Raw genomic sequence first — 57458 nt, 5'->3', positions numbered from 1 at the left:
ATAGCAAACTTTATCCATTCAGAGTGAGAGAAAGGGGGACATTGTCTCTCTTTCCTCTCTGAAAAATAAATGTTTTTATTGCTTATTATCCGCACCCAAAAAGTTGCATTTATAAGTTGAATTCAAGTTTTGGTTTAAAAATTAAATCTACATTTTTCTAAACTGTTTGACAATCTTATCTCTATCTGAGAATTTTAATTTATCAAACTCGTACACCATTAAATCTAAAGACTTTGCATCTTCTAAATAGCTTAAGTGTTGTCTGAAGAATGCGTCGCTACTTGAAATACTACTGATCGACGTTGCTCCGTAGCTTTTATACTCAAATTTCTTTCCTGTGACAAGCTCGATGTCAAATCGACAATTTACACCTATTTTGTCTATTTCTCCTTCAAATACTCCATCAAATTTCCTAACACTAGTAGCCGTTATCTCTGGTGTTTCTCTAATCTTTCTCAGCATAAAAGTAGCGCCTTCTACAGCGTAATTAGGATCTCCATTTATCTTTTTACACGCCTTAATCGAATCTACTAACTTTTCTCCAATGTAAAGATAAAAGCAGTACCTTCCATGGCATAATCAAAATAGCCGTAGCACCTTCTCGAAGGTCTTTGTTCTTGAATGCCGTAAATGGATGTTCAAGTTTAAAGATGTTATGAAATTCGTATCTGGCCTAAAACAAGAACAGCTCCACGAGGGAGCTGTTCTTTTATTCTTTTTCAAAGATATGAAGTGTATTATCTTGAGTATGAACGAAAATTCGATCATCACCTACTTTGATACTGCTAACTCCTCCATTCTTTGGCTCAAATTCATACTTAAAAAGGAGCTCTTTTGTATTAAAATCCAAAACACCAAACTTGGCTTTATCATCTCCTAACGTTTGTTTAAAATAAAATACCCCATCTCTTACAACACTTCTGTGATCATGTATATTATCAAAACCTTGTTTCTTTACTAACTCGTTGACATCCCATTTTTCTATTTCTAATGTTTTTGAATCTATTCTACACAAAATATTTTCATAGTCAGAAGTATAAATAAAATTTTCATCTTGAAATAGTGGACGAGAAAAACCTCTATATTTATGTAATACGACACCTGTTTGCACATCCAAACAAAATAATCCACCATTACTACTACCAGCAATATTGAAGAATAACTTATCATCTATATTGATTATCTTATCGTATAAAAATGCTTCATCAGATTCCATGAGATCTAAAAAAGAATGTTGCCACAGAACCTTATTTTTAAAATTAAAGAGCGCAATCTCTCCTTTGCTTATACTAATAAACAAATCATCATTAATTACTAAGTAAATCCCGTTTAATCCTAAATCTGAATTGTAATTTTCAATAATATTAAAATCTGATTTAGATATTTTTGCATATAGCGAATTCTTAAAATCCCTATTTAAATAAATTTTCGGATATATAAATGCCTCTGTCGAAAAATTCTTAATATATCTTGAAGAACTAGCAATAAAATCAATAGTCTTAACGGGTATATTATCATAATTATAAATTGTTGTATTACCTGTGATTAAATTAGCAACCCAAGCATTACCACTTAATGTAAATGTAACAAGAGAATTTAAAAGACAATCATACTCTTTTATAGTATATTCATCATCAATTAAAATAACATTACTCTCATTATTTATATATATATATTTATTAAAATCATTTATCATAAAGGAAGAAGCCTTTACATCTTTTTTTTTATAAACTAATCTAAACATTACTTAAAAATTTTATTATAATTAATACCTTCAGAAAAATACCCAATGACTGTATTTGATAAATCATCTTTATCATCTATTATTTTATCGAAATTTGTACCGAACAGCTGATTAATCTTTTCAGTTCCTAAATTTTCAAGATAATACTTATTTTCCTTTAACAAACTGACTAACTTTTCTTTATTCATTTCTGTACCTTCCATTCTCCATTGAATTTGATCTAAAGAATTTGCATTAAACAAATCTCTTTCTATAAATTGTTCTTTGATAGTAGAGCTTGAAATACTTCCTGGACCTGATTTGTATTCTACCATAATATCTATATTAGGCTCTTTACACTTGATACAGAGAATATCTATATAACTATTTCCAGTTGTAGATCTTGCATTTGGTATAGCATGTTCAAATTTGATTTTCTTTCCAACAAATATACTTCCATTCATATTCAAATCACGAATCATCCAATGTACACCTTGCTTATAATTATTTCCAACTTGATCAGTTCTTTTAAAAACATTGACAATTTTATCAAAATTTTCTAAACTTGTACTTGAATTTGTTGCAATAAATTTCCCAAAGTTATTAAAGTCATCTAAAACTTCAGCATAAGATGCAGAACGAGTAGAGGTACTATAACCTTGAAAACTACCTATTATATCATCTGTTAGTCCCATTTTGTTAAATGAAGGATTATTTTTTTAAACTAATAAAAGCTTCTAATGATGTCGCATCTTTCTTCAATTCAGCATGATATTTTCCTACATTCTTCCACGCATTAGCAAACTCGTCTATTTTAACCGTATGTCTTGTAAAAAGATTAGTCAATTCTACAGAAGAATTAATATCTGCTTTCAAAGTATTTTTTTCAGCTATAGAAAGATTTGACAAATTATCTATTCTTGATATTAATTGCTGAAGATTAGTTGAAGCTTTACTTAACTGTGTACGAACAAGTTCTCCATCTATAGACTTGCTCTCTCTTTTAACCTCTGCTAAGACTTTATCTGTTAATTGTTTGTCTGAACCATAGAATACTGATGCCACATGCACTTACCTTGCCTGAATATCCTTAATTCGTTTGGTTTCTAAGACAAAACCTTCTACATTATCTGCTTTCTTAGCTACAATACCAAAAAGATGACTCGCATCTTCACCGGCTTTTAGTCCACCTTTTACATAAGCGGCTCCTACAAAAGGTACTGACGCTGAAGCGGTATAAATAAGAGTATTTCCTAAATCTCGTCTGACAATACCTGCATAAGCTACACCTAGTATATCCCCAGCGATATCTATACCAGGTAAAATTCCTAATCCATCTGCAACTCCATAAACCACATCATCCACAACTAAGAGTCGGTCAAATCCGTAGAAATGCTGGTTGCGATTTAATTTTAATCCACTTGAATCAAATGACAACTCCACTTTATTTCCCCATGCCCACTGCATCTTCGATTTCTCCCACAACTCATTAGTTAAATCGATTTTATCAAAATAAGGTTTTCTAAACTTACCAAAATCTTCTGTACTAATAGCTTCCCAGTTGTCTGATTTTTCTAATCCCTCCTCTGATTCTTCAACCGTTGCATATTTAAACCTAACTGCATCTGTATCTGATTTATAATCCTGACACAAACTCCAATTATTTTGTTAATTTGGAACTTTATTCCATTTTTCATTTAATGCTTTTATCTCTGTGTATGCTTTAGACTCATAGAAGTTTAATGTCTTTATATATTTATAACCTTCTATATTCTCATAACGATTTTGAACACTTATCCACTTATTAGTTGAAAATAGATGTTCGAGTTTAAAGGCACCTTGAAATTCGTATCTGACCTAAATAACAACAGCTCCACAAGGGAGCTGTTTACTTATTCTTTTTCGAAGATATAAAGGACTTTCTCATTGGTTAAAACTCCTAATTTATCATCATTCCCATCAATCTTCTTTATCCTTGATTGATACCCTATTCCATTGTCTTCAAACGCATGAAACCAATCAACTTGTTTTGTATTGCGGTTTAAGGCACCCACTTTTATATCACTATTACTTGCGAAATAAATATGACTATCGGTCAACACAAAATCTACTCTATCATTGCGTATTTTTTGTGGTACTAATTCGTTTGTTAAGTCTAGTAAAGTAATCGCTCCGTTTCTTGGATCTATCTCCCAATAAAACTCCCACATAAAACCAACGAGCTTCTTGTTTTTCTCATCTACTGCGGTTGCCTCTGGCAGTGGAATAGCTGATGGAAGCCAATCACACTTAAAATTAGCAATGCGATCTATTCGATGCATTAGTTGTCCTGTTTTTACATCTAAGGCGATGATCGTATGATGATTTAAGGCAATCCACAACTTATCTTCTAAAACACCTATGAACTTCTTTACCTCCCAAGCTGCTGCTTTATTATAAATATCGTTATGTGGATTATTGGCAATAGAAGATAAGTCGAATTGCCAATTTAGAGCTGATGTAGAAACATTATATGATAAAACTACCTGATGATTACCAACAATTAAAATATCATCTGAATATGTTATTAAGTTATACTCTGTTCCTTTTAAAATTACATCAGCGCTTGTTTGAAAATCACTATTTAATTTCAAAATATCTTTTTTGTAATGACCTCTTGAAATACGAAGAGGTACTGATTCAGCTAAGTAAATACTATTATGAAACCCTTTCTTTAAAAAAAAGTCACTTTTTACAATAGAGCTATCAAAATAATAACATCCACTTTCATTATCAAAAATTTGAAATAAATTGTGCTGTATTTTATACAAACTTGATCCATCAACATTTTTACACAATATTTCTTTATTAAAATAGACTACATCATTCAAATCACTTAAAACAAAACTATTCTTAAAACTCAATATGTTTTTAATGTTACCTTGTTTACTTATTAAATTAAATTTCATTATTCAGCTCTTATAAATTTAAATATTTCAGATTTAGGATCTTTTACTAAATCTATAAAGTCTAATCTTGCATTCTCTTTAGTAACACTATTACCAAATAATTTTTTTCTAAATTCTTTGGTATTCCAAATAACACTAAAAACATCAGGAGCATTCTCCTCATACATTTTTCTAAACTGTTTGACAATCTTATCTCTATCTGAGAATTTCAACTTATCAAACTCATACACCATTAAATCTAAAGACCTTGCATCTTCTAAATAGCTTAAGTGTTGTCTGAAGAAGGCGTCACTACTTGAAATACTGCTGATCGACGTTGCTCCGTAGCTTTTATACTCAAATTTCTTTCCTGTGACAAGCTCGATGTCAAATCGACAATTTACACCTATTTCAGGTAATTTCTTAACTAGGCGAACTCCTATACTACGAGTAACTAAATCAGAATGTTCTTTTTTTTATCTACTTTCCTATTCTGCTTGTTCTAAAGCTTTTATAACATTTTCATCTATAATCTCTTTTCCATCTTTTAACAACAATGCATCTAAATAGTTTGCTAAATCTAATAAAGTTAATAGATGTTTTTTATTAATTGGTTTCTGAAAAGTTGTAGTTATTATTCCTAAATCTTTGTGGAATTCAAATACAATTTCATACCAACCTTTTTTGACATTAAATTCGGCAAAAGCTTTGCTTTTATATGAATTTAATATACCTTCTCTTGCCCATTCAGGAATTTTAGCTATATTATTTCTTCTATAAATGCCATCTGGAGTATCATCTTCCCAAATAAAATAATCTTGATGTTTATCAATATAATCCACCCATTTTTCATATGATAGTTTATTATGAACAAACCTTGCTTGTTCAAAAGTTTCCTTTGATATACAAGGATCTTTAATGTTATTTATTTTCATAATTATTATTTCAAATAATCTTCTAGTACATTAATTTCATATTTTACGTTTTGATTGTAATTAGATAATTTTTCTAACCATTCTTTTTTAAATTGCGGTGTCAAATTTTCTTTAGGAACGTAAATATGTAATTCAGTTTTATTATAAAAAAGTGTTTTACCGTTCCAAGTTATACCTTTTCCTGAACCAGCCCCAATTGAATTTGCAATAATGTCAATATTATTTTTATTTGCTCGTAACCAATCCTCTACATTTTTTGTTATAGTTGTTTTCATTGATATGGATGTTCCTGCGTAAATGTCATTCCCTACTATTGTAAAATCCTTATAAAAGTCCACGCCTTTAAAATTATCTGCAATCTCACTTGTATGTGCCCATCCATCAGCTTTTTTATATCTATAAACTCCCATTAAGTCTTCAAAAAAACTACCTCGAGTAAAAACATCTGGGTATTTTACCTGCCAATGATTATTTATTATTTCTAACTTATCTTGTAAACCTTTGGTAATAAATTCTTCAAGCTTTTCTCTAGAATTTTTACCTATCTGTTTCCCAACATCTGAAACACCCTCTGCTAATTTACCACTTTTTGTAATTACCCCAATCCCTACTGCTGTTGTAACTGCTTGCATGGCATCTCTTCCTAATGCATGCTGAGCGATATAGGGCTTTTCTACATGATTAGCATATTGATATTATTGGATATTTCGGTTCGATTTCTACCAGTGATTTCTGTCAAACTGTGGCACCCTCTCGAAGGCCTTTGCTCTTGAATGCGGTAAATGGATGCTCAAGTTTAAAGGGAGGTGATTTTGTATCTGACTTGAAACAAGAACAGCTCCACGAGGGAGCTGTTGTTCTATCTTACAAAAGATCGTCCAATCGATGAATAATTAAATTTCCTTTGGCATCTAAAATCGTAAATAATTCGTCATTAACTTGGGGGATTTCATAAAAATAACCACCCTCTTCAATCATTTCCCCTTGAAATACGATTGTCTCTGTTTCCATATCGAAAATACCGTAAACATTTGGACTAAAAGACTGATCCTTATTTCCGGTAAAATATAAATAATTATCTTTTTCTTTAAATAAAACATATCGTATGATAAGTTCATTTTCATTAGTTATTTGTTTATCAATTGTAAATATTCCTTGTTCCAAACTATACTGGGCATAAATATTATAATGCAGAATAAAAATAATACCTTGTTGATAAAGAAAGATCCCTTCTGGAATCGAAGCAAAATAAAAAGCTTCAAGCTCTTCCAATACTCTCCCAGTATGCAAATCTAATTTCCACAAACGACTATCAGGCAATTGCAACCACAAACAATCCTTATAAATACCCAACACTTTTTTTATGTTTGTGAGCCCAGTATAACCATAAGGTTTTTCAACTTCTGGCTGGGGGATTGTCCATACTATCTCACCTTTATTTACATCTATTAACTTAAAATCAGCTTCAGTATCATTTACCCAATACTGTGCTTGAACATGGAAAATACGATTAGGCAACCATTGCCTTAAAGTAATCTTTTTTTGAGTAAAATTATAAAGGTTGTAAAGTCTTTCACTATTAGAGACTATACCATAATCATTGGTAATACTGTATGATTTAACATCTAAAAACTCGTTCTTCTTTATTCTATAGACTTTACTATCAATACCAAATAACAAGTAATTTACATCATCAGTAAAATGAAAAAAATCTTCAAAAACTTTTGTTTCTTCTATATTATCTTGATGGTAATTGATAACTATATATCTACTATCTGACTTGATATCTACTCCTGCATTTATACGAATAAATGAATTACTAATTCTATAAGAGATTACGTCATTTAAAATTTTCATATTATTTTGCTTTAAATCTTTTTATAAATGAGCTATTTACATTTATATTTCCAGTATCATCTATTCCTTCTCTAATTAAAAAATTTCTGATTTTTTCATCTTTAAAAAACTCCTCCGCATTGTCTTTAATCAGCTTAACAATCTTTTCTTTGACAAATTTATCTGGATCTACAACACCGTCTTTTAGTAGTTTTTGTGCGTCAAATATTTGTTCAAAGTTATCGGATACATATAGGCATTCCAACTCCCTATTCCGCTCGTTCTAAAGATTTTATAACATTTTCATCTATAATCTCTTTTCCATCTTTTAATAACAATGCATCTAAATAGTTTGCCATTTCTAAAAATAACTTCAAATCTTCTATTTTAGGCGTATTAACAAATTGAATTGAAATCCAATTTAAATCTTCATAAAATGCCACACTAACATCATATATTTGAGTAAATTCATTGTATTTTGAAAAGCAAACTGCTTTATTTAATCTTGCTAAAACCCGATGTTTGAAATTTTGTGGTACGTTTTCTAAATTAGATAATATCTTTTGTCCTTCTTCCGTATTCTCATTCCAAACAAAATAATCATGATACTTTTCAATAAATTCAATCCAATTATTGTAATTCAACACTTCTAATTTTGTATTTGCATTCAATATTTTGCTTTTTGCTATATTAAAATTTAAATTCATTTTTAATTTCATAAAATATTAATTTATAAAGTCTTCAATTGCCTTAATTTCAAATTTAATATCAGGATATTCAGCATTTAATTTATTCATCCAATTTGTTTTTAATTCCGACGTTATATTAGTCTTTTGCATGAAAATATGAATTTCAGCACTATTAATATACATTGTTAATTTATTATTAGGATCAATCATACCTTTACTACTTTTTCCTTCTCTTAAAAACTTAATATTATCTTGAATAGACTTGTACTTTAACCATTCATTTACATCAGTCTTGATTGTTGTTTTCATAGAAACTACTATATCCGCAAATATATCCTTACCTTGGCGCGTTCCTTTATAAAAATCTACTCCTTTTACATTGAATGAGATATCACCAGTATGATACCATCCATCAGCTTTTTTATATCTATAAACTCCCATTAAGTCTTCAAAAAAACTACCTCGAGTAAAAACATCTGGGTATTTTACCTGCCAATGATTATTTATTATTTCTAACTTATCTTGTAAACTTTTGGTAATAAATTCTTCAAGCTTCTCTCTAGAATTTTTACCTATCTGCTTTCCAACATCAGAAACACCCTCTGCTAACTTACCACTTTTTGTAATTACCCCAATCCCTACTGCTGCGGTAACTGCTTGCATGGCATCTCTTCCTAATGCATGCTGAGCGATATAGGGCTTTTCTACATGATTAGCATATTGATATTATTGGATATTTCGGTTCGATTTCTACCAGTGATTTCTGTCAAACTGTAGCACCCTCTCGAAGGCCTTTGCTCTTGAATGACATAAACAGATATTCGAGTTTAAAGGGAGGGAATTTCGTCTCTTACTTAAAACAAGAACAGCTCCACAAGGGAGCTGATTCTATACTTATACATTATATACAGGTTCTGTTTTATCCAAGATCTCTTTTAACTCCTTTGCTGCATGGTAATATCTTCGCGTATCTATACTTTCAGCTCGTTTGTCTAAAATCATTTTTCTTCTTGCCACAAACTCATCCATATACTCTTGATAATTTTCATCATTACACAACCTTAATATTGCAGCCTTTTTAAATTGCCAAAACTGACCAAGGATATCATGAAGTTCTTCACGACCTTCTTTGTCTTTTATAAACTCGTAAAGCACATTTAGGTTGTTCCACTTTTCATAAAAAGGAAATGCCTGATTTTTATAAAACATAACTAAATTTTCATTAATTGCATCTAAAGAGTTTGAGGACACCATATCCAAATTGTACATCAGATTAGTTGACTCTTCAATTAAAAAAGAAGCTCTATCAATAAAATAATAATCTTTTCCTACGATATCTGCGTTAATAATTACTTTAGAAATAATTTCTTCCAACTCTTGAAATACTATATATCTATCAAATCCTTGGAAGTAAATATCCCCATTTCTTTCTTCTATATAATAGTAAAGGATTAACAATACTCCTGAATTATTTTTTATAAGGTTTGTTCCTTGTCTAAAAGCATCTCCCCCTGTAAGAAATTCTATATTATTCTTTTGTAAAAAGTCCTTTAAACTATATAATATACTTTCATTGAAATCTTTATGTTTCATTCTTAAAATTGTTTAATTGGTGGCACCTTAATATTTTCCCCATCACTTATTACCTTGTAGACATCTTCTCGATAAATTCTAATCTTTTCAGTTTTCTTTACAGGAGAATTGATAGATAAATTAACACTCCTCACCTCAAATTCAATAAACGCTTTAGTCTTATCATCTCTAAAAATATGAATCAATTCACTCTTTTGATTGTCTGTCCATGGTGAATCACTACTTAACTTACTATCGCTAATAACTGCGCGATAGTAATCTACCTCTTCAATTTCGTCAAATACTTTTTTTACAAACAAATCATCTGCAATAATCTTTTTACCATTAGGCCCTACACGCAACAGATGTATCTGATCTAAGTGAGTAAAGCCATCTGCTATTAAATCTGCAAAAGGTGGATTTATTGTCTTAATCTGTGAAGTTACTAAAGTCTCAAAAGCTCTTCCTCTTCCTACCACTTCTTTGAAGAATTGACTTTTACCTATGCGATCTACTACAGCATTTAATACTTCATCACTCTGTGTCTGTTTTATAATATCCCAAGCATCAATAGGATTATCTATAATTGCTTCTACAGCATCAAACAGTTCTTTATGCTTTAACTCTTCAGCTAAATTACCATATTTTTTTTGATCTGATAAATAGTGATTTAATGTCTGTAACTTCTCATCTGTCCATATCTTATTATTATCTAATCTACGCAATACATCATCTGATAAACCACTGCCACGCAAGCTTTCTTTTACATAACTTAATAACTCTTTACCTTTTAAGAGTTTCACAGCATCATTATGCTTTAAACCTTCTACTATTTCTTTCTTCTTGATATAATTTTTAAGATCTGCAAGAACACTTGTTTCAAATTCTTTCGTCAGTTGTTGATTTGGTCCTAAATAAACTGATGTTAGCTGTAATTCCGCTGATTTTATATCCTCCACATGAGCTAATCGAAGCACAAACCCTTCTGCATTATCTGCTTTTGTAGCAATTACGCCTATTCGTTTAGTGGCATCTTCACCTATTTTTACTCCTGCTTTAATATACGTCGCTCCAACTAATGGAATTGTCAAAGAGGATATATATACACTTGTTTCGAAATAATTACCTCTTGCTGCTGAATATAATACTCCGAAGGCATCTGCAAAGGCATCTGCAACTGGAATCATTCCTACTACATCTGTTACTCCATAAACAACATCATCCACAAGTTTAGCGCGACTAAATCCATAAAAATGCTGATCTTTTAATAGTGTTCCATTCAGTTGCCAACCAATTTTCACCTTAGCTCCCCATGTCCATGATTCTTTACTATCTACCCATAACTGATCCGTTAAAGACTTATTATCAAAATATGGTTCTCTAAATTTACCTAAATCTTCTGTACTTATTTCATGCCATAAATTGACATTTTCTAATCCTTTAGATGTCTTTTCTAAAGAAAGGTATCTTTCTAAATCTACAGCACGCTCTTCTTCATACTTTTGATAGTAAATATCACCAAACCCTTCATAATTACTCCATATTTTATCAAGCTCTTTTAATTTGACTAAACCATTTGATTCATAAAATTCAAGATTCTTTATAAAAGGATATCCTTTTACTTTCTGAGTTGTAGGGAAAGTAACTTCCAAAATAGTCTCATCTGCAAAGCGATAATACCTATGCACAAATAAAGGTTTTTCTATTTGCGCGTAAATTTTATATAAATTCTTATTCCATGACTGTTGTGTATCAATACTCACATCATTATATGATACAACATCCCCATCATCTACCTGCCCAAATCCAAGCTTAACACATACATCTTTTAAATTCAACGTCTTTCCATAAGGCACTATCATTAGTAAAGTCTTCTTTGCTAACTGTGCTTCTGCTACAATTTCTGAAGCAGCCTTACTAAGTGCTTCAACGGTATAAAATGCCGCTATATCTTTCTGTAAAAACACAACACTCACATAGACATCTGGACGATAGTAACTCAATAGATGTAGTCTATCTTCTATGAGTTCTAACTCGTCTAAAGGTGCTCCTGTCTTATCCCCTACCAGTTGAATGTGATTAAAGATTCCTAAGCTTCTATCTTCACTGTTTATATTCTTTCTATCATTAAATCCTTTAATTAAAGCTTCTTTTATCACCTCTTTGTCTGTACTTGACATATCATTAAAATACAAGAACCCTTTACAGGAAGATTCAGTCATTTGACCTGCTTCACTATTTTCATCTTTCCCTTTTGAATACGTATGCTTTGATCTACAAGTTGATACTCCTGCTTTTCTAACTGCATCAGCAAAGCGCTCTTTGGCAAACGCATCAAAGTTCTCCTCAAAGAACACTTCTAAATCAGCAGGTAAATTACCAAGTCCTTTTAACTCTTTATAATACACAAACATAAAAGCTAACTTACAATCACCAATTTCTTTATGTAAGGTAATTACATCCTCGTTTTTAAATGTATCTTCAATAACAATAGATGTATTTGCTTTATCTTCTTGAAGTGATATATAAGTACTTGTTTTATAATCCCACTTATACTGAACTCCAGCTTTAGTAATAAAACCTGGTAGTGTCCCTACTGGTACTTTTAATTCTGGAGCGAAGTACACTGTTTTTACACCATCTGCTATTTTAACACGTTTCCCATTTGGAGCAATGTCAAATGCTCCACCTAAGGCCCCATCCCCTTTCTTCTGAACCACAGTTTTCAGGCTAAACTTGCGCAAATTCATTTGTTTCCAATCTACTTGGTTGAAATCAGTAACAGGAGGTAAATCCATGATACTATTTGCCTGTCCAGGTGTCGTATTGTATTGGGTAAATGGGTGTTGAAGTTCAAAAGCACCGTGGCCCAACTCATGCGTGGCGGTTAACGTCATCGAAGCTACTCCAGCTGGATCGGAAACAAAGCCAAACTGACTTTGAATAGGCATACGTCCATTTAATCCACCAGCTTGATCGGTAACAAAGAGGTAGAAGGCGGCTTCTTGATCGTGATCGTTAAAGTAGTCTTCAATAAATCGCTGTTCCGAAGGTGTATAACTACTCAATGCCTTTTTATCATCCTTAGATACTTCACTCACCTCTAAACGTCCAGATAAATAAGGAGCTAAAACCTCGCCTTCTACCGTTACACCTGCGCGTTTATATTGAGCTTGTAGCGCTGTCAATAGCGCCTTTCCGTCAACTGAAGAAGACGTTGGTACAATACGCAACGGCAGCGTAATAGCATTCAGGTGAATCAATTGCATCGCTCCTGCCACCACATACTGATTCTCTCCTGCTGGCTTGAATACCGCCATAATTTGATCTTCAGCGTATTTAAAACTGCCCTTAACTGTCAATTCATATTTGTGTTCGGAAATCTTCGTAAAAGCTACAGCTGCTCCTGCAGACGTTTTAAAGTCTAAGGAATCCAAAGCAATAGCTGCTCCTTTAAATTCAATGCGAGCGACTACCTTATCCTCTTGACCGTTTTCAACGGCCTTATAAGGTAAATATTCTCCTTTGACCTGTTTGTATAATTTGCCGTATTTCGAAGAAGAGGAAGCCCCACTAGCGTCGTCAAATGCATACTGAGCTGTACTTGCATTTTCAAAGTAAATACGCACACCTTGAGCAGTAAACTCCGTTACCTCTCCTTCTTTTCCTATTCCCTTGGTATTCTCAGCAGTTGGAATACCCGATGTTGCTTTTTCACCTGTTGGCGAGGTAATGGATTCTTTTCCATCAAAATCGGAACCAATCGTCCAGACATTACCCTCCTTATCAACAATGGTGTAGTCCTTGTTTTTATCTAAAATAAGTTCTTCTCCCTCCGTTCCAATCAGCTTAGGATTGCCCTGTGAATCGGTGGTAATCTCTTCAATTACAAAGTCAACCTCTTGGTGTACTTCTTCTTTTTGATTGAGTTCATTTGTATTTTTTACATTTTCCCAATTCTTGTCATAGGCCGTTTCAACCACGCCATGAATCAATTGGTAATCGGTATTGATTTGTATGTTTTTGAATTCCACCGCCAACGTAATACCTAAATAAGGCACATAAATAGAGCCCACTCCTGTATAAACCGTAGATCCTGTTCCTTCTAACCCTAGTATTTTTACGGTAAAATCTCCCGCATAAAAGGATTCATTCACCACCAAATTAGTCATCGGTTGACGGTTGGTAATTTGTGTATCGGCTTTTAATCCACAGCTAAATCCCTTCTCTTGGTCGTTTGTCTTGTTCAGTGTAAACTCCACCGTTGGGCTATAAGTATAGTTGGGATTGGCTGGATAAAACTCGGGTTCACAGGTTCCTCCCACTCTGAATTCATAGGTGAATCCTGGTTCTAGATCAGTGAGTATGGTTTGGTTATTCACCACATAACGGTCAAACCACTCCGCTCCTGGGATACCTGTTTTTCGATATTGTACGTGGTATTTTAAGTGATTGGGTGCACCTGCCCAAGTGAGCTGTACCGCATGACGTCCGTTGTCTTGTGCCAATAGCATCGTAGGAGCGCCACAATTCACGGCAATAGAAAAGGAGCGAATTTCGCTATATCCGTTATTTTTAAATACGGAATTTTCTGCCAACCCATTAAATGAAGTAGCCTTTACGCGCCAAGCGTATCGCTTTCCTGCCACAAGGGTGGGTTTTAGTAAATCGTACAGTAAAGTAGTAGAGCGAATTCCCTCTTCTTTATAGAGGATGGGTGCCATATCAAAGGCGTAAGAGGCCGCTAAATTAGGATCTCTTAGCTCTTTCAATTCAAACGTATAGCTCACGTTTAATGCATTGATCTGACGAGGCGTCCAACTGAACACCAAATGGGTAAAATCCGTTTGGTTCACTTGCTCTTTGTCCATGGGCAAGTTTAATATCGGTGGATCATTAAGCACCAAATACATCGAACTACAATTCTTTTGCGATAAGCGTTTGCGTGTCACGACATCATACACCTCAAAGCAAATGCTATACATCCCATCGGCTAAGGGATTTGCATAGGTATTTTGACTAATGCCTTCTAGATTGCGCAGTTGAAAATAAGGAGACAAATCGATATTTGATAAGCTCACCATATCTCCTCCTGTAATAAAGAGCGGTTGAGCGCCTTGTATCAAATCTCTACTTTGTGCTTTGATTCCATTGCCTTCTATGTACATCTTCAGATACACGGGACGATTGATCACCGTTAAGTCTGTAGTAACCAGTTGCACTTGGATGCGATTGACCGAACCATCCGTATATTCCACTAATTTATTGGTATAGGGTGGTATAACCTGTGGAATGACTTGCACGGGATACAACTGTCCTAAAATCTGACTGCTACACAAGAGCAGCACTACTATAGAGAGGTAATGAAGAATCTTTTTCATCTTATTTTATTCAGCTACTTTACTAACCTTTATTTTTTTAAAGAATTATAATCTTTGTTCGAATGGTTTGACCACCTGTTTCTACAATCATAATATACATTCCAGCAGCCACCTGAACACGCACGGGAATCTCGTAATTTTTACTACCCGAAAATTCTTCGCGATAGAAAATCTGTGGACTGATATAATTGATTAATCGCAAGCTAATCGGGCTTTCTTTAGCCAATTTAACATAGACCGTAAATTCTCCATGATTGGGCACTGGTGCTATTATAAATTCTTCGATTAGTGGCCCTTGAGATAAGTCTCCCGAACCATATCCTGCATCCTCCTCTACAACTACTTTTTTATAAAAGGTCTGGTAACAATCCCCTTGATGTTCTCTCAGTCCAATTTCGTATTCTCCTACTTGATGAAACACTAATTTGATATGATGATCGGTTTCTTCGATAATCTCCACACCTGCAGGAAGTATCCACGTGGTTTGATCTCCTTTGGGTTGACTGACATTGACAATCATCACTTCTTCTCCTACATAGGCTTGCGTAGCGATTAAGAATTCAGAACTGATTTGTACATTCATTCTTTTGATTTCAATTTGACTATTCGCCACACATCCTTTTGAAGTTGTAATCGTTGCAGTATATATCCCAGCATCTTTTAATTCTACGGTACTCGACGCAGATTGGAATCCATTCGTCGAAGTCCAGCTATAAGTAGCGGCTGGATCTGCAATTGCAATCGATAGTGGCAGCGTTTGTGCGTCACATAAGGTAACATCTTCTCCTAAAGAAAAGGTGAATGCTTCGGGGTTGGCAATCACATATTCTTTGATAAACCCGCATCCCAACGCATCTCTCACTTCAACCGTATAGGTTCCTGCAGTAAGGTTGTAAATAGCAGGAGTTGCAGCTCCATTGTTCCACTCATAGGTATAGGGTGGTACACCACCACTTACCTCTAAGGCAATAGACGCAGTTGTTCCATTGTGACATTGTAGTTGTTCTACTTTTTCTTGTACCTCAAACTGTTCCGGAACCTCAATCGTCACGACTCCTTCCACTCTACATCCTTTGCTGTCGTACACGATGAGGTAATACGGCATGGAAACTAAATTTTCAATCAACGCTGTGGTGGCTCCATTACTCCATTCATACGTATAGGGTCCTACTCCTCCGCGAACAATCGCTTGGGCTTTTCCGAATAAATCGCCTTGACATTTAGAATCTGTTTTCTCAAACGTCAACGTCAATGCTTGAGGTTGTTCTAAATAGTAAAGGGAATCCATTTTTTGTTGCAGCGCATTATTGACATAAGTTCCCAAAACAATTCCATTGCGATCTTCCACATTGACGGCATACGTTCCTACTGATAAGTTAGTGATCTCATGGGATCTGAAATTGTACAATTCTTGCCAACTGCCATCTTGCTGCTGTTTCTTCCAAGTGTATTTATACGATCTGTTGTTGTTTTCTCCAGCTTGGAAAGGGCGTCCTCCCGAAACATTGACACGCAAAGCGCCATCTTGTGCTTCATCGCGAATGCCATTTTGATCGCTATCGACTTCATTTCCATAGATATTATTCAAATTACAAGAAATGTCATTCACCAACTCGTATTCCACGACAATCGGATCGGGTTCTGTGACGTTATATTGTTTTTCTACAACAAAACAAGCGTGGTTATCCTGACCGAAATCGCGATTATCCCATACCGTTAAATTGTATTCTCCTTTGCCAATTCCCTGTAATTTCAATTCAAAATATTCCGTTGTAATCTGACTTACCACTTGGGAGTTGCGTATATTTCCGTCTTGGTCTTTCCATTGGTAGAGGTAACTTCCATCAGCAAAAGGATTTCCCTTGCTAATTCGAACGGTTAATTCTCCATTTGTTCCTTGGTAAAAAGTAGGCTCAAGAGTAGCTATCAGCTCCACTTCTACGGGTGCTAAGACAATAGCTGAAGCAGAAACGATACATCCTCTACTATCGGTAACAGTAAGGCTGTATGAGCCTGCTTCAAGTGCCTCAATGTTTTGCGTTGTAGCACCATTACTCCACGCAAAAGCATAAGGAGGTGTTCCTCCTTCAATCTCAACGGTAATCCACCCCAAGCGATTGTGACAAACATCCATTGGCGTTAACGTCATCGTTAGTTGCTCAGGCTGAATCAACGTATAAATTGAATCCGTTTGTTTTGTCAATACATTGTTTACATATTCTCCTAAAACAATTCCGTTGCTATCTTCTACATTTACAGCGTATACCCCGTGATTTAAATGAGTTGCTGTTTCGGTTGTAACTTGAGTAAGTTCCCTCCAACTACCATCTGTTTGTTGTTTCTTCCACGTATATTTATAAGGCAATCCGCCATTTTGAGAAGGTGCAAATGGTCGTCCTCCTGTTACATTTGCCCGAAGAATAGCATCGCTCTCTTGTCCTTCTACTAAGAATTCATTCTCGACATGACATGAAATGGGGTTAATCAATTCAAATGTAAGTTCTAATGGATCGGGTTCTGCCAATTCTATTTCTCGTTCTAAACGATAACAATCTCGCAATGTTGCGGTATCTGTATAACGCGCATCTTGTATTTTTACTGTATATTTTCCTTTGGCCACTCCACGAAGTGTAATGCGGTAACTTCCATCCGTTACTTCTACTATTCCTTGGGATTTATTGGTAATATCATTTCCATTTTCATCTAACCATGTGAAAGCATAACTTCCGTCGGCAAAGGCCAATCCGTCCCATACTTTCACTTGTATACTACCATTGCTTCCTCCTGCGAAGCTCGGCTCTTGCAACAAGGTCGTTTCTATCTTCAACGAAGGAAGTACAGTTAGCTCGGCTTCCACTTGACATCCTTTGCTATCAGTAATCCAAACGCGATATACGCCTTCTTCCAAATTGGCTAACGTTGGAGTCAATGCGCCATTACTCCATTGATAAGTATAAGGAGCAACACCACCAGATACTGTGGCTGTAATCGTTCCATCTGCCACAACACATACGTCCGTTTTACTTAGGCTCACTTGTAAGAGATCAGGTTGATCCAAGAAGTAGCTAACATCTTGTTGTGTTGTTAATTCGTTGTTGACATAAACTCCAAGGCGAATGCCATTTTTATCTTCGATATTTATGGCATAGGTACCCGTATCTAATCCTATGGCAGTATCCGTTGTAAAGGCTGTCAAATCCAGCCAGCTTCCGTCTGCTTGTAATTTTTTCCAAAAGTATTTATACGGCTGACTGTTATTGTCAAATCCCGTAAAGGGTACACCTCCACTAGCGACAATGCGCAAGGCACCATCACTACTTGGATTTTCATATTGATTTTGGTTATTACACGAAATTTCATTCACCACTTCCAGCTGAGCCATTAGTGCCTCCGGTTGGGTAACAATAATTTCTTTTCTTATCGTCGTACAACCCTTTTTTTCTCCTGCAAATTCATAATTTTGATCATAAAGGGTTACATAGTATTTTCCCGCTCCAATACCTGTTAGTGTATTGGTATACGTATTTAATTCCAATCGATCGGAAGCGAGAGTAGAAATATCATTTCCTAATTCATCTTCCCATTTGTAGTAATATTTTCCAGAACTGCCAATGGATGTTCCTCCACTTGCACGCACGGTAATAGATCCATTGGTTCCCATATAAAACGTAGGTGACTGTATGTAGATTTCATCTTCTGCGAGGGCTAGAGGAGCACTAGGTTGTGTTAGTGTTTTTTCCAATACAATCTCCTCTCCCAATGCGTCAGGTTCACCGGGAATACGAACAATTTCTTTGGCAATACATCCATTGCTATCCCTTACTTTAATGCGATACGTACCTGCAGTTAAATTGGAAATCCAAGCTTGATTTCTAAAACTAAAAGGAATCCAATTTACTGTTCCTTCCAACTGATACTCATACGAATTGCTCCCTCCAGTTGCTTTGATGTGTATATAGCCGTCGTTTCCACCATAACAAAAGATATTACCCCCAGTTTCGTTTAGGGTAAAGGCTACGGGTATAGGTCTTTTTATTTGAAAATCTAAGGATTGTTGTAGTGTATTGGAGTATGTCTTAGTACTCGGGTTTCCATAAGCACCAATTACAGTAACTTCATAATCTCCAGGCCATAGAGAATCAATCACAATACGATTATTTACAACTTGATCTTTCGTTATATTAACTACATTGCTATTTGATAGATCACTCGTATTGGTTAACGTTAACGATATGATTTCACTATCATAAAGTTCTCGATCCAAAACTAACGTCACTTGTCCATCATTACTATCTAAGCACGAAGGAGCTTTAACACTTTCTCTCTGTATCAAAGGACTTGACAAACTCAAGACAAAAATTGCAGGAGGACTAATGGTGTTATAATTATACGCTTGTTGTCTAATGCCTATATACTTACCATGTAAACTCTTTATATCTCCATTTAAAAAATCTGTTGAATCTAAGAAATCCTCTGCTTTAGTATGCATTTTATCTTGCCCCTGAAACTGAGAAATCGATTTCCAATAACCATTTCCATGGGTTAGCTCATATTCTGAATCAGCGATTCGATACTCCCAATTATACTCTACAGGATCAAAATGCGTATGCGAATAAATCGTTCGTTTAAATTTATCTAAAGGCAATGTTTTCTCAGTATCTACTAGTACTTTTAAATCAGGGCGAATATATACTGTTACATAATCCGAACCAAAACCACTATGACCAGAGTTATTATTTGTTTCATTCGAATCAAACAATACCTTTCCATAAGGTGCCCTGATAGATTTAGCGGTTTCTCCATCCGAATATTTACATTTCCTCAAGTTTCTATATCCTCTTTCTCCATAAAACAGAAACCGTTTTATTTTTGTACGGGCGGATATTGTAATTTCGTTACTATTAAGATCCACATAACTACTGTTCGATTGTGGTCTACGAATAAGTTCAATTAAGTTATTAGGCTCTACGGTAATATTCATTAAAACATATGAACCACATTTCTGTCTTGCATTACTATGTGCATAACCATAACCTGTAGTTTTTATTTTATATTCCCCTATTGGAGCTTGTGCAATACTTAGGTTGCCAACTAAAAACACAAACAGCAGTATCAAAATCTTCTTCATCTCTCTTTCTTAAAATTTAACCTCAATTTGCTCTCCCTTGCCGATTCCTTCTTTTACATTAGGAAGCAAGTGATATTCATAGGCTGTATTCAATGACAACTGACTATCTAAAATAAAGTCAGCATCACTACTCTTGATTACTTTCCATAAAAAAGGCGTTTTTCCTACTTCATTTTTATAGATTTCGATAGAATCAATTTTCGCTTTATCGACGCTATAATCCCATTTGAGCAATACTCTTCGTTTTTCTCTATCCACTATTGCTTCAATATTCTTCAATACCTTTCTAGCTTTAATATTTAAGGTTTCAATCGTTATTTTCGTATTAATTGCACCAGAATCAGACCATAAATTAGCGGTGTTTTTCGCCTGAATCTGGTATTCATATTCCTGTTTGGGTTCTAAATTGTGTTGATCGGTATAAGAGCTTTCCCCTTCACTAAAATGCGCTAAAGACTGCCATAAGACCTCTCCTCTTTTTCTTCTCGATAGTACAACTAAATCTACATCTTCACTGCTGCTATTTTCCCAGAATAATACAACTCCATCTGCTTGTAATTCAAAATTGATAAAAATAGGTGCGATAGGTGGAATAGTCGTCGGTTTCTCTAAAACTAATACTTCCGAGAATTCTGACACGTTGTGTCGTTTATCTTCTGCTGCAATTCGATAATATACTTTTTTATTGGAAAATTTTAAATTCACCGAATCAATGTACTGATTGGTGGGATAGGCATTTCTAAATACATCGACAAAATCTTCATCGGCTTGTTGTCCTCTAATGATGCGATACCCCAACAAGTCTTTTTCTGTATTGGCGTTCCAAGTTAAACGCACCACGCCCAAACTATCGATTTGCCCTTGCAATCCTGTAGGAATAGCAGGTGGTATACTATCAATCGGCTGAACTAAAACACTCATGGATTGTACTTTTCTATCGTTTAATCCAATTGCAGCAACTTTAAAATAATTCGACGGTTCTAAGTCTTTTTGCTTGTGACTGCGTTTAGTCTTATCTAGTATTCCTCCAACTCTTGTAAATCCTCCTTCCATAGAGGTAGCTACTTCCAGCTCAAACCCTTTTATATCAGCTTCTTTTTCTTTTGGGAAATCCCAAAAGAGTTCCACTCCACCTTGGTTGTCATAGGAAAATCCCTGCAGAACTGGAGCTACCTCATTTTCAACGATCCCCTTTACAACAATCGGCTTGGATACTTGTCCCTTTTCTCCAAAAGAGCTGATCCCATAAATGCGATAATAATAGGCTTTATTATTAATTGCTAAAGTATCTGCATAATAAATGAGTGGATTTTGCTTGCTATCTGCTGTTGCCGCGTGCAAATCGACTATTCCTCTTTCACTTAGCGGGAAAAATGGTCCTTCTTCCTGCTCCGATTTTTCGATAACATAGGAAACATAAACATTGCGGTATAAGGTTGCAGACCAACCAAAAAGTACATTTTTATCTCCCCCCATCGCGATAAAATCCTCAATCATCGGCAAGGGTTCATACTGATCTACACCAATTAGTGTAGCACCTTTTCCAATACTATTTTCTGCTCTAACTTCTACTTGATAGATATATTCCTCTCCTTTTTTTACCTTTCTATCAATATATCCCCATCCGGCTAACAAACTAGCTTCAAAAGACATATCAGCCGCATAAAGCGAAAACAAAAAGCGTTGATCAATTTCCTCAGCTGTATTGATGATTCTCCCAAGCTCACTATCTTCTATCTCTCCTGTATCTTCCATCTGAAAACTTTCACCAAATAGCGCCTGTGCAATTACTGCCGCATATTCATTTTTATCTTCTACAATCGCTTTTTCCCACAATTCCTGTGTAGCAGGTTGAATATTATCTGCTAGCGTTTCTTTAGGTGCATGTTCGATAATTTGTCCGTCTTTCTTAACTAATCGTCTATAAAGTACATAACCATTCTCCTTGGCTTTTCTCCATGCACTGGGTGTGGTAACTCCCCATCGCAATAGTACTGCATCCTCTTGCGCACGTGCTGCTATCTTAACCATCGGTTGTTCTATTGCTTCAGAAGTATCTTGTGCAAAACTCAAGGCTGATAACAATAGCATGACTCCAACTATAATCTTGTGGACTGTATTGGTTCGATTTGTTTCTTTATTTAAATCAATTACTTTCATCGTCTAAAATCTAAATTCATTTAAGTTTTTGTACTTATACTGATACGTTGCTTTTTGTTTATCTCCTGGTAAGGTGTAATGCAACTTTATATTGTAATCGCCGTGACGCATGAATTCAAAGCGCTTGCGCAAGAGTTCATAGTAAATCGAGTTAGGCACAAGAGGATGATCGATCGCATCATTTGCAATTTGATCCGTTAGATTGACCCAGTCTTCTTTGTAAATTTGTCCCAAATTATACGTATATGGGAAGTATGACATTCTCCATGTCTTGTTCACATTTCGGTCCGCACTCATCAAATAATAACTTCTAATAAACAAAGCCTTACTCGGTACTATTCCGTATTCATCTGTATCTCGATGCGTAAACGTATATTGCCCCTCTCCTTGATAATTGGCGTACAAATACGGATTGATATCAATTGTAAAATACTTGTCATCCAACGTCGCTTCGGGAATCAATAACGGTTGACCATCTGTAAAATTAGATCCTGTCAATTCGATGGATTCAAAAGGTTCATCGGAACGAATGGCATTCTCTAATGAAATGGCATCGGAATACTTCACACCAAAATTGTACGATGTTGTTTTGATTGCCTTCATCTTATCGACAAACGTTTTATACTTACTTGTAGCAAATCCATAAGACAAGCGATCTACTTCTCCCTCTGACAATACAGTTTCTGCCTGATTTTCAGTAATCTGAATATCATTCCCCTCTTCATTTGTCGATTGTCCCGTTTCTGTTTGACCTGCATAAGCCCTTGTTTTTTCTCTGTCAATCACTTGTCCTGTTTTACTGGTACTGATAATTGAGAACAAGTATTCTTTCTGATTTTTTAGCTTTTTCGGCAATTCATAATTTACTTGGTTTGAACTTGTGTTATAAGCAAACCCAACGTCAAATGCTTCTTTTGATTCTTTATCTGTCATTTTAATTGTGGTTTCCCATTGATCTAGCTCAAATAAATAATCCTGTCCTTGTTTTAATTGAATGTATCCTTGTGGATATTCTTTAGTATATAGATACTGTTGATTGACCACAGGGTAAGCGTATTTAATATTGTGCAACGGAATATACTCAGGCGCTTCACCCGAGATAAATTCAACGCTTTTGGTTTCTTTTGCGGGTTTACCATTCTCTAGAACAGGGATATATGTTCCATTTTCTAATTTATAGAAGCTAACCTCAACTTCTACTTTGTATTTCTTTCTCGATCCCAATACATCAGTAGGGAGAATCGTAGCGCGATCTTTCATTTGAGAAAACTCAATTGAAGAAGGTACTTCTACTCCTGCTTCATCTATAATTCTAAATGTATCCAATACCACTTTATACGTATTATCTCCACTGTCTTCAGGAATGATCAACGGTTCATTGACTTTCATAGAGAAAGTTGCTTGAGGTGCTGTAAACACATCAACGTCTTCACTGTTTTCTTTTGGCGTTAAATCGGTAATCATCTTCATTCCACCAAGTATTCCAGCATCTGCAAACTCACATTCCTTCCCTATAGTTACCTTAAATCTAAATTTTCCTTTGATCAATCCACCCAGAACATTCATATGTCCACCAACATAGCCTCTAGCCCAGAAAGGGTTTGGCAATTTTGCCTGCATCAACGCTGCGGCACCTGCGGTTAGAATAGGAATTTTCATTTTGATAAACCAAAGTTTCACGCGAATTCCCAACTCTCCTTGTAAATAGGCATAGGCTTGTCCGTTGGCATACCAACCATCAATACCAATGCGATCCGAACTCGTGTTTAAGCAAGAAGCATCTCCGTAATCTTTCAACATAATATCAAAGCCCATTCCTGCCATGAATCGAGCATACATAATCAAGAAATTCAAATTCCCTGTATCAATTTCTAAACTCGCTCCAAAGGCCATTCCTCCAGCATTAGCCAGTTGGTTTTCATCGCGCATATAGTCTAATTCTTTAGCATCTACCCCAAGCATACGGGCTACTTGAGCTGGTGGTGGTGGACTATCAGGAAGCTTGGTTCCCGACATAAAGTAAGAACCAATTTTTAAGAAGACACTTCCAATACCCAATTTCACGCCTACCTTTTGATCAGGTGTTCCCATATAGAGGTGCCAATCCTTGCGTCCTTTGTAAAACTCAGCATATCCCACCGTTCCATCAGGTCCTGTTCCTGAAATCAATCCGCCAGGTACATCTAGATATGCTTTAAACATACCGAATACAGATCCATTCTCTATATCGTGTTCTATACCCACCTGCGTTCTAAAGCCAAAAGCTATCCCTCCGCTTTTATCCGTTGGCATTTCTTTTTCTGCTGTAGTAACTAAACTCCCCGTTGGTGTATTTGGAGCGGTTGACAATAAATCTTGACCTAATTGCTTAAAATCGTCCTTAGCCCCTTGAACTCCTCCCACAACATCAAGAATATCTAGAGGGAGAGCTTTATTAAAATAATCCGTACTTTGTTGTACTCTAGCAATCGCATTAGCAATCGCACTTCCACCCGGAATTTCACTTAAAATTGTACCACGTCCATACATTCCAATAAATGCAATCCCACCTGATTTGGTAAAGGCCGTTTCAAAAGAAGCCTCTGCATCAACCATACCCGCAAATCCCATTCGAAGGAGCGCTTTTACACCTAATCCTGTTTTATAATCCGGTTCATAGGACAATCCTGAAGGCGAAAACTCCGTAGGATCTAATCCTGCTTTTCTTCGCATCTGATAATAAGCTCCTCCACCAAAACCAGTGATAAAGGCACCTTTAAAATTTACCGAAGCATCAAAATACCAGTATCTAAAGTCTTTGCGTCCGAAAATAGCTTTACTCTTTATTCCAAACATGCCTTCTCCTTGGCTGCCTTCTGCTGTATCTTCACCTGCTGGAACTCCTGTGTACTGCACCGATAACTCCGCATTAAATCCATCTCCATATACAGGATCCTTTTTCATCAAATCTAATCGACCGTGGATATTCATCCCACTAAAACTACCATCCACAATAATCTTGTGAATATCGATCTTGTCGAATCTCCATTTCTGAACCACTCCTTCTGAACCTAATTTTCCTACAATGGATATTCCCCCTTGAGCCGAAAACATATTGCTATCCATTAAATTCAAGCCAAGATCAAAACGCAAGGCAGCATAGCGATCGTCCATTCTCACTTCAATGTTGCCAATAGACACAGGAAAATTATTGAATTTCAATTCTCCTTTGGTTCCCATACTTCGAACGGCAATCATCGGAGCTACGGTTTGCAATTGAAGGTCTTGGAAATCTATGTTTTGAAACGCAACTAAATCCTTTTCATTAGGATCATCTTGTTTCGCCTCATTATTTTTAACGTGAAAAGAAATTCGACCACTTAAATTGGCTTTAGGCAAGAATTTTCCTTCTTTTACTTTTAATTCTACTGCACTTCCACTCGCTAAAACTCCCTTAGCCTGCCAAATATTGAAATCGATATCGTCTCTTGTGATGACTTGAAGCCCATATTCTCTTCGCGAGATAAAACCATGATACCCCAGAGCCGTTTTTGACGCTTGCTCTCCTTCTTTTGCCTTACTAATAGGCAAGAGGATATCCCCTTCTAACCTTCCTCCTTTTAATTGATTGGTTACAAAACTAACCTCTAATAAATCAAGTGAATAGGCCCATGCATTCGTTGTAGATGTTGTTCCTTTATCTAAAGGAAAGAGATTCGTGGCAGAAAAAATACCCGAAACACCGTGTTTATCAATAATTAAATTACGCGTTCCTATTTCTATGCGTTTTGTAGGATGGTCCTTTGTTTTAAATTCAGCTGGTAAAGCCACCGCTAAACTTTCGACATACACCCCTCTCCAACTCTGCTCTGTTGGAAACAACAGTCCATTTTCTCTGTATTCTCTTGGAAAAACCACACTAACATCATTGCGACTATCCGATAAATCTAAAACCGCATTATTGACGTGAAATTGAAAGTTTCCTTGATAGTTTTCTCCATTTTGTTTTTCAGCTAAGGTGAAAGGTTCCATACTTACACTCACCAAGATATCATTCCAACTCTTAGCCGTAAAGCGAAAATCCCCTTTTACTCGGTTGGGCATGATTTGTTTTCCCAATAGAGGATGATCGTATTCACGTGTAGTTCCAGGTATAACATCCCCCATATTGGTGTCTATTCTCTTTATTAATTCATCACTAAAGTGAACGGTACCCGTTAGATGGAGTTCCTTAAACCCATCACAATCAATGGTTACGTAAGTTTGATTGAGTACTGTACCAGTATCCATATCAAATCCACCATATAAGGACATACCCCATTTACTTCCTAATTCTACATGGACGTCGCCTAATAAGGTAAGCTTGGCATCACCAATGATACCTCCTTGATTCGATATTTTAATACCATCTGCCCCAAAATACAACGATCGAGGTGCATTTTGATTTCCCTGTTGATTGGTTCCTTGCGGAATATCAATTTGGCAGAACACCGTTACTTCAGCATATTCTGGAAAAAACTTCGCCTTTGTTATGGCTACTTGATATAGTGCATTATCATTTCCCGTTGCTATTCCAATAGGCAAGGTCATCAAATCTTCACTGCTGAAGTTGTCCGTCCAATTTCCACTTTCTTTTACTTTATTTAGTTGAGCTACCGCTTCAGTTACCTTTTCAGCTGCATCTGCACCTGTCTGTTGAGCTTGAAGAGTTATACTATACAAACTAAATAAAGCAACAAACAATACTATCTTTTTCATATCTAGAAACTATAACTATAGTTGAAGGTTAAGGTTAAATCATTGGTGTTCATTCCCGTGTATAGCTGTCTAAACATCTGCACGCCATTCAATGAAAAATTGTGTTGTTCCAAAAACACATAACTCGCGTTGAACTTCACTCCATATACGCTGTTATTCCCCGTTTTGGTTTGCATTTGATTGTAAAGTCCCCCTAAAGTGGCATTGAGCTTATTGTCTAAAAATTTCTTCATAAAATTCACGCCAGCACCATACGAATTGGAGTTCATCGCACTAATTTTATTATCTGTATAATTCAAAGAAGTACTCAGTCCAGCCGCTATACTTTTCATTGTTAGCGTGTGAACCAAATTAAAATTCTGAACCGTACTCGATTGTCCTTTGCGAATTACGCCTCCTTGTTTATTCGCTTGTCCAGCTATGGAATAATTGAAATTAATATTGTGCTGCTTCTCCTTGCCTAAGATGTAATTGATATTTGCATTGGCATTTTGAGAGAGCTGTTTGTAGTTTAAAGTATCTGCGGGGTTTAAATTAGGATCATTGATATAATCAAATTGATCCAACCTTCTATTCGTATGGGTAGAAAAATTGGAATAACTACCGCTGATATTCAATTGCTCATTAACAATAAAGCTCGCATTTAGTGTTCCCACTAAGCGTTTGCTGTCTTGTGCTTTCTTCTTATCGAGATTATCGCGTTGATACCCCAATTGGGTGCTAATCATCAAGCGATCTTTTACAAACGGTCCGGAAAAAGTAACACCTACGTTTTCCAAATCATTATTAAAATACATTGCACCTAGTGTTTGGTATTCAGGATCCACATTTTCATAAACCAAACCAATGCGATATTTACTTAGATTATAATTCGCCGATGTCTTTACTGCTTTGTGTGTAGATCGCGTTTTTAATGTCGATGTATTATCTTCTATTTGTTGAGGAATTAAATCATAAAGTATAGACAACGCATATTCCACTTCTAGTTCAACATTGGGAATAACCGTTGTATGTACTTTAAAACTATTCACTGAATTTTCTTTGGCAATTGCTCCACCAGAATTGACAATCGAGTTTTCTTTGTCCTTGGCATAAAAGGAAATATATTCCAACTTATATTGATCTTGTTCAAAATCGATTTTTCCTCCAACTCCAATTCGCTTATACGTCGCAACTTGGTATCCTAAGCTATCTGCTTCTGTTGGTTTAAGGAGTCGCCCACCCATAAAACTAACTTTTACAGGTCCTTTGGGGGTTAACTCCGCTCCAATACCTCTAAACGGATGACCATTTAGGGTGTAATTGGAAAAACTCATACTTGCATCTCCCAAATAGGCTTGAATCCACTTGTACTTTGGAGCTAAACTAAAACGATTAAAGTCATACGGCATCTGATAGCCAAACTGATCTCCTAGATTGGTAATCGTATAACTAATGGGCATCGAAAACATTTTATAACTTGCCCCTAAATTTCCACTCAGTGTATACGTAAAGGGATCTTGGTTTCCCGTACCCGCATTGTTATACATTCCATTGGCATTGATTCCGCCATACACCTTCACCTTACTAGTTTTCATGAGCGTTTCTATATCAATCTGTTGTGCTTGTATTGATATGCATCCCAATAAAAACAAAGCAATACATCCTACTCTAGTCCTCATCTTATCTCCTTACTTTTTGAACTTTTATATCACACAAAACATACGCATGTTGTGTGTTGACTTGAACAAATTCCTTTACATATATTGCCCCTTTTCGCCCATCACTTGTCTCAAATAAAACAATGCGCTGTTGTTGATTTGTAAAGAACTGCTGTCCACCAGCTGTTTCTACAATCTCAATACGCTGAAGCGGACGGTCATTTTCTAAAGCCAAGAAATCAGTTATTGTAAAATTCACTCCGCAATTACACAGCTCTTGAGAATTGATAATTTTCACGTGTTGACCGCCTTCAAAAGGCAGCAATCCACTCGTGTGAATCGAAGAAGGACTGCTAAATTTACTTCGCGAAAGATTACTTGTCATCCCTGTAAATACAACATCAATAGCAGGTGCTATTTGAGCATCGACCTCACTGGTAAAATAGGCTTGTCTTTGACTAGTTGAATATAAAGCAGGTATTTCACTCGTATTGTGACTAAACATATTTCCCAATTTAATATCCGTTAATACATACAAATTGGTATCTTCATAAATAGCAATTTCTTTGACAATCGATTTACTCTTTTTGTCATTACTTGCCGTTAGTTTAATTTTTTGCTTTCCTACTCGATTAAAAACAACAGTTGGCTCAACTGCTGTACTCGTTGGAGTAGCACTTCCTTCAAATTCCCATTGAAATGTATCTGCAGCAATTGTTTTATTCTTAAAGTGTACTTGAACAGGTGCTTGGTAATCATAATCACGATGCGCTACTTCCCACGTAAAATCAACAGCAATATCAGGGGCTACTTCTAACGTTTTTACTTTTCGAACCGTATCTTGTCCATTACTCACCAAGACAATTAAATCATAGGTTCCTGGTACCTCATACTGAAGCGCAGGAGGCGTTTTTCCTTTAAACTCTTTAATTTGAGATCCTTCCAACTGCCATAAATAATTCAATCCCTCTCCCTCAATATCATTGGTTATTGTTACTACAACAGGAGGGTACTTACTTCCGGCTACGGTATAGGTAAAATCTCCTTTTACAGTATCGAAAAGCTCAATAACTTGACTTGTGGTATTTTCCTCTCCATCTACATTCGTTACTGTTAAGGTAACCGTGTATTTACCCGGTTTGACATAGGATACCTGCCCAGGGTCTTTTGCAGAAGAAGTTTGTGGATGCCCTCCTTCAAATTCCCAAGAATAATGATCTCCACCTGTAGATTTATTGATAAAAGTAAGAAGAGCGGGAATGGTTTGATTGGCTTTTGTGTATTGATATTCAAACGAAGCTTGTACTGGTTCACTCTGTTCGTTGTAGCAACTATATAGCAGAATGAATGCCATTACTACCCCTACACCTTTCAGTATTAACTGTGATTTCAAAATGGTAATTTTTCTTTATTTAACTTTTTTTTCGCAAAAATACAAACAAACATTTAAATTAAAAAAGACAACATATACTTAAAAATGAGATTAAAAATCATTTATCAAATAAATAATTCTCAACAATTACACCCAAACACAACAAATACAGCACACTTAAGTCATTTACAATCATTTACAAAAAAATCAAACATCAATCAAAAGAACATCATATTTAACAAAATATCCAGTTTTACTACACCTGTCTTTTTACACCTAACTAGTAACTACAATTGAAAAAAAACACACAAAAAAAGCCACCTAGATTTTAATCTAGATGGCTTCTATACGCTAATAAATGGATATTTGTTTCTTCACCAATTCAATTTGTACAAATCGAGTTCCCTTTGGCCACTCTTCCTCTTCTGCTGCAGATTCAGCTATTTGATCTAAATCTAATAGTACCAACTTCTTCTCTATCAACGCTTCAATTTCAAACGCTGTAATCTCCGTAATACCATCTTCTTCATACGTATTGGTTATCTTTTTTCCCTCAATAGAAAATAGCTCTATCATATTACCTGATCTACGTTCATTAACATCACCTACAATGTCCCTCCGATAAATCTGTTAAATTGAATGAGTTGATTTTCCTTTGAAATACTTTAAAAAAAGTTGTACAAAAGCACAAAAAACAAGGTTAACCCCTTATGAATGCTAAGATCTAAATTATTGTATCGCCAGGTATAACATTCTACTCGCTGCAAACGATTAAAAAAACGGCCAAATACACTCCTATCATGAGATAACCATTTGTCTCTTCTACTTGTACAAAGCTTATTATCATTCAAAAATACCAAGAAATAGTAAGGATTTATAAAAAAAGTAGTTAGAGGTAGTATTAGGAATCAAATATGCTTATTTACACCATCAAAATTTGAATATCCTTAGGTCAATCACCCTTCTAATAAGCCTTTCCAAACAATAAAGCCTTTGTCGTCATTTGAATAATCGTGGACAATTCCTGAAAAAGTAATAGGGTTAGTATCTAAATAGACCATTTGAAGGAAAAAATGCTTTATTTAACTCATAAAATACCACCTATCGGGTATAAAATATTGAATTCTATACAAACTATACCCGAAGGGGTATTGTTCTATTTTTTTATGTATATTTATACCTGAAAAGGTATAGATATGGATTCAATACAAGTATTTGTAAAGCAAAAGCGAAAAGAATTAAAGCTTACGCAAGAAGATTTAGCACTGAATGCTGGTGTAGGCTTGCGTTTTGTACGTGATTTAGAACAAGGTAAAAAAACACTCCGTTTAGACAAAGTAAACGATGTGTTAGCTTTATTTGGTAAAGAGGTTGGTGTAATTGATCAAACTAGAGAATAATGGCACGACAAGCAAAAATATACTTTCAAGATCAGTTAGCTGGTTATCTCCTGGAAGGAGATGATGGATATTCCTTTTACTATAATCAAGATTATCTAAGAACACCTCATCCGCATCCAATTAGCCTAACGCTCCCCCTATCTGAAGAAACCTATCACAGCAATGTACTCTTCCCTTTTTTCGATGGGTTAATTCCTGAAGGATGGTTATTAGATATCGGAGAAAAACATTGGAAGTTAAATCCTCGAGATCGATTTGAATTATTAATCAACTTATGTAGAGACACTATTGGAGCGGTCTCAGTTTATCCGATGGAGGCGGCAAATCATGAATAACTGTTTATTTTGTTATCAACCTGTTGAAACAGGCGACTATCATCCTACTTGTTCAAAGAAGTTCTTTGACACACCACAAGTTCCTATATTAGAATTAGATAAAGAAAAATTAGATCAATTAGCACAAATAACGGTAAACGAACGATTAGCATTAACAGGGGTACAACCTAAGATATCCTTAAGTTTAAACAGTGAAAACGGTAGTAAACGATTAACCTTAGTCGGTTTATGGGGAGATTACATCCTAAAACCTCAATCTCCTAATTTTGCTTTTATGCCTGAAGTAGAAGACTTGACCATGCACGTAGCTAAGCTATTTAAAATTGAAACCGCTCAACATGCTTTGATTCGCACCTCTACCGGTGAACTGGCTTATATTACCAAGCGTTTTGATCGCGTGAAAGACAAAAAAATTCACGTAGAAGATTTATGTCAGTTATCAGAATTGTTAACGGAACAAAAATACAAAAGCTCTTATGAGCGTGTAGGGAAGATCATTAAACGATACGCTACCAATTCGGGCTTAGATACGATCAAATACTTTAGACTTGTCTTGTTTAGCTTTATAACAGGTAATAACGACATGCACTTAAAGAACTTCTCTTTAATACACACAGATAAGGGTATCTTATTTTCTCCAGCGTATGACCTTTTAAATGTGAATTTAATCTTTCCTGATGATAAAGAGGACTTAGCCTTAACGTTAAATGGGCGCAAAAGAAAAATAAAGCATGATGATTTTGATCAACTTGCTATAAGCTTAGGTATTACTGAAGTTGTAAGGAATAATATCTATAAAGATTTCTCTAAGCAAGCTAATAAAGTATATGACTTAATAGATCGAAGCTTTTTAACTGATGAGTACAAAGAAGAATATAAAGCAATCTTCACTAAAAAGTTGAAACAGATTGGATTGTAGAGAAAAGGTTAATCAGGAATAAAATACTAGAAAATAAAAATATACAGCGCTCATTTATCTCAGGACAAAAAGTATTCTTGTGGAAATTGAAATCGAAAATAACCTGTCCAAATCGAAAAATTCACTTCCCTTTTTATTGTAAATTATTCAACCAAAACAACAATATTTTCTCGTTCATCTGTTAAAACCCATCCGTTGATTTTCCTTTGAAATACTCTAAAAAAAGTGTTGTACAAAAATACAAAAAACAAGGTTAAACCCTATGAATGCAGGTTTTAAATTATTGTATCGAGAAGTAATTCTCTAAAAATATATTTCTTAAAAAAAAGCGTTGTAGTAGTTACTATGACGCTTTTTTTATATTTCTCTCATAAAAAAAAGCGTCCATTCGCTTTAAGTTTTCATCTACTTTTTGCCATTTTATTTTTTCCTATGTTATTGAAGTAATAGAGAATAGAATTGATAATAAGAATACTGATTTTTTTATAGTGCGTTGGTTTGTAGTTAATAAATAAGGAGTGAAACTAAAATCAAGTCTTAAGAGAGTTACTAAGATACCTAACCAGACAGAATCAGCCCACGCCAATATAAGGCATGGACATAAGTCTATCGCTATTTTGATTGTCATCTGAAGGTCGAAATTTACGATAAACCAATAACGATAGATTACCCTTGTTCGTAATATTTTCTAATGCAAATGTAAGGAAGATTTTACTTATCTAAGAAAATACTTGCTTTCACATAATTATTTGAAGTTCTTTCTTTTATTTTCCTTTTCTTTGTTTTAGTTAATTTTTTACAATTTTCGTTAATAGAATTATGAGTATAATATATAATCAAGGAGGACAATCAGTTTTTACTAATACAGACGACTCTACTGATAAAAAAATAGAGATAATAAAAGGAAAGATACAAGAGCTCTTTAATATGAAAAATATTTGTTTTTTATTTGGAGCAGGTACAAGTAATGGTGCTATTCCTATTATGAGTAAATTATTCGAACAAGTTACTACTAAGCTTGATCAGGAAGGAAATGAAAGTTTAAAAGAATACTTTGAACAATTAGATCCAAAACTAATAAATAACAACTTAGAAGAAGTATTAGGTTTACTGTATTCTGAACATAATTTTCTGAAATCAACTTTAACAGAAGATGAATTAAAAGATAATCCTTGTGTATTATTAATTAAATTAATCGAAGAAGAAATTTTCACGTCTATCAATATTAATATCAATGCTTCTGAAAATGAGAACGTTTTAGAAACCTACAAAGCTTTTTATCAAAAAGTTACCTTACGAAATAAAGATTTAGCTCGTATAAATGTATTTACCACGAATAATGACTTGTTTAATGAATATGCTATGGATTCGTTAAACATCAATTACATCAATGGATTTTCGGGGGGGCTAACGAAACTTTTTAATCCAGGGTTATTTAACTATACCTACTCTAAACGAATGGATACAAGTATAGAAAAATTTGAACCTGTTGAGAATATGGTTTACTTGTATAAGATACACGGATCTATTAATTGGACAGAAGATGAAAATAATACCAATTCATTTTTTAAAATTAAGGAAATACCTTACTCAAAAGATAACGATCCAACAAGAAGTGTGTTAGTTTACCCAGCCCCAACAAAACAAAATAAAAGTTTAGGAAGCCCTTATGTAGAAATGTTTAGAGAATTTCAAAAGAAATTGCTTGAGCAACATACAGTATTATTTGTTATAGGTTATAGTTTTAGTGATGAACATATTAATAATATTATTTATCAAGCTTTGGCAATCAATTCTACAATAAATGTAGTTATTTTCGGCAATGTTAAAGGTAATATTACTAAAATCACAGATAATCGGATAATTAATATATATGGAGAGTTAATAAGTTCTATTACTGAACAAACTGATGAATCTACCGAACAAACTGACGAATCTACTGAACAAACTGACGAATCTACTGAACAAACTGACGAATCTACTGAACAAACTGACGAATCTACTGAACAAACTGACGAATCTACTGAACAAACTGACGAATCTACTGAACAAACTGACATAAACACTTCAAAGCCAGAAAAAATACATTATTTTAAATATATCGTAGACAACTTTATACCAGATGTAAACTTATACAAGAAACAAGATGATGTTTTAGCGGATTTTATTAAACAATATAAAGAGTTGAATTAATGAAAGTTGGTAAAGTTATTTCAGTCGAATTTGATCGCTTTAGAGTCAAAATGTTCCACACAACCAAAAACTCGACAATCAGTATAAATGGTCAAATTTACTATTTTGGAAATATTGGTAGCTTTTTAAAAACTACCAACGCTATTGGTGAAACGATTATATGTGAAGTTGTAGCGATTTTAGATCATACGACTGAAAGTAAGATGTATACCAATTACAATTTGGATAGTTCACGTGAATTAATAGTAAAACCTATAGGAAGTATTAATCATCAGAAAAAATTTCATTTAGGTATTGGAGTATATCCAAGCTTATATGCTGATGTATATATTGTAACTTTTGAAGATATTAAAAGTATTTTAGAAACAGAAAAAGAACTTATAGGTCCAAATACTGTACACGAATCGATAGCAATAGGTTCTTCAAAAAATTTAATTAATTACGAAATCAAACTAAATATTAATAATTTATTTAATATTCATACAGCTATATTGGGTAATTCTGGAAGTGGAAAATCAAATACTATAAGCCATATTCTACAATCAATTTACCGAAAAGAAGGATTTTCTGCAAGTGGATCTAAAACAATTTTATTTGATGTAAATGGGGAATATCATAGCGCTTTTAAAAATAGTATTACTCCTAATAATTCCTTTTTAAAATATTATATTCCAAACAAAAATGAAGATCAAGATATAGGAAATTCTACATTTATTTTACCATATTACCTAATGAATTTAGATGAATGGTTGGCTTTTTTAATGGCTTCTGATCGCACTCAAAAACCTTTCTGGGATAAAGTATTACAACAGACGTATAAATTCTATAAAATATTTAATAATGGCGAAGAAGATGATTTTATTTACATTAATTATTTTAAGTGGAAACTTATCACAATCATCAGGAATGTGATTTCGAGAATTGACTCTGACACTTCAAAAATGACTGCCGTACAAAGTATACTATTTAATATTGAACAAATTTTTAATTCATTAAATACTGAAACGGCTACTAAACAGGAGCTTAAAAATTTTATAGTGGAATTAAGAGCTTGTAGTAATATTAGCTATGGAGACAATAATAACCAACTAAACGATTATATTAATACCCTTGATGAACATATTAACATAGAAAGGGCTTTAGATATTGAAAATCATAAACTTGAAGGAGGAAATTATTTTGATTATAAATTCTTACAATCTGCTTGTGATTTAGTATTACTTGATGAAGAAGGTAAAGGTAATACACGAATCAGAGAGTATACTTCTACGATGTTAACCCGTTTAGAATATTTCTTACACAATTCAGATTGTACCTTCTTGAAAGAAGGTGTTCCTGACTTAAATAGAGAACAATATTTAAAACAATATTTTGGTATCGGAAATGAACCAAAAAATCAATTAATTGTGATTGATACCAACGGTTTAAGCAATGATATTCTAGAATTAACAACATCTTTAATAAGTCGCTTGCTATTTGATGTACGTAAGAGTAAAAATGGAAATGATCGAGTAAGCAATCCAATTCATTTAGTTTTAGATGAAGCACATCGTTATATTCGTAAGGATGCAACATATTTATTAAGCGACAATATATTTGAACGTATAGCCAGAGAAGGTAGAAAATATGCCTTGTATCTGATTGTTTCTTCTCAACGCCCTTCTGAGTTGTCCTCTACTGTTTTATCACAATGTGGAAACTATTTTATACATCGTATTCAAAATGAAGTGGATATGAAATATATCTATTCTGTATTGCCATACTTTACAGATGACTATGTGGCTAAAATAAAACAAGCTATGCCAGGAGAAGTTTTGATTTTTGGTAATTGTGTACCAATGCCTTTACAAGTTAAAGTACACCAACCAAATCCAGAACCTAATAGTAAAAATTGTGTAATAAATAAAGAATGGTTTAAAAGTGAAAAGAATAATTAAAGAATCTTTTAGAGAGATTGAGTTTTTTAAGAAATCAAATTGGTTAAATATTGCCAATAATCCAATCACAAATAATTTAATTATTTATTTATTATTACTTATAGTAGTATATGTTGGTTTCAAAACCTATACTCTCTCAAATAATTATTTTAAGGACAATGAACTTGACGATAATATTTCTATAAAATACAATACTTCCCCTTTAGAGGTAATTAATAACCAAACTGAATCCTATGAGATTAATCCTATTTATGACACAGTTACAACTAAGCAAAATGTACTAATTAAAGATCTAAATAATCCAATAAAATATAAAATAGAAAAATCCGAGAAAGAATCATTCGAACTTGGTGACATAGGTGATTTTATAGGAGGATATTTTGGTTATTGGTTAGGATTATTAGGAGCTTTATTGACATTCTTAGCATTTTATATTCAATATAAAGCTAATGGCCAAGTACAAAAACAATTTAGAATGCAACAATTTGAAAGTCAGTTATACAAAATGATAGATGTATATCTTAACAACAAAGATAAATTCTCTATTATAGGTTATAAAAATCCTAAAAATAGTTCAATAGATATGCTGACTATCATAAAAGATAACTCTTTTGAAAAGCTCTTAGATCTCAATAAAAAAATAAAGTTAGAGCAGGAAACTCAATTTATTGATTATGTAACCAAAGATCACATAGTATTTCAAAAACTTCTAGTTGAACTTAAAGTTATTTACCGTGTTTTATTGGAGTCCTTTAAGGAATCTGAAAACATTAAAGAAATAGAATTAACTGAGCATGTTAAGTATACTTTATTTGGAGAAGCATATAAAATAATGTTCTGGGGACTAAACAAATATTGTAAAGATATTGACTACAATAAAGATAAGCTATTTGAAGATGAAACAGAACAAATAAATAACATCCCTTATAAGACGAATTTAACTAGCTTTCAGAACAATACTCCTAATAAATATACATTTATTATTTTCTTAAGATCTTACAATTTGATATTCAATAAGATAATAGATAACATATACAGAGTAAAAAACAATCAAAAAAATAATAAAAATAACATTGATACTCCAATTCTTATCGATAGATCAATAATTATCAATTCCATAAGTAAATTAAAATTAATAAAGAAAATTCATAAGAAAAATGGAACTAAAGTATTTAAAAATTTCTATACTAATAAAGAGAATGAATATAAAAATTTATGGGTAAAATTAAATTATACACCATTTCAAGGTTATTTACATTTCCTACCTCAATACTATAGAAATCTTTATTCAATTGTGAATTTTGTAGTAAATCAAAATAAAGATTTAAATTTGACAAAAGAGCAAAAATTGAATTATTTAAGAACATTAAGATCAACTATGTCTGAATATGAACAAACTATGCTCTTTTACAATTGGTATAGTGAATTTGGATTAGCATGGGAAAACCAAGAGAATCATTTTTTTTCTGAATATAAAATGATTCATAATTTAAAGAAAATAACACTAATCGATGATGATATTGATGTATACACAATTTTAAATATACCAGAAGAAAAACGTGAAAATTTTTTTGAAGCTTTCGATTAATTATTATAACTAAAACAACAAAATTTCATGGCACTTTTCGAATATAAAGCTAATAGTTTTGAAATTATTTCTCCTTCTAGTTTTAAGGAGATTAATATTAATGAGAAGAATTTACAGCAACTTATTAAAACACAAATAGATGTTTTAGGTGAAGATTTACTAATCATATCTGAAGAATATTCAGATTGGCAAGAGTCTAAAAAAAGATTAGATTTATTGGCAATTGACAGAGATGGTAATCTTGTTGTTATTGAATTAAAAAGAGATAATGATGGTTTTCACATGGACCTTCAAGCTATAAGATATGCTGCAATGTTATCAATGATGACATATGAAAATGCTATAATTGCTTTTGAAAAATATTTATCAAATAATAGCGAGGATTCTTCTAAAGCGAGATACTTCATTTCTGAATTTTTAACTTTAAATAATGAAGATAATATCGAATTTGGAAAAGACATTAGAATAATATTAGTAAACACAAATTTTTCTAAGGAGCTTACTTCAAGTGTTTTGTGGTTAAGAAACAAAGGGCTTGATATTAAATGTATTCAAATTCAGCCATATTTAAATAGTAATAATCAATACTTTATTGATATTGATATTTTATTACCTTTAAAAGAATCTAATGATTACATGATAGCAATTGAGAAAAAAGAAAAGGAAAAAGATTTAGTAAAAAATCAAATTAATAGTACAAGAGATTATTCAACCTATAAATTCAAAAATAATATGTTTAGAAAAGGTAGGTTAGTTTTAGAAGTAATAAAACAATATATCTTAGATAATCCATCAATTACTATAGAACATCTAAAAAATATTTTTCCGGATAACTTACAAGGTTCAATAGGTGTGATACGTACTTTAGAAGAGTACAAAAATGGGAATCTAAAAGGAAAAAGATATTTTGATGGAGCTGATGAAGTAATTGAGCTATCAGATAAAACTAAAATAGTAGTCAGTACACAATGGGGAATAGGTAATATTAATAATCTTTTAGAAAAAGCAAAAGAACTAGGATATGATATTCAACTTAATAATTAATATATTCACCACATACGGATCACACAACTCTTACAATTACCTAAAAATCAATACATCTAATATATTGTATCGAGATAAATAACCTACCATAAGATGTTCTTATTTTCCACATTTGTACCACACTTTAAAATTATGTGGTACAAATGTGATACAAAATGAGCCTCCCTAACCTAATATAGAAAATTATGAACATCACACTTAAACAAAGAAAATTACCAAGAGGTAAGATTTGAATACGATAAAGGATTTAAAAATCTCAAACTCTCCTAGCTATTATTTTACATCAATCACTTCTCTTCTTCTGCAAAATATCCTCTTTTCTAAATCGATAGGAACCCTTGAAAGTTCATAACAATCCGATTCATCATGAGAAATATGACTTTTTTTAAGGACCAAAAATCCTTTAATCGGAAATTTTCACAGTTCATTTATATTATATCAAAAACCGATTTTTTTTATCAAAAATTATCCTAATATTTGAGAGAGTATAAATATAACCAATCGATTACTATCATTGTATGAAAATAAGCCTCACCTTAATTGCCCTATTTATTGCTGCCTATACTAGTGCTCAAACACCTCGAGATACCCTAATCTCTACTATTTACAATGCATATATTCAAGACGAATCCGATTATACAGTACTTAAAAGAAACATTGAAGCATTAAAACATATGGATAATAAATACAATCCTGAGGTGCTCAATCGAAACTTAGAAGCAATGTTTCAATACCAGGATCTCGATTTCTTTAAATCTTCTTTGGAGTTATTAGTACTCCACTATGGATATAATGTTTCCTATCTCTCTGGTCAGGAAAACTATTACCAAGCAATCATCGCTGGTGAATTAGCCCCTTGGTTTAAAAAGATGTATATCGAAAATCACCCTAAATGGTTGTCCAATAATTTAGATAAGTTAGTGGATATACAGACGTTAAACTCCCTAAAACAAAAGGATCAAGTTATGACAAAAACGCTAATGGATATTTACAATTCTTTACAATTAGAGGAAAAAAAACGTGATTCTATACTAATCTTATTTAAGCAAAACGTTTTAGAGAATGCTACAACGTTAATTAGCATTTCAGAGTCAATTGGTTCCATGCCTACTGGAAATTCATTTGCATTAATCCAAAAACCGTATGAAATTGTTGAGGTGCATAACTTTCAACAAAACTTCACAACCTTTTTCGATATGATTTATCCTTTCTATAAAGCTTCTTATCTCAAAAGAGATCTTCCCATTGTAAAGTTTAGAAATATAGATTCGATCAAATTTCTTGCGGATAAAAATCAAATCTTCGGACTCATATCTGTTGAGGATATTCCTCCCTACTTAAAAGAAGAATACAACATACAACGCATTGAATCAGCGGATCCTGCCCTCACCAAGAAATATAGAACGGAATTAAACTGGACGGAGCTTTAAGTCAACAATTAGCCTTGATTTGAAGTGTTTACCATAGCATATAACTAGAGTATCCCCCTAACTAATCGGATAATAAGAATCTTAAGTTAGTTCAACTTGCACTTAAATAAACTTTAATATCCGTCCATCTAAAAGCATAGAAACAAGAAAGCTTGCTTTGTTTGTCATTCCTGAGGATGCGAACAAAGCAAGCAATCGTTAGTTTTCAGATTCAGTGAGTCTGAAAACATGTCTATATTTTTTAGGATTGGATTTTATCTTTCTTCCTCCTTTGTTTTTAGTGGTAGTTTGCATCGTTTCTTATCTTGATTTATATCAAAATAGATTTTTGTCGATTCTTTCACCTTAAAAGGACAGACTCCCCCTACTCGATGGCCTACTAACTCTTCTACATCTTCATATTTAAGCATCTTTGCTTTGATACCAAAAGTATCTTTAAAAGTTTTATTATCTATTTTACTATTTCCTGAAGCGACGACAAGAATAGCAGCTCCCTCTTCTGGGGCATAAAGCGTTATACTCTTTGCTATTTGGTCACTATCACAACCAATCGCAATTGCAGCTTCATCTACAGTAGCTGTACTCTCCTTAAATTCAATAAAACGATCTTCAAAACCCTTGCTTTTCAGATAGTCTTTCACTTTTAAATGGTTCATAATAATTATATTGGTTTTAAAAATAGGAATTATAATACAATTGAGAAGTTTTAATCATACTGTCTTACTATTTATTAAAGCCAAATACTACCTTATAACTCCAATTTCAAACTTTTAGATTGGTACACTACTACTTTAAAATAGTTACTCTTAATTATAGTTATTATGCAATCAGAAGACGATTTAAAAGCACTTGCCAAAATCTTAGCATTTATTAGATGAAACGATTCAAGCAAATGACAGACAAGTTAAACTTGATGCTGAGCAATTGGAATCAGAGCTAAAACGCATTGAAAATGATCCAGAATTGGCTCATTTGATTAATAAGAAGAAGTAGTCTTATATTTTAGTTCTTTAAGCTAGTAATTGTTTTATTTTTCATCAATTCTCTCACTAAGCAAGGTAATGCTCCGCGGTTCGCTTTCAAAAAATTCCCCCATAAATGCTTGACCTTGTCTACGCTTTATTGCGTTGCTTTTTGAGCTTGTTTAAGCATTACCTGTAGCTGCTCCATAATTAATTTAAAAATATAATATTATGGAATCTACAGTTTTAAACAACAATTGGTTAATAGCATCTGAGATAGAACTAATCTACAAATCTAAAGTTAAAGCATCTGAAAGACCGAGAATAGACTCTTCTCATTCAGCTTTTGAAATAGATTCAAAAGCTTGGGATAAAAATAAGATTGAACTATTAGAGCAATTTAAAGTACTTATGCTTTCATAATAATAAGATAAACACATCACTCAAAAGATTAAACAAGCAATCCAAATACTTGATATTGCTCTTTTAGATCATTTAATACTAACTTCTGAGGGTTAGTACTCTTTTGCAGATGAAGGTGTCTCTTTTTATGACGCCTTTATCTTTGTAATTGAGTTCCATTAATACTTTCTAAATACAAGCACTAATCTAAGATCAATCTTGATCTATGAATGAGCTTCTTGTTATTGCAATGCACTCTCTGATTTTCATCTTATACCAACGCAAACTAGGCTGTAAATGAGCGCATAAGAATTGTAAAAACAATAAACAATAGCAAACCGATTATTTGCCAAAGTAAAGAAGGAGATTTATAATTCTCTATTTCATACTTGCTAGGATAAATGCCTACAAGTATTTTAACTTTATGCCAATCCCAAGCTAATAATAGAATTCCTGCGCACAACATCAGCAAAGTGATAACCCAGGTAAGCTTAAAATTCATACTTACTGTGATAACGAAAATATTACAAATAATTCCACAAAAAAGTACAGCTCCTAAGGTAGCAAATCTTTGAGTAAACAGTAAAAAAGCAGTAAAGACTTGGCAAAACCCAAGAAAATTCCAATATAAAGTGGCTTGATATAGTGCATCAAAAAAATAGCTTATTGGATCATCCGCACTTAGAGGAGTAAAACGGCGATTCAGTAACTTAGTTAATCCTGAGGGGATAAAAGCAAATCCAACTAAAAAGCGAATACCAATAATAATTACCTCTGCAATTTTACTTTGCCTTACTTTACTATATACAATCAAATTTCTGATCCTTTATTTCGTTATCATTTCTTATGCTAATTAGTCGAACAAAACTTTTTTTGTTACAAATACGCTTGAAAGAATTAGTACCATCACAAGTAAACACAAAAAAAAAAGTTATTCTATCAGTAAGCAAAATAAACTTCAACCCTTATTCTAGAATTTCTGTTTGAGGATTAATCCCATAAATAATAAAGTTAAGATGCATTTTCTAGTCCTCTTAGCTTCTGTTTATTTACACTCTTGTTTCCCAAACTACTATGATTTTTTTGTTTCGATTATTCCTTAGTTTTATAAAGTGTGTGCTCTTCATCTGAGGCAAAATAATGCTCAACTTCTATTTTTACTGATACAACTATTGATTATCTTAGCCTATAATCTTTATTGTGGTCATGAACATCCTACCTCTACAATTGAATGCGATCGATATCCTCAACATTTTTATAGAGGAACATCGTATTTGTAGTCCTTTAGACTTTGAAGCTGATGAAACTATTATACTAAACTTTAATACAACAGTCAGTGATTGGAGATGTGCTAGAGACCTGATGCGATGGAGACCTCTTTCTCGTTTTTTGAATGACGAATTTAACCTCACCTTATCAGAAAAACAGTGGGAACCGGTTCTAACACCTGCTCGAAAAAGAACCTTGCGAGAGGTATGCGAATTGATCGCTAATCATTGCTCATTTACAACTGTTACCCCCATTCAATTATTGGGTGCCCCTTGTTTACGTGCTTCTGTATTTATAACCTTAAAGAAATATTTAGCACGAAGAGGTGTTAAGGTGGACGATATAAAACCTTCTACGCTTATTGCTCCCTATCTCCATGATCATTTTTCTGAAATGATTGAACAAATAGGAATATTAGCTAGAGGAAATAAAGTATTTGAAGTATTAGACTACCATCCAATAGAGAATAAAAGTCCATTATCTTTGAATTACTTTTTTTCTTCACCTAAACTCAACACTGGATCCCTACATACATTTAGGGATGTAGTAGAAAAAATTATCACTGTAAATGGGCAAACTAGTAAACCCTAGAATAAAAGAATATGCAGCACGAAATAAATGTAAACAACAGTTATCCGAATACGAAATATGGTCTTTTCTCATGTGAAGACAACTGAATATATCCATGTCCTACTATACATGTGCTGCATGGATATCCTAACGACACACATATAATTGGAGAAAAAAGATAGCTTACTTTAGTTTCACCTGCAACAATTCCATCCATTTTGCTCGATCATTAACCACAAAACGACATTCTTGATCCGCTAATTTTACCTTCAACCCGTTATCGATTACTCCTAGTGTTCTACAAGGTTGAATGGTTTGCACATCAGCAAAGGCAATGCGTACCGTTTTTTTTGTAAAATTAAACTTGTGTGAATGAAAGAGTAAATAGTCTTGTGTTATCCCTAGTTTTCCACCAATGGCCTGTCCTTTTAAAAATAAGTTAGCTACGCCATAAGCCTCTAAGACTTCCCCTTCACCTAAAGGTAAATCTAATTTGAGTAGAATTCCTTTGGTCATCTTCTTGATAAAGAAGTAAAACACTAAGGAGAAAAATACACCAAAAAACACGCCTTTCACCAAATAGTAATACCATGCAACTAAGTCACGATCGAATACCCAATCCAGTAGTACTCCCAAAAGGCAATAAGTTACAATAACTAAACTTACAATCTTGATTGCGTCTTTTTTGCTTACTCCTAAAGCATCTGCCCCAATTTTCATATGTTTTTGTTTATTTATTTAATCGCGTTTTAAAGATACGGATAAAATAGCGCTAATTTTTATAAAAATGCACATGACTGTTTAAGCACATGAAGTTGAAAAAATAAAGTTATTTACGCAGTAAAAGGTAATTTTTTTTACCTGTTCAACAGCTAGTTATACAACCACAAAAAGAGTCAAGTAGCAAGCTACTTGACTCTTTGTTATAATGTAACAGCGTAAACGCCTTAATTTAAAAACGCGTCCAATCTGAATTCACCTGATAATCCAAGATAGGATCTACATCATTTTGAGTTTTAAATTGTCCGTAAAAAGCGGCTAAATCCGCTTCAACCTGTTGACGAGTAATCTCCACTAACTGCGGATTAAAGTCGTCCATTTGCAACACAAATTGAAAACCAATAACGCGAGAAAGCATCTTGCCAATGAGCAACATATTGCGTTGTTTTACTGTACTATCCACCGTAAAATCAAAATACGTTCGAAATAAATCCACACTTACATTCGTGCGTTCATACCCTTGTAAAAAGCGATACAGATTAGTTTCCTTCGCTTTTCGCATTAGCTTTACAATTCCTTCCGCAATTTGCGTATACAGCATCTCATTAGATCCCTCAAAAATTTGAAAGGGTCTACAATCCACTAAAGATCGCCCTGCAATATGATCCAAGCGATACCCATTCGCACCTGCTAATTGCAAGCTAATTTGAGCAGATTCTTGCATTAAATCCGTCACAACCGCTTTGAGTACATTCGCTTCAATACTCATCGAAGCCAAATCATTCTCAATGCCACTTGTCGCTACACTGAAAATACACATACCCGAACACAGCGTATAAGCCGCTTGAATCTTGGCAATTTGATTTTTCACTGAATCAATACTCAACAACGGAACTCCCCCTACTTGTCTTTCCTGGCAATGCGCTAATGATTCGTCTAACAGCCTTTGAATAAAGCCCAACCCCATTCCTGGAAATTGCAATCTACTGCGGTGTAGCGTATCAAGCATTAATTTAATTCCCGTGCTTTCAGTTATTAATCTTTGTTCTGAAGGAACGGCAATATCAATTTCGTTAATACCATAAGGAATCGCATACAACCCAAGGTTATTGTAGCGATGGGTCATGGGAATATGTTGTTCCTCTCTGTTGTTTTCAGAAACAAAAAAGTCAATATCTCGAGATAATTCACCATTTGCTTTGCTTTCTCTAGCAGTTACTAACCAAAAGTCAGCTGCACCACTCAAACCTTGCCAGTGTTTTTGACCTTTAATGTGAAACATTCCCTCCTTTTGCTCGAAGGCCGTTTTCATATTCAAGGCATCACTACCATGAGCTTTTTCCGTAATCATCAACCCCCCCATAGCCTTATTTTCCATAAACTGGTGAAAGACGCGTTGCTGTACAGCTGGTTGTCCGTACTTCGCGAGAGGCTCTAAAAAAAGGGCAATGTTAATCCCAAACATCAACGACAAAGGCAACGACTCATACGACGCGGCAGCAAGTATTTGCAAGCACTCCTTTACTTGTACTCCTCGCCCACCGTGCATAGTCGGAATAGCCACTGCCAATGGCTTTTCCTCCATGATTTCCTCCATTAATTCAGTCGGAAAATCACGCGTTAACCCCATATCATTATAATTGTATTTTTCGCGAAACAAATACTTCAATCGCTTCTTGAATTCTGCGATATACGTACTAAAATCGATGTGTTCTATTACTGCATCCATAACTATCTCCTTTTTTCAATTAAAAAATCTACAGTTGTGCTTGACAGCTTCTCCCCTTATGTGTCAAAAAATTGACTGACGATCGAGCCATTTATAAGAATAAAAAAGATCAAACACTACATGGAACAAATGTAAGAAGCTGATTGCGGAACAAATATGATAGTTTAGATTAAAACTAGGACAAATCGTGCATCAGTAACAAACAATAAAAACTATATCTTCCTGTATTCGGAAGGAGTAATACCTACATGCTTTTTAAAAAGTCGAGCAAAATAAGACGGATCAACAAAATCAAGTTCATAAGCAATAGTTGCAATACTTTTATTGGTTTCCAGCAGTAAAAGTTGGCTGTGAATAATGGCAATTTCTAAAATAAGTTGCTTGGATGATTTTTTATACACCGCAGAAACACAGCGATTCAAGTAATTGATCGACACTTTGAGCTGATCGGCATAAAAATCGACAGTTTTGTGCTTGCTAAAGTGCAAGTGGACGAGTTGCTTGAACGCAATGGCAATCTCTTGCTTACGCTCGATGGATGTCGTTGAATCCGACAGCTTAATCACCTTCAATGCAATAGTTTTAAACAAGCTTTCATACAGCTCTTTATAGGGCTTATCACTGTGAATTTCACTATACAATAAATCAAGCAGACTACTAAGTGCCGCACTGTTTTGTGCATTGAGATTGAGCAAAGGAGAGATGGTAAAAATATTCAAAATCTGTGTTTCACGGAACATGGAAGTCATCGCGTGTTCTTTAATCAATACACAATAACCTTCTGCCGATTTGTCTACAGATTCAATGGCTGAAATATAACCATAATTACACAGCAATACCGCAGGCGCTTCTACCGTAAATGTCGTCGAATCAATTCGTTGGGTAAAATAACCTTTCGTCAGGTGAATCAACAAATTATACCCAAAGAAAATAGGTGGAATTGGAATTTTGAGGTAAGGTGCAATATCCTTGAGGGAAAAAATTTTAATGGGAGTACGAATATAGATCAAATGATTCCTACCCATGTCCATGAACTTGGAAACAAACTCATCTGCATTAATTTGATTGTCTATCATACGTAATGGTATTTATTCAAAGTTCAACAATTGAATTGAATTAACCATGAAAAACAGGTGTTTTTTGAAATGTCAAATACAACCTTAGCCTCAGGATCCGTTCGAGGTAAACACAACTAGATCGTTGTTACCTATCTACACCCACCTATTTTTTCCCTTCTATTTTTTCTATTCCTTAAATACTTGTCTACCCTTATTTTTCTAGATATCTTTACGTTTGTACAACGAAATAATTCGCACTTAATATAGGCAAATAGAAAAAACTCAAAAATTAAATGAATGAAAAAAGCAATTATTTTATCTGCCACCTTACTAACCTACAGCTTGTCAAGCTATGCACAAAGCGAGACAAACACAATCGAAAGTCAGTTTAACACCCTCCTTAGTCAGTCCAATAACTGGCAGAATTACAAGGTAGTAGAGAAAAATAAATTACTACATATCCAACAAAATGTAAAAGATTCTATTGCGCGTTTACAAACGACGATCGGGAAAAACAACCAGATACTTGTTGAGCAAAAAACGACCATTGACTCCTTATCCAATCAATTACAAGGAGTACAAAAAGACCTAACACACGCCCTAGAGCAAGAAAATAATCTTGATTTTATTGGTATCAGTACACACAAAAGTACGTTTAAAGTCATCGTTTGGTCTATTATTATTATTTTACTCTTGATTTTAGGCCTTTTATTTACGCAATACAAAAGAAGTTTCACCACAACAAAAGAAGCCCGTAAAAAGCAACTAGATGCCGAAAGTGAACTCGAAGAATACAAAAAGTCAGCCTTAGAGCGCGAACAAAAAATTAGACGTCAGCTTCAAGATGAAATCAATAAGAATAAACGTAGCTAACGCATAAATAGAAAAGCTTATAAACGAATTTATTTCATTGTACTATTCATTAGAAGTCAACGATAAATTGACTTCTAATGTTTTTTTAAACCGTTTATTAAACTTTAGTAACAAACCTCCATTGGCTAGAGTATTTCCAGACAACACGCTTTACTTATGCTTATTTATCGTTTTGTCCTGGGCGTTTTCTAGGTCTATTGTTGCGTTTATTTCGCTTCTTAGCCTGCTTTACTTTTTCCACGGGTTGCGACACCGACATAGGAAGAGTATTTGACAACACAGGAATCTTAATGCCAATAACTTTTTCTATCTTTTTTAGGTCTTTGATCTCATCTGTTGCACAAAAAGAAATCGCAACACCTAAAGCTCCAGCGCGTCCGGTACGTCCAATTCGGTGTACATAACTTTCCGGAATATTGGGTAATTCGTAGTTTACCACATGAGGTAATTCCTCTATGTCAATACCTCGAGCGGCAATATCTGTAGCAATTAATACACGTATTTTATTCGCTTTAAAATCGCTAAGCGCTCGCTGTCGAGCATTTTGTGATTTATTACCATGAATAGCAGCGGCAGAAATCCCTAGGCTTATCATTTTTTTTGCCAATCGATCTGCTCCATATTTCGTTCGTGTAAATACCAAGGAACGCTGGATAGACACATCCTTCAATATAGTAAAAAGCAAATCTAACTTGTCGTCTTTTTCTGCAAAATAAACGCCTTGTTCAATCGTTACAGCAGTAGAAGAAACAGGAGATACATGCACTTCTTTCGGGTTCTTTACGAGTTGCATGGCTAATTTTTTAATCTCTGGAGGCATGGTTGCTGAGAAAAATAGCGTTTGTCTTTTTGTGGGGATCTTGGTAAATATTTTGTTCACATCTTTGACAAATCCCATATCTAACATACGGTCAGCTTCATCTAACACTACAATTTCTACATGTTGAAGGGAAATCAACTGTTGATTCAGCAAATCCAACAAACGACCTGGCGTTGCGATAACAACGTCCACACCGCGTTTCAGTTGTCCTACTTGCTTGTGTTGAGACACCCCGCCAAAAATAGCCTCGTGCTTTATTTTTAACTGTTTCCCATAAGCTTTGAAATTCTCATCAATCTGAATAGCCAACTCCCTTGTAGGGGTTAAAATAAGCGATCGAATTCCTCTTTTTGGAGCTACTTGCTGCTGTAACAGCTGTAAAATGGGAATGGAAAAAGAAGCCGTTTTTCCCGTTCCCGTTTGTGCACACCCTATAATATCATGTCCTTGTAAAATAAAAGGAATACTCTGTGCCTGTATTGCAGTAGGTTGATCATATCCAATTTCCTCAATTGCATTTAGGATAGGTTGGATTATATTTAATTGTTTAAAAGTCATAGTCGATGGGCCAAAAGCCCAGTATTTCCAATACTCCATTGTATCAGGTTGAAATAACTTGGAGTAGTTAACTTATTTCACCTCTTTTTCATCTTGCAAATAACGGGGTTCTCTTGCTAACTTTTGCGAATGACTCCTTTTATTTTACCTTATTCGTTTTATACACATCAAAAAGCATCCTTTACAGTAACACCACTCACCTGTGTATTTCATCCAAAACTTCCCTTTACAAGGAAATGTAGCTCTATTTACCAAACAGTTTTACTGGTTATCTAGGCGCTAAAATAAAATCCACAAGCTGGTTGAGCGGAACTAAAAGATTACTAGAAGACAAAAAATAGAGAGGCAACTGTCTTTTATTACTTTCAGAAATAAATTTTTCATGCAAAAAAATAGCATAAAAAAACCGATAGCTTGGCTATCGGTTTTTAAGGTATACAGTAGGATGTACTTTAAATTGAAATTAAAATCTCCAGAGCATTAATCCCGCTTGATATCCTGCACCTAAGGTCCAAATCAAGGCATATTCTCCTTCTTTCATCGGTCTAACGATCTGCTGATGTTGATCTAAGGCAACAAGTGGACTTGAGGATCCGGAATATCCTATTTCTTTGGAGTAAAAAGGAACTTTATGATCAGGTAATCCAAAGTGATTTTTGATGATCTCAATGTTCTTTAAAGACAATTGAGAAAATAAAAACAAGCTGATATCTGCTGTGGTAAGTTCATTGCGACGCAAGAAATCTTCAATTTTATTGGTTGCATATTCTACACTACCACTTCCGTCAAAAGAAGTATCCCACATCGTTAATTCTCCCGTGGCAAAACAAGAATGTCCTTTAGGTGGAAAAAGTACGGTATTACAAAAACTGCTATCGGTGTGATAATGAACATCTATTAATCCTGCCGAGGTATTGTCTTTTTCTACAATAAACGCAAAGGCAGAATCAGAAAAACAAAAAGCCGTTACGGGGTTTTCTTGGTCAAGTATACTCGACATTTTTTCAGCGCAGATAACCAAAGCTTTTTGTGCGGTTTTACTGTTGTTTAGATATTGGGCTACCTGATCTAAAGCGAGTAATGCACCGATGCAATTGGCGTTGATGTCATAACACATCGTTTCGGGCTTGCCTTGTAAGGCTTGGTGAATGAAAATCGAATCATTGGGAATTTGGTGCTCTGGTGTACAGGTTACAAAAGCAATGATGTCAATTTCCTGCATAGAAGTATGGCTTTCTTTTAATACTCCTTTTGCGGCGTCAATCCCCAAGGAAAGCGATGTTTCAGGTGAATCACCTGCAACTACATAACGGTTAGTTCTCCCTAGGGCTTCTTGAATCTTCTTCATCGAAACACCTTGGTTTTCGAATTTTTCGATCACCGCTTCATTGTTTTCTAATTTTGAAGGATGGTGAAAATACATGTGTTTTAGTTTCATACTATAAGGGGTTTTGTTGATAATAAAAAAATAGTATGAAACGAATTTAAGATTTAAATTGTTTTTTTAAGTTTTAATTAAGTTAATATTTACTTATTTTTTACAATATAAAAAAATAGTTGGAATCTTGTTTTAGGTGTAATTCTTGATGAAATAAACAATATAAACAGCCTATCCTATTAGGATATAACACTAAAACCTTTATATAATTCAATAAAAACCTAATCGAACTTACCACAACCTACATTTCATAAATATTTATTGCTATCCCTCCTTTTTTATCTTTACGTAACATAAAAACGATTCTGATCTAGCTCATTTGAAGAACAAAAAAGTGTACACTAAATTTAATTGGCTAACACACCTTTATACTTATCTAACGCCTCCCATATTCCATAAAAATCTTGGCTTCCCTTCTGCCCTGAAAAAGAAGTATTTAAAATCAGAATACGACCTGTATTATTCTTTGGATCAAAGAACATGAGAGAAACTACTCCTGGATCTCCACCTGTATGACCGATATAACCAGAAAATCCAAAACCAATAAATATCCCTACATTATAACTTTCACTGTAGGGGTTCTGTTCTTCTCTTTCTAAAAAATGAATCTCTTTTAATTGTGGATGGAAAAATTCTGTATAACTATCTTGATTTAATAATGTTCCTTTTTGATTGTATCCTTTTATTAATTCTGTTAGAAACAAACTCAAATCGTGAACGGATGTAATAAGACCTCCATCAGGATATGTAATCAGGTGGTACAATGGCAGTACTGTTTCCTTATCCACATACAGTTTCGTATAATTTTCGAGCTTCACATTTTCGAAATGCCATCCAGAATTTTTCATTTTTAAAGGCTCTAAAATATGCTTATGCGTAAAATCATCGAATCGCTCACCAGTTGCTTTTTCTAGAATAAAAGCAGCTAATGTTGTACCAATATTAGAGTACTCATACATCGATCCTGGTTTATAATTAGAATACGTCTCCTTTGTGTTCCATTTCTCCCCTTGCACCAGTACATTTTGTAAAAATAGGCCAATTGAAATAATAGAATCAGCCGGATTAAACGTTTGCATATCATCAAAACCCAAACTTGAATCTATCCTAGTTTTTTCTTCTTTTAAAATATAGTTCTTGCTGAGATAAAACTCATTATCTACAATACTCGAGGTATGAGTAGCTAAATGTCTAATTGTTATTGTCTCGTCAGGATAGTTAGGGTTTAGTACTTTAAACGGCAAATAGGTATTAATAGGATCATCTAATTTTAACTTTCCTAATTCCTGAGCCTTTAACAACGCTATTCCAACAAACACCTTAGAAACTGAAGCTATATTTTGAATGGTTTGTTCAGTATAGGGGATTTGATTTGCAACATCTGCATATCCAAACCCTTGCTGATACAATATCCCTTTATCATTGACAATAGAAACAGCAAGTCCATTAAAATCACTGTGTTTATAGATGTTATTAATATCCGATGTCAGTGAGTCTATATAAGATATCTCCTGTTCTTTTTTCTGTGCACGCTCGTTCTTACAAGAAATAGAAAACGCAACTAATAAAACTAAAACAACTATTTTTTTCATCAAACTAAGAATCTATTGAATTGATTTAACGCAGAAAAGCTGTCCTTCTTGCTTTACAACATACGGATATACTCTCCACCTCTTGTTCTATTTATTCACTAACAATAATAAACATTTCATTTCTAATACGTTATATTTTTTCCCTATTATCTCACGACGCTAGGTAATGTTTAGCGATTCGCTTTAATAAATACACAAAGTTGTATTCTCTTGCTTTTCAAACAACAGCCGTTTATAAACACAGTAAAATTATTCTACTATCTGCATAAGAACCAAACAGACGTTACTTACCTACCAAGATTCATTAGCTATCGTAAAATTCATATCTTTAGTAAAATCAAATATTTTTCAACTTCTTCTAACTATCATGAAAATACAATTAATTATTGAATCATAGAAAATGGATAAAGAAACCGCACACTACATTGTAACCTATTTTTTCCATTTGCTACCTTACAAAGAAAAGTTAGCATGGAAAAAATATTCTACAATACTAAAATTAGAAAGTAACCAAAACTCCAAAGGTATGCGAATGTATAAAAGTAAAGGTTGGATAACTGATGATCTAGAAATCCAAACATTACTTGAAAAGGGATATGAAAACTTTGAACTTGAAACTGCAAAAAAAATAGTAGAAAGGTATCCGACTCAAATTTTTCTCAATACATGTCCGAAATGTGGCAAACTAACAAGAACACCACATGCAAAGCAATGTAGATTTTGTAGTTACACTTGGCATAATGCCACAGAACATAGTACTTTGTAAAAAGCACTCGTTTTCAAGCACCAAATTTATCAATAAATCCGTCAAAAAAGACCAACAACTGTGACTACAATAGTTCCATTAATACTCGAGTGCGATCATAAGGTGATTCCCAAAATCTTCTGATTTTTGTTTCCAAACTAGCCTCTTTCATTAAAGACTCATCATGAGAATCTTCTGGAAATAAATACACATCGCCAGATTGAATAGAAATAGAAAAACGATCCATTTGATCATTAAAATAGCCTTCTTCTTTTAAATCGCGTAAAACATCCAAAAAAAGTAAATCCAAAGCCTTAAAATCAACTTCAGTTTTACAATCAGCCAAGACCTCATTCCTCTCCATCGTTTGATGATAATCCATTTTTTCAGGGTTCCACAACTCATTATAATTAATCGTTTCTCCGTTGATTTTTGACTTAAAGGTATTAAAACTTCCTGCACATAAACGATAAAGACTACCTTCACTATTCTTGGCAATAACTACACCATACAACTGATCCTCCTTATTGGAAATAGTCGTTTTCAATTGATTAAAGTATTGCATAAAAGTAGATTTCAATAGCGATTTACGATCCTGAAAGCTCTCATAAACAGAACTAACTTGCTGTATGATTTCAAATCTATTAGAATCTAAAGACTCAACCACTTGAAATAACGAGTCGACAAAAGTCAGTTGTAAATCAATCAAATGGTCATCCTCTATTAAAAATAGTTGCTGATTTTCACCATGTACAACAAGGAGATTCTCATTGTAAGCATCACCTATCGCAACATATTCAGTAAACCCTAATTCTTGAATCATTTCATTCTGCTCTATAAAATCAGCTTCCTCATTAAAAACCCCACCAAATAAATTATCATTAAATCCAAAAAATTGGAGATAGGAGATAAAAAAGTCAGGAATATCTTTTTCTAAACGTTCATTTAATGCTTTAATATCCTCTAAGCTAAGCCCTTGTCCTTCTTCAAATCTACCCACTTGAATTAATCGATCTACTACCTTTTCCATAATGTTTTTATATTGCTATTACATTTTCAAAGTAAAGCTTTTACAAATTATCTATACCTCCCTAAAACCAGTGATTTTATCCTGATCATTTGAAGATAAGCGTAACAACTATAGCTACGGTATACTAACACATTATATTTTATCTTTTTTAAAGCCTCGATATATCACGATTGCACTAACAAACATGAGGATTGAAGCTAAAAAAAATGGAGCCCCTGAAAATTCAAAAGGTGTACATTCATGGGTAAAATAGTAGAATAAATTAGTCATAACAGGAGGTCCTACAATAGAAGTAATACTTACTAAACTTGTTAAAGCTCCTTGTAATTCACCTTGCTGATCAGAGGGTATACTCTTGCTAATTAAAGCCTGAAGAGAAGGGCCACAAATACCACCTAAAGAATACGGGAGTAGAAACACAAACATCATCCAGCCTTGTTCAGCGAAAGCAAATAATAAAAGTCCGAAGGCATAGAACAACAATCCGATATAAATACTTTTCTTCTCTCCAAGTGTTGGACTTGTCCATCGAATTAATCCCCCTTGTACTAAACCAATCAGCAGACCGAGAAATCCCAAAGAAACCCCAAGAGTTCTTTCTGTCCAATTAAATTTGTACATCACAAAAAAGTGCCAATTACTTTGTACCGCATGAAGTCCGATATAAACTAAGGTCAACGCAACAACTAAGTTGGCTATTTTAGCGTGTTGAAATAAAAATTTAAAAGAACCTATCGGATTAGCACGCTTCCAATAAAAGGATCTTCTTTTGCTCTTAGCTAAACTTTCAGGAAGAATAAAATACCCATATAAAAAATTGAGAAAACACAGTACAGCTGCAACATAAAAAGGGACTCTAGATCCATAATGGCCTAATAATCCACCTAGAACAGGACCAATTATAAAGCCTAAACCAAATGCCGCTCCAATCACACCAAAGTTTTTTGTTCTATTCTCATCCGTTGAAATATCAGCAATATAGGCACTTGCTGTAGAAATACTCGCACCAGTGAATCCTGCAAGAATTCGTCCTACAAACAGCCAACTAATCGTAGGGGCTAAAGCCAACAATACATAATCACATGCAAATCCAAATAACGATAGAAGTAAGATAGGTCGTCGACCATAGCGATCACTAAAATTACCAACAATAGGAGAGAACACGAATTGAGTAAAGGCATAGGCAAATCCAAGCCAGCCTCCGTACTTGGCAGCCTCACTAATATCACTTTGAATCAGTTCACTGATAAGTTTAGGAACTACAGGAAGAATAATTCCCCAACCTGTAATATCGAGCAGTAAAGTGATAAATATAAAACCAACGGCTGCCTTTTTATCTGTTTTTTTCATGGGATAAAAGTAAAAACAGCTATTAAATCAAGCATTGATACTTTTGTTGGTTTTAGGTACAATTTCTAAACCTCACATCCTCATTTTTAAGCTTCTTCTCTAAATACTTTAGGAGAAACACCGGTGTTTCTTTTGAAGTAACGGCAAAATACACTCGTATCCGCAAAACTTAATTCATGGCTAATCTCTTTGATAGTTAACGAAGTTGATTTAAGTAGTGTTTTCGCATGTAAAACGAGTATATGATCAATCCATTGCAGTGTTGACTTACCTGTATTTTGTTTTAAAAAAGTCGATAGATATTGGGAACTCAAATGAAGTTTATCTGCATAGAATTGTACGTCTCTATGTGTATGAGCATAAGTACTAACTAAGCTGTAGAACGCATCAATGATTTCATGTGTGCGATTTTTTGTTTGAATAGCATGAATAGGTTTATCCTCGTAATACTCTAGAACCAAGTTCATTAAAACCATCACAAGATGTCGAAGCATTTCCGTTTTACTACTCCCCTCTTTTCTGTGATACACCTTCTCTACGAGTTGAAGTAACTCTACTTGCAAAGAAAAATCTTCATCTTTTAATCTTACGAGGGGTTGCCACCTAATTTGATCTTTCATAACTAGTTCACGCAATACTGGAAATGTCGAAATAAAATCTAAAGAAAGTCCTATAGACAAAACTTCAGCATCTTCACTTAATGCTTTTGTTTCAATCATTACCTGAGGCGGCACTACTGCAATATCTCCGGCCTGCACCTCATAATCTGAAAAGTGAATTTGGGTTGTCATAGTTCCCTTTAACACAAATCCAAGCAACAAACCCTCAAATAAACGACTGTTTTTGGTGTAACTACCAATAACATTGCCATATTGATGGTAAACAATTATTCCATCTGTTTTTTCTACGGTATCTACATTATAATGCTTATACACGTTATCTAATGTAATAAATAAAGCCATATAGATTTGTTGTTCGTTGTTTGTTGTTTGTTGTTTGTTGTGCGTTTTTTGTAACTGTTCGTTGTTTGTTGAGCGACTCACCATCTATCTCACCTAGTTTATATTGGTTTTAGTGTTTGATGAATATATCTCACCTAGTTTATATTTGTTTTGGTGTTCGATGAATCTACACTGCGTTTCGATTTTCACTGCGTTTCGATTTTCACTGCGTTTCGATTTTCACTGCGTTCCGATTTCACCACCTCACCAACTCATCACCTCATCACCTCACCATCTCACCACCTCACCATCTTACCATCTTACCAAAAAAAAAGCGAACTCTCGTTCGCCACTGATCATAGTTAACAGTTCACTGATAACCAAAAACAAAAAAGCCTGACTACTTACGTAATCAGGCTTTTCAAAAGAAGGGCGACGACATACTCTCCCACCTT

At 34.1% G+C, this 57458-nt stretch carries 43 protein-coding genes and 1 pseudogene; 12 read left to right on the top strand and 32 right to left on the bottom strand.

Annotation, left to right across the window (positions count from 1 at the left end; all coding sequences use genetic code 11):
• Positions 1 to 147: 147 nt before the first annotated feature.
• The 21 genes from H4K33_RS14405 to H4K33_RS14305 all read right to left on the bottom strand — a co-directional run bounded on the left by H4K33_RS14405 (position 148) and on the right by H4K33_RS14305 (position 30676).
• Entirely contained in the window at positions 148 to 462 is a 315-nt protein-coding gene (locus tag H4K33_RS14405) for a hypothetical protein (protein WP_182650198.1), read from the bottom strand.
• Positions 463 to 709: 247 nt separating this feature from the next.
• Positions 710 to 1744 carry a hypothetical protein gene (locus H4K33_RS14400; RefSeq protein WP_182650196.1) on the bottom strand — a complete coding sequence of 345 codons (1035 nt, stop codon included), beginning with the start codon at positions 1742 to 1744 and terminating at the stop codon, positions 710 to 712.
• A complete protein-coding gene (locus H4K33_RS14395; RefSeq protein WP_182650195.1) occupies positions 1744 to 2418 on the bottom strand; it encodes a hypothetical protein in 675 nt (224 codons plus the stop codon). The genes H4K33_RS14400 and H4K33_RS14395 overlap by 1 nt, the downstream gene beginning before the upstream one ends.
• Positions 2419 to 2434: 16 nt before the next feature.
• On the bottom strand, positions 2435 to 2788 hold the full coding sequence (locus H4K33_RS14390) for a hypothetical protein (RefSeq protein WP_182650193.1): 354 nt from the start codon (positions 2786 to 2788) through the stop codon (positions 2435 to 2437).
• 6 nt (positions 2789 to 2794) lie between these two features.
• Positions 2795 to 3376, bottom strand: a complete 582-nt coding sequence (locus H4K33_RS14385; protein ID WP_182650191.1) for a hypothetical protein — start codon at positions 3374 to 3376, stop codon at positions 2795 to 2797.
• Positions 3377 to 3615: 239 nt separating this feature from the next.
• On the bottom strand, positions 3616 to 4671 hold the full coding sequence (locus H4K33_RS16600; protein ID WP_255493761.1) for a hypothetical protein: 1056 nt from the start codon (positions 4669 to 4671) through the stop codon (positions 3616 to 3618).
• Positions 4671 to 4883 carry a hypothetical protein gene (locus H4K33_RS14375; RefSeq protein ID WP_182650189.1) on the bottom strand — a complete coding sequence of 71 codons (213 nt, stop codon included), beginning with the start codon at positions 4881 to 4883 and terminating at the stop codon, positions 4671 to 4673. Before H4K33_RS14375 ends, H4K33_RS16600 begins: the two co-directional genes overlap by 1 nt.
• A 255-nt stretch (positions 4884 to 5138) precedes the next feature.
• Complete coding sequence (locus H4K33_RS14370) at positions 5139 to 5585, bottom strand: hypothetical protein (protein WP_182650187.1); 447 nt, start codon at positions 5583 to 5585, stop codon at positions 5139 to 5141.
• 5 nt (positions 5586 to 5590) lie between these two features.
• Positions 5591 to 6217: a hypothetical protein gene (locus H4K33_RS14365; protein ID WP_182650185.1), complete on the bottom strand. Its 627-nt coding sequence runs from the start codon at positions 6215 to 6217 to the stop codon at positions 5591 to 5593.
• Between the two features lie 232 nt (positions 6218 to 6449).
• The gene (locus tag H4K33_RS14360; protein WP_182650183.1) at positions 6450 to 7442 is read right to left on the bottom strand and encodes a hypothetical protein; all 993 of its coding nucleotides are present in this window, start codon (positions 7440 to 7442) and stop codon (positions 6450 to 6452) included.
• Between the two features lies 1 nt (position 7443).
• Entirely contained in the window at positions 7444 to 7686 is a 243-nt protein-coding gene (locus H4K33_RS14355) for a hypothetical protein (RefSeq protein WP_182650181.1), read from the bottom strand.
• Between the two features lie 4 nt (positions 7687 to 7690).
• A complete protein-coding gene (locus tag H4K33_RS14350; protein ID WP_182650180.1) occupies positions 7691 to 8140 on the bottom strand; it encodes a hypothetical protein in 450 nt (149 codons plus the stop codon).
• 6 nt (positions 8141 to 8146) lie between these two features.
• Positions 8147 to 8773: a hypothetical protein gene (locus H4K33_RS14345; RefSeq protein ID WP_182650177.1), complete on the bottom strand. Its 627-nt coding sequence runs from the start codon at positions 8771 to 8773 to the stop codon at positions 8147 to 8149.
• 231 nt (positions 8774 to 9004) lie between these two features.
• Positions 9005 to 9703 (bottom strand): hypothetical protein, encoded by a 699-nt coding sequence (locus H4K33_RS14340; RefSeq protein WP_255493760.1) that lies wholly within the window; start codon positions 9701 to 9703, stop codon positions 9005 to 9007.
• A gap of 2 nt (positions 9704 to 9705) precedes the next feature.
• The gene (locus H4K33_RS14335) at positions 9706 to 15063 is read right to left on the bottom strand and encodes a hypothetical protein (protein WP_182650210.1); all 5358 of its coding nucleotides are present in this window, start codon (positions 15061 to 15063) and stop codon (positions 9706 to 9708) included.
• Between the two features lie 37 nt (positions 15064 to 15100).
• Positions 15101 to 20191 (bottom strand): hypothetical protein, encoded by a 5091-nt coding sequence (locus H4K33_RS14330; protein ID WP_182650175.1) that lies wholly within the window; start codon positions 20189 to 20191, stop codon positions 15101 to 15103.
• A 9-nt stretch (positions 20192 to 20200) separates the two neighbouring features.
• On the bottom strand, positions 20201 to 22351 hold the full coding sequence (locus H4K33_RS14325) for a fibronectin type III (RefSeq protein WP_182650172.1): 2151 nt from the start codon (positions 22349 to 22351) through the stop codon (positions 20201 to 20203).
• Positions 22352 to 22354: 3 nt separating this feature from the next.
• Complete coding sequence (locus H4K33_RS14320; protein ID WP_182650171.1) at positions 22355 to 27088, bottom strand: Ig-like domain-containing protein; 4734 nt, start codon at positions 27086 to 27088, stop codon at positions 22355 to 22357.
• Between the two features lie 2 nt (positions 27089 to 27090).
• Positions 27091 to 28749 (bottom strand): hypothetical protein, encoded by a 1659-nt coding sequence (locus H4K33_RS14315; RefSeq protein ID WP_182650169.1) that lies wholly within the window; start codon positions 28747 to 28749, stop codon positions 27091 to 27093.
• Position 28750: 1 nt separating this feature from the next.
• The gene (locus H4K33_RS14310; protein ID WP_182650167.1) at positions 28751 to 30121 is read right to left on the bottom strand and encodes a PKD domain-containing protein; all 1371 of its coding nucleotides are present in this window, start codon (positions 30119 to 30121) and stop codon (positions 28751 to 28753) included.
• A 330-nt stretch (positions 30122 to 30451) separates the two neighbouring features.
• Positions 30452 to 30676: a hypothetical protein gene (locus H4K33_RS14305; RefSeq protein ID WP_182650165.1), complete on the bottom strand. Its 225-nt coding sequence runs from the start codon at positions 30674 to 30676 to the stop codon at positions 30452 to 30454.
• 620 nt (positions 30677 to 31296) lie between these two features.
• On the opposite strand from H4K33_RS14305, the gene H4K33_RS14300 reads away from it, so the two are divergent.
• The 8 genes from H4K33_RS14300 (at position 31297) to H4K33_RS14265 (ending at position 40946) form a co-directional block, all read left to right on the top strand.
• Positions 31297 to 31500 (top strand): type II toxin-antitoxin system Y4mF family antitoxin, encoded by a 204-nt coding sequence (locus tag H4K33_RS14300; RefSeq protein ID WP_002992043.1) that lies wholly within the window; start codon positions 31297 to 31299, stop codon positions 31498 to 31500.
• Positions 31500 to 31835, top strand: coding sequence for a HipA N-terminal domain-containing protein (locus tag H4K33_RS14295; RefSeq protein WP_182650162.1), 336 nt, complete (start codon positions 31500 to 31502; stop codon positions 31833 to 31835). The genes H4K33_RS14300 and H4K33_RS14295 overlap by 1 nt, the downstream gene beginning before the upstream one ends.
• Positions 31828 to 32754 carry a HipA domain-containing protein gene (locus tag H4K33_RS14290; protein ID WP_182650160.1) on the top strand — a complete coding sequence of 309 codons (927 nt, stop codon included), beginning with the start codon at positions 31828 to 31830 and terminating at the stop codon, positions 32752 to 32754. The genes H4K33_RS14295 and H4K33_RS14290 overlap by 8 nt, the downstream gene beginning before the upstream one ends.
• An 819-nt stretch (positions 32755 to 33573) precedes the next feature.
• Positions 33574 to 34947 carry an SIR2 family protein gene (locus H4K33_RS14285; protein WP_182650158.1) on the top strand — a complete coding sequence of 458 codons (1374 nt, stop codon included), beginning with the start codon at positions 33574 to 33576 and terminating at the stop codon, positions 34945 to 34947.
• The gene (locus H4K33_RS14280; RefSeq protein ID WP_182650155.1) at positions 34947 to 36884 is read left to right on the top strand and encodes an ATP-binding protein; all 1938 of its coding nucleotides are present in this window, start codon (positions 34947 to 34949) and stop codon (positions 36882 to 36884) included. Before H4K33_RS14285 ends, H4K33_RS14280 begins: the two co-directional genes overlap by 1 nt.
• Entirely contained in the window at positions 36868 to 38472 is a 1605-nt protein-coding gene (locus tag H4K33_RS16675; protein ID WP_182650153.1) for a putative phage abortive infection protein, read from the top strand. Before H4K33_RS14280 ends, H4K33_RS16675 begins: the two co-directional genes overlap by 17 nt.
• A 27-nt stretch (positions 38473 to 38499) precedes the next feature.
• A complete protein-coding gene (locus H4K33_RS14270; RefSeq protein ID WP_182650151.1) occupies positions 38500 to 39516 on the top strand; it encodes an endonuclease NucS domain-containing protein in 1017 nt (338 codons plus the stop codon).
• Between the two features lie 518 nt (positions 39517 to 40034).
• Positions 40035 to 40946, top strand: coding sequence for a hypothetical protein (locus H4K33_RS14265; RefSeq protein ID WP_182650149.1), 912 nt, complete (start codon positions 40035 to 40037; stop codon positions 40944 to 40946).
• 254 nt (positions 40947 to 41200) lie between these two features.
• Here H4K33_RS14265 and H4K33_RS14260 read toward each other — a convergent pair whose 3' ends face one another.
• Entirely contained in the window at positions 41201 to 41602 is a 402-nt protein-coding gene (locus H4K33_RS14260) for a YbaK/EbsC family protein (protein WP_255493757.1), read from the bottom strand.
• Between the two features lie 537 nt (positions 41603 to 42139).
• Here H4K33_RS14260 and H4K33_RS14255 point away from each other — a divergent pair.
• Positions 42140 to 42427: pseudogene (locus tag H4K33_RS14255) on the top strand (JAB domain-containing protein).
• A 169-nt stretch (positions 42428 to 42596) separates the two neighbouring features.
• Here the strand turns inward: H4K33_RS14255 and H4K33_RS14250 are convergent.
• Positions 42597 to 43124, bottom strand: coding sequence for a DoxX family membrane protein (locus H4K33_RS14250; protein WP_220485334.1), 528 nt, complete (start codon positions 43122 to 43124; stop codon positions 42597 to 42599).
• 392 nt (positions 43125 to 43516) lie between these two features.
• Here H4K33_RS14250 and H4K33_RS14245 point away from each other — a divergent pair, with 392 nt between their 5' ends.
• Positions 43517 to 44170, top strand: coding sequence for a hypothetical protein (locus tag H4K33_RS14245; RefSeq protein WP_182650147.1), 654 nt, complete (start codon positions 43517 to 43519; stop codon positions 44168 to 44170).
• 162 nt (positions 44171 to 44332) lie between these two features.
• Here H4K33_RS14245 and H4K33_RS14240 read toward each other — a convergent pair whose 3' ends face one another.
• The 3 genes from H4K33_RS14240 to H4K33_RS14230 form a co-directional block, all read right to left on the bottom strand.
• Positions 44333 to 44869 (bottom strand): hypothetical protein, encoded by a 537-nt coding sequence (locus H4K33_RS14240; protein ID WP_182650146.1) that lies wholly within the window; start codon positions 44867 to 44869, stop codon positions 44333 to 44335.
• A 232-nt stretch (positions 44870 to 45101) separates the two neighbouring features.
• Positions 45102 to 46598 (bottom strand): acyl-CoA dehydrogenase family protein, encoded by a 1497-nt coding sequence (locus H4K33_RS14235; RefSeq protein ID WP_182650144.1) that lies wholly within the window; start codon positions 46596 to 46598, stop codon positions 45102 to 45104.
• Positions 46599 to 46810: 212 nt separating this feature from the next.
• Positions 46811 to 47674, bottom strand: coding sequence for an AraC family transcriptional regulator (locus tag H4K33_RS14230; protein WP_182650143.1), 864 nt, complete (start codon positions 47672 to 47674; stop codon positions 46811 to 46813).
• A 279-nt stretch (positions 47675 to 47953) separates the two neighbouring features.
• Between H4K33_RS14230 and H4K33_RS14225 the strand changes: the two genes are divergently transcribed.
• Positions 47954 to 48529, top strand: coding sequence for a hypothetical protein (locus H4K33_RS14225; protein WP_182650141.1), 576 nt, complete (start codon positions 47954 to 47956; stop codon positions 48527 to 48529).
• Between the two features lie 160 nt (positions 48530 to 48689).
• Here H4K33_RS14225 and H4K33_RS14220 read toward each other — a convergent pair whose 3' ends face one another.
• From H4K33_RS14220 to H4K33_RS14210, 3 genes are all read right to left on the bottom strand, one after another.
• Positions 48690 to 49907 carry a DEAD/DEAH box helicase gene (locus H4K33_RS14220; protein WP_182650200.1) on the bottom strand — a complete coding sequence of 406 codons (1218 nt, stop codon included), beginning with the start codon at positions 49905 to 49907 and terminating at the stop codon, positions 48690 to 48692.
• A gap of 463 nt (positions 49908 to 50370) precedes the next feature.
• Positions 50371 to 51345 (bottom strand): 3-oxoacyl-[acyl-carrier-protein] synthase III C-terminal domain-containing protein, encoded by a 975-nt coding sequence (locus H4K33_RS14215; protein ID WP_182650139.1) that lies wholly within the window; start codon positions 51343 to 51345, stop codon positions 50371 to 50373.
• A gap of 347 nt (positions 51346 to 51692) precedes the next feature.
• Positions 51693 to 52937 carry a serine hydrolase gene (locus H4K33_RS14210; protein WP_182650137.1) on the bottom strand — a complete coding sequence of 415 codons (1245 nt, stop codon included), beginning with the start codon at positions 52935 to 52937 and terminating at the stop codon, positions 51693 to 51695.
• 400 nt (positions 52938 to 53337) lie between these two features.
• Here H4K33_RS14210 and H4K33_RS14205 point away from each other — a divergent pair, with 400 nt between their 5' ends.
• A complete protein-coding gene (locus H4K33_RS14205) occupies positions 53338 to 53703 on the top strand; it encodes a hypothetical protein (RefSeq protein WP_182650135.1) in 366 nt (121 codons plus the stop codon).
• Positions 53704 to 53767: 64 nt separating this feature from the next.
• Here H4K33_RS14205 and H4K33_RS14200 read toward each other — a convergent pair whose 3' ends face one another.
• The 3 genes from H4K33_RS14200 to H4K33_RS14190 form a co-directional block, all read right to left on the bottom strand.
• The gene (locus tag H4K33_RS14200) at positions 53768 to 54712 is read right to left on the bottom strand and encodes a hypothetical protein (protein ID WP_182650133.1); all 945 of its coding nucleotides are present in this window, start codon (positions 54710 to 54712) and stop codon (positions 53768 to 53770) included.
• Between the two features lie 132 nt (positions 54713 to 54844).
• Positions 54845 to 56062, bottom strand: a complete 1218-nt coding sequence (locus H4K33_RS14195; protein WP_182650131.1) for a TCR/Tet family MFS transporter — start codon at positions 56060 to 56062, stop codon at positions 54845 to 54847.
• 86 nt (positions 56063 to 56148) lie between these two features.
• Positions 56149 to 57024 carry a helix-turn-helix domain-containing protein gene (locus tag H4K33_RS14190; RefSeq protein WP_182650128.1) on the bottom strand — a complete coding sequence of 292 codons (876 nt, stop codon included), beginning with the start codon at positions 57022 to 57024 and terminating at the stop codon, positions 56149 to 56151.
• Positions 57025 to 57458: the final 434 nt, after the last annotated feature.

The organism is Myroides sp. WP-1, from assembly GCF_014145635.1.
GTDB lineage: Bacteria > Bacteroidota > Bacteroidia > Flavobacteriales > Flavobacteriaceae > Flavobacterium.
Note: the sequence above shows the minus strand (reverse complement) of the source record. Positions and strands in the feature narration are given on the sequence as shown.

Excerpts from the sequence above, each read along its gene's own strand:
- H4K33_RS14280 (WP_182650155.1), top strand. The coding sequence starts at position 34,947 with ATGAAAGTTGGTAAAGTTATTTCAGTCGAATTTGATCGCTTTAGAGTC.
- H4K33_RS14405 (WP_182650198.1), bottom strand. The coding sequence starts at position 462 with ATGCTGAGAAAGATTAGAGAAACACCAGAGATAACGGCTACTAGTGTT.
- H4K33_RS14205 (WP_182650135.1), top strand. The coding sequence starts at position 53,338 with ATGGATAAAGAAACCGCACACTACATTGTAACCTATTTTTTCCATTTG.
- H4K33_RS14290 (WP_182650160.1), top strand. The coding sequence starts at position 31,828 with ATGAATAACTGTTTATTTTGTTATCAACCTGTTGAAACAGGCGACTAT.
- H4K33_RS14295 (WP_182650162.1), top strand. The coding sequence starts at position 31,500 with ATGGCACGACAAGCAAAAATATACTTTCAAGATCAGTTAGCTGGTTAT.
- H4K33_RS14270 (WP_182650151.1), top strand. The coding sequence starts at position 38,500 with ATGGCACTTTTCGAATATAAAGCTAATAGTTTTGAAATTATTTCTCCT.
- H4K33_RS14325 (WP_182650172.1), bottom strand. The coding sequence starts at position 22,351 with ATGAAAGTAATTGATTTAAATAAAGAAACAAATCGAACCAATACAGTC.
- H4K33_RS14215 (WP_182650139.1), bottom strand. The coding sequence starts at position 51,345 with ATGAAACTAAAACACATGTATTTTCACCATCCTTCAAAATTAGAAAAC.
- H4K33_RS14260 (WP_255493757.1), bottom strand. The coding sequence starts at position 41,602 with ATGAACCATTTAAAAGTGAAAGACTATCTGAAAAGCAAGGGTTTTGAA.
- H4K33_RS14340 (WP_255493760.1), bottom strand. The coding sequence starts at position 9,703 with ATGAAACATAAAGATTTCAATGAAAGTATATTATATAGTTTAAAGGAC.
- H4K33_RS14305 (WP_182650165.1), bottom strand. The coding sequence starts at position 30,676 with ATGATAGAGCTATTTTCTATTGAGGGAAAAAAGATAACCAATACGTAT.
- H4K33_RS14195 (WP_182650131.1), bottom strand. The coding sequence starts at position 56,062 with ATGAAAAAAACAGATAAAAAGGCAGCCGTTGGTTTTATATTTATCACT.
- H4K33_RS14350 (WP_182650180.1), bottom strand. The coding sequence starts at position 8,140 with ATGAAATTAAAAATGAATTTAAATTTTAATATAGCAAAAAGCAAAATA.
- H4K33_RS14345 (WP_182650177.1), bottom strand. The coding sequence starts at position 8,773 with ATGCAAGCAGTTACCGCAGCAGTAGGGATTGGGGTAATTACAAAAAGT.
- H4K33_RS14265 (WP_182650149.1), top strand. The coding sequence starts at position 40,035 with ATGAAAATAAGCCTCACCTTAATTGCCCTATTTATTGCTGCCTATACT.
- H4K33_RS14365 (WP_182650185.1), bottom strand. The coding sequence starts at position 6,217 with ATGCAAGCAGTTACAACAGCAGTAGGGATTGGGGTAATTACAAAAAGT.
- H4K33_RS14200 (WP_182650133.1), bottom strand. The coding sequence starts at position 54,712 with ATGGAAAAGGTAGTAGATCGATTAATTCAAGTGGGTAGATTTGAAGAA.
- H4K33_RS14335 (WP_182650210.1), bottom strand. The coding sequence starts at position 15,063 with ATGAAAAAGATTCTTCATTACCTCTCTATAGTAGTGCTGCTCTTGTGT.
- H4K33_RS14230 (WP_182650143.1), bottom strand. The coding sequence starts at position 47,674 with ATGATAGACAATCAAATTAATGCAGATGAGTTTGTTTCCAAGTTCATG.
- H4K33_RS14395 (WP_182650195.1), bottom strand. The coding sequence starts at position 2,418 with ATGGGACTAACAGATGATATAATAGGTAGTTTTCAAGGTTATAGTACC.
- H4K33_RS14360 (WP_182650183.1), bottom strand. The coding sequence starts at position 7,442 with ATGAAAATTTTAAATGACGTAATCTCTTATAGAATTAGTAATTCATTT.
- H4K33_RS14245 (WP_182650147.1), top strand. The coding sequence starts at position 43,517 with ATGAACATCCTACCTCTACAATTGAATGCGATCGATATCCTCAACATT.
- H4K33_RS14220 (WP_182650200.1), bottom strand. The coding sequence starts at position 49,907 with ATGACTTTTAAACAATTAAATATAATCCAACCTATCCTAAATGCAATT.
- H4K33_RS14370 (WP_182650187.1), bottom strand. The coding sequence starts at position 5,585 with ATGAAAATAAATAACATTAAAGATCCTTGTATATCAAAGGAAACTTTT.
- H4K33_RS14315 (WP_182650169.1), bottom strand. The coding sequence starts at position 28,749 with ATGAGGACTAGAGTAGGATGTATTGCTTTGTTTTTATTGGGATGCATA.
- H4K33_RS14285 (WP_182650158.1), top strand. The coding sequence starts at position 33,574 with ATGAGTATAATATATAATCAAGGAGGACAATCAGTTTTTACTAATACA.
- H4K33_RS16600 (WP_255493761.1), bottom strand. The coding sequence starts at position 4,671 with ATGAAATTTAATTTAATAAGTAAACAAGGTAACATTAAAAACATATTG.
- H4K33_RS14235 (WP_182650144.1), bottom strand. The coding sequence starts at position 46,598 with ATGGATGCAGTAATAGAACACATCGATTTTAGTACGTATATCGCAGAA.
- H4K33_RS14300 (WP_002992043.1), top strand. The coding sequence starts at position 31,297 with ATGGATTCAATACAAGTATTTGTAAAGCAAAAGCGAAAAGAATTAAAG.
- H4K33_RS14240 (WP_182650146.1), bottom strand. The coding sequence starts at position 44,869 with ATGAAAATTGGGGCAGATGCTTTAGGAGTAAGCAAAAAAGACGCAATC.
- H4K33_RS14210 (WP_182650137.1), bottom strand. The coding sequence starts at position 52,937 with ATGAAAAAAATAGTTGTTTTAGTTTTATTAGTTGCGTTTTCTATTTCT.
- H4K33_RS14190 (WP_182650128.1), bottom strand. The coding sequence starts at position 57,024 with ATGGCTTTATTTATTACATTAGATAACGTGTATAAGCATTATAATGTA.
- H4K33_RS14330 (WP_182650175.1), bottom strand. The coding sequence starts at position 20,191 with ATGAAGAAGATTTTGATACTGCTGTTTGTGTTTTTAGTTGGCAACCTA.
- H4K33_RS14400 (WP_182650196.1), bottom strand. The coding sequence starts at position 1,744 with ATGTTTAGATTAGTTTATAAAAAAAAAGATGTAAAGGCTTCTTCCTTT.
- H4K33_RS14320 (WP_182650171.1), bottom strand. The coding sequence starts at position 27,088 with ATGAAAAAGATAGTATTGTTTGTTGCTTTATTTAGTTTGTATAGTATA.
- H4K33_RS14225 (WP_182650141.1), top strand. The coding sequence starts at position 47,954 with ATGAAAAAAGCAATTATTTTATCTGCCACCTTACTAACCTACAGCTTG.